General features: G+C 59.8%; 63 protein-coding genes. 11 read left to right on the top strand and 52 right to left on the bottom strand.

All coding sequences use genetic code 11. The annotated features are described in order from the left end of the window. Positions 1-278: 278 nt before the first annotated feature. The 6 genes from AC1D06_RS24095 to flhA form a co-directional block, all read right to left on the bottom strand. Positions 279-839: a hypothetical protein gene (locus tag AC1D06_RS24095; protein ID WP_477988327.1), complete on the bottom strand. Its 561-nt coding sequence runs from the start codon at positions 837-839 to the stop codon at positions 279-281. Between the two features lie 14 nt (positions 840-853). Further along, the gene (locus tag AC1D06_RS24090) at positions 854-1,243 is read right to left on the bottom strand and encodes a hypothetical protein (RefSeq protein WP_477988325.1); all 390 of its coding nucleotides are present in this window, start codon (positions 1,241-1,243) and stop codon (positions 854-856) included. A gap of 24 nt (positions 1,244-1,267) precedes the next feature. Then, positions 1,268-1,858 carry a rod-binding protein gene (locus AC1D06_RS24085; RefSeq protein ID WP_477988323.1) on the bottom strand — a complete coding sequence of 197 codons (591 nt, stop codon included), beginning with the start codon at positions 1,856-1,858 and terminating at the stop codon, positions 1,268-1,270. Between the two features lie 85 nt (positions 1,859-1,943). Next, positions 1,944-2,351 carry a hypothetical protein gene (locus AC1D06_RS24080; protein ID WP_477884007.1) on the bottom strand — a complete coding sequence of 136 codons (408 nt, stop codon included), beginning with the start codon at positions 2,349-2,351 and terminating at the stop codon, positions 1,944-1,946. A gap of 12 nt (positions 2,352-2,363) precedes the next feature. Beyond that, a complete protein-coding gene (gene fliR / locus AC1D06_RS24075) occupies positions 2,364-3,110 on the bottom strand; it encodes a flagellar biosynthetic protein FliR (RefSeq protein ID WP_477988321.1) in 747 nt (248 codons plus the stop codon). Next, complete coding sequence (gene flhA / locus AC1D06_RS24070) at positions 3,107-5,197, bottom strand: flagellar biosynthesis protein FlhA (RefSeq protein WP_477988319.1); 2,091 nt, start codon at positions 5,195-5,197, stop codon at positions 3,107-3,109. Before flhA ends, fliR begins: the two co-directional genes overlap by 4 nt. A 183-nt stretch (positions 5,198-5,380) precedes the next feature. Here flhA and AC1D06_RS24065 point away from each other — a divergent pair, with 183 nt between their 5' ends. After that, complete coding sequence (locus AC1D06_RS24065; RefSeq protein ID WP_477988317.1) at positions 5,381-6,466, top strand: helix-turn-helix transcriptional regulator; 1,086 nt, start codon at positions 5,381-5,383, stop codon at positions 6,464-6,466. A gap of 12 nt (positions 6,467-6,478) precedes the next feature. Here AC1D06_RS24065 and fliQ read toward each other — a convergent pair whose 3' ends face one another. The 29 genes from fliQ to flgF form a co-directional block, all read right to left on the bottom strand. Continuing rightward, a complete protein-coding gene (fliQ, locus tag AC1D06_RS24060) occupies positions 6,479-6,745 on the bottom strand; it encodes a flagellar biosynthesis protein FliQ (protein ID WP_477884014.1) in 267 nt (88 codons plus the stop codon). Between the two features lie 73 nt (positions 6,746-6,818). Beyond that, positions 6,819-7,280: a flagellar hook assembly protein FlgD gene (gene flgD, locus AC1D06_RS24055; protein ID WP_477988315.1), complete on the bottom strand. Its 462-nt coding sequence runs from the start codon at positions 7,278-7,280 to the stop codon at positions 6,819-6,821. Further along, positions 7,271-7,720, bottom strand: a complete 450-nt coding sequence (gene flbT / locus AC1D06_RS24050; protein WP_477988313.1) for a flagellar biosynthesis repressor FlbT — start codon at positions 7,718-7,720, stop codon at positions 7,271-7,273. The genes flgD and flbT overlap by 10 nt, the downstream gene beginning before the upstream one ends. Further along, the gene (gene flaF / locus AC1D06_RS24045) at positions 7,717-8,064 is read right to left on the bottom strand and encodes a flagellar biosynthesis regulator FlaF (RefSeq protein WP_477884017.1); all 348 of its coding nucleotides are present in this window, start codon (positions 8,062-8,064) and stop codon (positions 7,717-7,719) included. The genes flbT and flaF overlap by 4 nt, the downstream gene beginning before the upstream one ends. 139 nt (positions 8,065-8,203) lie before the next feature. Continuing rightward, complete coding sequence (locus AC1D06_RS24040) at positions 8,204-9,271, bottom strand: flagellar hook-associated family protein (protein ID WP_477988311.1); 1,068 nt, start codon at positions 9,269-9,271, stop codon at positions 8,204-8,206. Positions 9,272-9,274: 3 nt separating this feature from the next. Beyond that, positions 9,275-10,771: a flagellar hook-associated protein FlgK gene (flgK, locus tag AC1D06_RS24035; protein ID WP_477988309.1), complete on the bottom strand. Its 1,497-nt coding sequence runs from the start codon at positions 10,769-10,771 to the stop codon at positions 9,275-9,277. 23 nt (positions 10,772-10,794) lie between these two features. Beyond that, on the bottom strand, positions 10,795-12,132 hold the full coding sequence (locus AC1D06_RS24030) for a flagellar hook protein FlgE (RefSeq protein WP_477988307.1): 1,338 nt from the start codon (positions 12,130-12,132) through the stop codon (positions 10,795-10,797). A gap of 120 nt (positions 12,133-12,252) precedes the next feature. Continuing rightward, positions 12,253-12,924: a response regulator transcription factor gene (locus tag AC1D06_RS24025; RefSeq protein ID WP_477884023.1), complete on the bottom strand. Its 672-nt coding sequence runs from the start codon at positions 12,922-12,924 to the stop codon at positions 12,253-12,255. Between the two features lie 281 nt (positions 12,925-13,205). Beyond that, positions 13,206-13,784, bottom strand: coding sequence for a transglycosylase SLT domain-containing protein (locus AC1D06_RS24020; RefSeq protein WP_477884025.1), 579 nt, complete (start codon positions 13,782-13,784; stop codon positions 13,206-13,208). Beyond that, positions 13,711-15,231 carry a flagellar hook-length control protein FliK gene (locus tag AC1D06_RS24015; RefSeq protein WP_477988305.1) on the bottom strand — a complete coding sequence of 507 codons (1,521 nt, stop codon included), beginning with the start codon at positions 15,229-15,231 and terminating at the stop codon, positions 13,711-13,713. Before AC1D06_RS24015 ends, AC1D06_RS24020 begins: the two co-directional genes overlap by 74 nt. A 1-nt stretch (position 15,232) precedes the next feature. Then, on the bottom strand, positions 15,233-16,555 hold the full coding sequence (locus AC1D06_RS24010; RefSeq protein ID WP_477988304.1) for a chemotaxis protein: 1,323 nt from the start codon (positions 16,553-16,555) through the stop codon (positions 15,233-15,235). Continuing rightward, a complete protein-coding gene (locus tag AC1D06_RS24005) occupies positions 16,555-17,937 on the bottom strand; it encodes a MotB family protein (RefSeq protein ID WP_477988303.1) in 1,383 nt (460 codons plus the stop codon). The genes AC1D06_RS24010 and AC1D06_RS24005 overlap by 1 nt, the downstream gene beginning before the upstream one ends. Next, the gene (locus AC1D06_RS24000; RefSeq protein WP_477988301.1) at positions 17,934-18,563 is read right to left on the bottom strand and encodes a hypothetical protein; all 630 of its coding nucleotides are present in this window, start codon (positions 18,561-18,563) and stop codon (positions 17,934-17,936) included. Before AC1D06_RS24000 ends, AC1D06_RS24005 begins: the two co-directional genes overlap by 4 nt. Before the next feature lie 306 nt (positions 18,564-18,869). After that, positions 18,870-19,838: a flagellin N-terminal helical domain-containing protein gene (locus AC1D06_RS23995; RefSeq protein ID WP_477877612.1), complete on the bottom strand. Its 969-nt coding sequence runs from the start codon at positions 19,836-19,838 to the stop codon at positions 18,870-18,872. Between the two features lie 378 nt (positions 19,839-20,216). Further along, positions 20,217-21,185 carry a flagellin N-terminal helical domain-containing protein gene (locus tag AC1D06_RS23990; RefSeq protein WP_477877611.1) on the bottom strand — a complete coding sequence of 323 codons (969 nt, stop codon included), beginning with the start codon at positions 21,183-21,185 and terminating at the stop codon, positions 20,217-20,219. Between the two features lie 284 nt (positions 21,186-21,469). Further along, positions 21,470-22,432, bottom strand: coding sequence for a flagellin N-terminal helical domain-containing protein (locus AC1D06_RS23985; protein WP_477877610.1), 963 nt, complete (start codon positions 22,430-22,432; stop codon positions 21,470-21,472). A 268-nt stretch (positions 22,433-22,700) separates the two neighbouring features. Beyond that, positions 22,701-23,456, bottom strand: coding sequence for a flagellar type III secretion system pore protein FliP (gene fliP / locus AC1D06_RS23980; protein ID WP_477877609.1), 756 nt, complete (start codon positions 23,454-23,456; stop codon positions 22,701-22,703). Continuing rightward, complete coding sequence (locus AC1D06_RS23975; protein ID WP_477877608.1) at positions 23,453-23,956, bottom strand: flagellar basal body-associated FliL family protein; 504 nt, start codon at positions 23,954-23,956, stop codon at positions 23,453-23,455. Before AC1D06_RS23975 ends, fliP begins: the two co-directional genes overlap by 4 nt. A gap of 47 nt (positions 23,957-24,003) precedes the next feature. Then, positions 24,004-24,717 (bottom strand): flagellar basal body L-ring protein FlgH, encoded by a 714-nt coding sequence (flgH, locus tag AC1D06_RS23970; protein ID WP_477877607.1) that lies wholly within the window; start codon positions 24,715-24,717, stop codon positions 24,004-24,006. Then, a complete protein-coding gene (locus tag AC1D06_RS23965) occupies positions 24,714-25,256 on the bottom strand; it encodes a MotE family protein (RefSeq protein ID WP_477988299.1) in 543 nt (180 codons plus the stop codon). Before AC1D06_RS23965 ends, flgH begins: the two co-directional genes overlap by 4 nt. Further along, positions 25,256-26,374, bottom strand: coding sequence for a flagellar basal body P-ring protein FlgI (locus tag AC1D06_RS23960; RefSeq protein WP_477877605.1), 1,119 nt, complete (start codon positions 26,372-26,374; stop codon positions 25,256-25,258). The genes AC1D06_RS23965 and AC1D06_RS23960 overlap by 1 nt, the downstream gene beginning before the upstream one ends. Further along, the gene (flgA, locus tag AC1D06_RS23955) at positions 26,371-26,865 is read right to left on the bottom strand and encodes a flagellar basal body P-ring formation chaperone FlgA (RefSeq protein ID WP_477877604.1); all 495 of its coding nucleotides are present in this window, start codon (positions 26,863-26,865) and stop codon (positions 26,371-26,373) included. Before flgA ends, AC1D06_RS23960 begins: the two co-directional genes overlap by 4 nt. A 14-nt stretch (positions 26,866-26,879) precedes the next feature. Beyond that, positions 26,880-27,671, bottom strand: a complete 792-nt coding sequence (flgG, locus tag AC1D06_RS23950; RefSeq protein ID WP_477877603.1) for a flagellar basal-body rod protein FlgG — start codon at positions 27,669-27,671, stop codon at positions 26,880-26,882. Between the two features lie 8 nt (positions 27,672-27,679). Further along, the gene (gene fliE / locus AC1D06_RS23945; protein WP_477988297.1) at positions 27,680-28,009 is read right to left on the bottom strand and encodes a flagellar hook-basal body complex protein FliE; all 330 of its coding nucleotides are present in this window, start codon (positions 28,007-28,009) and stop codon (positions 27,680-27,682) included. Further along, entirely contained in the window at positions 28,006-28,425 is a 420-nt protein-coding gene (flgC, locus tag AC1D06_RS23940; protein ID WP_477877626.1) for a flagellar basal body rod protein FlgC, read from the bottom strand. The genes fliE and flgC overlap by 4 nt, the downstream gene beginning before the upstream one ends. An 8-nt stretch (positions 28,426-28,433) precedes the next feature. Next, positions 28,434-28,817 (bottom strand): flagellar basal body rod protein FlgB, encoded by a 384-nt coding sequence (gene flgB, locus AC1D06_RS23935; RefSeq protein WP_477988295.1) that lies wholly within the window; start codon positions 28,815-28,817, stop codon positions 28,434-28,436. Positions 28,818-29,014: 197 nt separating this feature from the next. Beyond that, a complete protein-coding gene (locus tag AC1D06_RS23930; protein ID WP_477877600.1) occupies positions 29,015-29,584 on the bottom strand; it encodes a flagellar protein in 570 nt (189 codons plus the stop codon). A gap of 1 nt (position 29,585) precedes the next feature. Continuing rightward, positions 29,586-30,992, bottom strand: a complete 1,407-nt coding sequence (fliI, locus tag AC1D06_RS23925) for a flagellar protein export ATPase FliI (RefSeq protein ID WP_477877599.1) — start codon at positions 30,990-30,992, stop codon at positions 29,586-29,588. Between the two features lie 21 nt (positions 30,993-31,013). Further along, on the bottom strand, positions 31,014-31,739 hold the full coding sequence (gene flgF, locus AC1D06_RS23920; RefSeq protein ID WP_477877598.1) for a flagellar basal-body rod protein FlgF: 726 nt from the start codon (positions 31,737-31,739) through the stop codon (positions 31,014-31,016). A 224-nt stretch (positions 31,740-31,963) separates the two neighbouring features. Between flgF and motA the strand changes: the two genes are divergently transcribed. The 6 genes from motA (at position 31,964) to AC1D06_RS23890 (ending at position 37,172) form a co-directional block, all read left to right on the top strand. Continuing rightward, positions 31,964-32,830 carry a flagellar motor stator protein MotA gene (gene motA / locus AC1D06_RS23915; RefSeq protein ID WP_477877597.1) on the top strand — a complete coding sequence of 289 codons (867 nt, stop codon included), beginning with the start codon at positions 31,964-31,966 and terminating at the stop codon, positions 32,828-32,830. 19 nt (positions 32,831-32,849) lie between these two features. Then, positions 32,850-33,785, top strand: coding sequence for a FliM/FliN family flagellar motor switch protein (locus AC1D06_RS23910; protein ID WP_477877596.1), 936 nt, complete (start codon positions 32,850-32,852; stop codon positions 33,783-33,785). Positions 33,786-33,869: 84 nt separating this feature from the next. Continuing rightward, positions 33,870-34,517 carry a flagellar motor switch protein FliN gene (fliN, locus tag AC1D06_RS23905; RefSeq protein ID WP_477877595.1) on the top strand — a complete coding sequence of 216 codons (648 nt, stop codon included), beginning with the start codon at positions 33,870-33,872 and terminating at the stop codon, positions 34,515-34,517. 46 nt (positions 34,518-34,563) lie between these two features. Next, positions 34,564-35,598, top strand: coding sequence for a flagellar motor switch protein FliG (locus AC1D06_RS23900; RefSeq protein ID WP_477877594.1), 1,035 nt, complete (start codon positions 34,564-34,566; stop codon positions 35,596-35,598). A gap of 45 nt (positions 35,599-35,643) precedes the next feature. Further along, positions 35,644-36,729 (top strand): flagellar biosynthesis protein FlhB, encoded by a 1,086-nt coding sequence (flhB, locus tag AC1D06_RS23895; RefSeq protein WP_477877593.1) that lies wholly within the window; start codon positions 35,644-35,646, stop codon positions 36,727-36,729. Positions 36,730-36,731: 2 nt separating this feature from the next. Then, a complete protein-coding gene (locus AC1D06_RS23890; protein WP_477988294.1) occupies positions 36,732-37,172 on the top strand; it encodes a hypothetical protein in 441 nt (146 codons plus the stop codon). A 108-nt stretch (positions 37,173-37,280) separates the two neighbouring features. Here AC1D06_RS23890 and visR read toward each other — a convergent pair whose 3' ends face one another. From visR to AC1D06_RS23820, 14 genes are all read right to left on the bottom strand, one after another. After that, positions 37,281-38,024, bottom strand: coding sequence for a transcriptional regulator VisR (gene visR / locus AC1D06_RS23885; protein WP_477988292.1), 744 nt, complete (start codon positions 38,022-38,024; stop codon positions 37,281-37,283). A gap of 3 nt (positions 38,025-38,027) precedes the next feature. Further along, the gene (gene visN, locus AC1D06_RS23880) at positions 38,028-38,744 is read right to left on the bottom strand and encodes a transcriptional regulator VisN (protein ID WP_477877590.1); all 717 of its coding nucleotides are present in this window, start codon (positions 38,742-38,744) and stop codon (positions 38,028-38,030) included. Positions 38,745-39,120: 376 nt separating this feature from the next. Continuing rightward, the gene (gene fliF / locus AC1D06_RS23875; protein ID WP_477988291.1) at positions 39,121-40,827 is read right to left on the bottom strand and encodes a flagellar basal-body MS-ring/collar protein FliF; all 1,707 of its coding nucleotides are present in this window, start codon (positions 40,825-40,827) and stop codon (positions 39,121-39,123) included. A 94-nt stretch (positions 40,828-40,921) separates the two neighbouring features. Beyond that, positions 40,922-41,674, bottom strand: a complete 753-nt coding sequence (locus AC1D06_RS23870) for a hypothetical protein (protein WP_477988290.1) — start codon at positions 41,672-41,674, stop codon at positions 40,922-40,924. Between the two features lie 149 nt (positions 41,675-41,823). After that, a complete protein-coding gene (gene cheT, locus AC1D06_RS23865; protein WP_477877587.1) occupies positions 41,824-42,210 on the bottom strand; it encodes a chemotaxis protein CheT in 387 nt (128 codons plus the stop codon). A 20-nt stretch (positions 42,211-42,230) separates the two neighbouring features. Next, positions 42,231-42,782: a chemoreceptor glutamine deamidase CheD gene (gene cheD, locus AC1D06_RS23860; protein WP_477877586.1), complete on the bottom strand. Its 552-nt coding sequence runs from the start codon at positions 42,780-42,782 to the stop codon at positions 42,231-42,233. Further along, a complete protein-coding gene (locus AC1D06_RS23855) occupies positions 42,779-43,168 on the bottom strand; it encodes a response regulator (RefSeq protein WP_477877585.1) in 390 nt (129 codons plus the stop codon). The genes cheD and AC1D06_RS23855 overlap by 4 nt, the downstream gene beginning before the upstream one ends. Continuing rightward, on the bottom strand, positions 43,168-44,229 hold the full coding sequence (locus AC1D06_RS23850) for a protein-glutamate methylesterase/protein-glutamine glutaminase (protein WP_477988289.1): 1,062 nt from the start codon (positions 44,227-44,229) through the stop codon (positions 43,168-43,170). Before AC1D06_RS23850 ends, AC1D06_RS23855 begins: the two co-directional genes overlap by 1 nt. Next, positions 44,226-45,128, bottom strand: coding sequence for a protein-glutamate O-methyltransferase (locus AC1D06_RS23845; RefSeq protein ID WP_477877583.1), 903 nt, complete (start codon positions 45,126-45,128; stop codon positions 44,226-44,228). The genes AC1D06_RS23850 and AC1D06_RS23845 overlap by 4 nt, the downstream gene beginning before the upstream one ends. Next, complete coding sequence (locus AC1D06_RS23840; protein ID WP_477877582.1) at positions 45,128-45,595, bottom strand: chemotaxis protein CheW; 468 nt, start codon at positions 45,593-45,595, stop codon at positions 45,128-45,130. Before AC1D06_RS23840 ends, AC1D06_RS23845 begins: the two co-directional genes overlap by 1 nt. A gap of 29 nt (positions 45,596-45,624) precedes the next feature. Beyond that, positions 45,625-47,928, bottom strand: coding sequence for a chemotaxis protein CheA (locus AC1D06_RS23835; protein ID WP_477988288.1), 2,304 nt, complete (start codon positions 47,926-47,928; stop codon positions 45,625-45,627). A 14-nt stretch (positions 47,929-47,942) separates the two neighbouring features. After that, on the bottom strand, positions 47,943-48,308 hold the full coding sequence (cheY1, locus tag AC1D06_RS23830; RefSeq protein WP_477877580.1) for a chemotaxis response regulator CheY1: 366 nt from the start codon (positions 48,306-48,308) through the stop codon (positions 47,943-47,945). After that, positions 48,308-48,601 carry an STAS domain-containing protein gene (locus tag AC1D06_RS23825; protein ID WP_477877579.1) on the bottom strand — a complete coding sequence of 98 codons (294 nt, stop codon included), beginning with the start codon at positions 48,599-48,601 and terminating at the stop codon, positions 48,308-48,310. Before AC1D06_RS23825 ends, cheY1 begins: the two co-directional genes overlap by 1 nt. Positions 48,602-48,743: 142 nt before the next feature. Beyond that, positions 48,744-50,372, bottom strand: coding sequence for a methyl-accepting chemotaxis protein (locus AC1D06_RS23820; protein WP_477988339.1), 1,629 nt, complete (start codon positions 50,370-50,372; stop codon positions 48,744-48,746). A 663-nt stretch (positions 50,373-51,035) separates the two neighbouring features. Here AC1D06_RS23820 and AC1D06_RS23815 point away from each other — a divergent pair. The 4 genes from AC1D06_RS23815 to AC1D06_RS23800 are packed head-to-tail and all read left to right on the top strand — an operon-like array spanning position 51,036 to position 53,250. Then, positions 51,036-51,497 carry a YbaK/EbsC family protein gene (locus AC1D06_RS23815; protein WP_477988287.1) on the top strand — a complete coding sequence of 154 codons (462 nt, stop codon included), beginning with the start codon at positions 51,036-51,038 and terminating at the stop codon, positions 51,495-51,497. A gap of 10 nt (positions 51,498-51,507) precedes the next feature. Next, positions 51,508-51,807 carry an XRE family transcriptional regulator gene (locus AC1D06_RS23810; RefSeq protein WP_477988286.1) on the top strand — a complete coding sequence of 100 codons (300 nt, stop codon included), beginning with the start codon at positions 51,508-51,510 and terminating at the stop codon, positions 51,805-51,807. A gap of 9 nt (positions 51,808-51,816) precedes the next feature. Next, positions 51,817-52,428 (top strand): isochorismatase family protein, encoded by a 612-nt coding sequence (locus tag AC1D06_RS23805; RefSeq protein WP_477988285.1) that lies wholly within the window; start codon positions 51,817-51,819, stop codon positions 52,426-52,428. Between the two features lie 36 nt (positions 52,429-52,464). After that, a complete protein-coding gene (locus AC1D06_RS23800) occupies positions 52,465-53,250 on the top strand; it encodes a YdcF family protein (protein ID WP_477988283.1) in 786 nt (261 codons plus the stop codon). Between the two features lie 16 nt (positions 53,251-53,266). On the opposite strand, the gene AC1D06_RS23795 is transcribed toward AC1D06_RS23800, so the two are convergent. The 3 genes from AC1D06_RS23795 to AC1D06_RS23785 form a co-directional block, all read right to left on the bottom strand. Further along, on the bottom strand, positions 53,267-54,244 hold the full coding sequence (locus AC1D06_RS23795) for a sensor histidine kinase (protein WP_477988282.1): 978 nt from the start codon (positions 54,242-54,244) through the stop codon (positions 53,267-53,269). 136 nt (positions 54,245-54,380) lie between these two features. Then, positions 54,381-55,187: a response regulator gene (locus AC1D06_RS23790; protein ID WP_477877573.1), complete on the bottom strand. Its 807-nt coding sequence runs from the start codon at positions 55,185-55,187 to the stop codon at positions 54,381-54,383. A 144-nt stretch (positions 55,188-55,331) separates the two neighbouring features. After that, on the bottom strand, positions 55,332-55,564 hold a 233-nt coding region (locus AC1D06_RS23785), incomplete at its 5' end, for a hypothetical protein (RefSeq protein ID WP_477988281.1).

Raw genomic sequence — 55,564 nt, 5'->3', positions numbered from 1 at the left:
CTTTAAGTCATTCAATCAAAAGCGAAATCCGGCTTTTACCGGCAATTAACCTGATCACTAAACAATGATATTTTTCAAGGAATTAGTAGAAATCATCTGGGCTCGGCGACGACTATTATTTGCGATCGAAATATAAGTGTGCCGGATATATTCCGGCGAGGGTGTGCCAGATCGAAAAATCGTGAGCAAGACTGTATGATTTCGCCACAGTGCGGGCCGAAATGGAACCGTGAGTAATCGCCGGAAGAACCGGTTTTCGGTCCACCCGCATCGCTTCGTTAATGCTCTTTGTTGGCGTCCGCCGAGGAGGCTTGTTTGATATCGGTCGGCGGCTCTTCCTCGACAATCTTCTCGCCGCCATTCTTGAGGCTGGTCTTGTTTTCGCGGCTCGCCTTCAGGTCGTCCTTGGAGAGATAATCGACCTGCTCGAAGATCACGTCCATCACCGCATCCGTGCCAAGGCGCTTGTTGAGCGCCCCTTTGACCCGCTCGCGGAACGCCTTGACGTCGAAACCGCGATTATCCTTGACGCGGATCAGCCTATCGCCAATCAGCGCGGTATAAAGTTCGTCCGTCAAAAGTGCGGGAATCGGCAGGGCCATGCCGACCATCTTGTTCTTGTCGACGACATAAGAGGTCTTGGTGATGAAATAGCCGACGACATCCCCGCCTTCCAGCACGGGGAAAGTCACCATCTCGCCACGCACCAGTTCTTCCTGGGCTTTCTGCTTGGCAGCCTCCTCGGCAGGGTCGACAGGCCTGGACATCTGGATCGAGGCATAGACCGATCCCAGCGTGACGACCGCCACCCAGACGCCGGTGAGGATGAGTTTCAGCATCGGTCAGACCTGTCCTAGAATTCGCCGTGGCGGAACTGTTCCTGGGTATAGGTGCCGTCGCCGTCGCTTTCCTGGGCCGCATTGCGCAGAATGTCGGTCACCGTGCGCACAGCATTGAGATGCGCCTCCAGCTTGCGGGCATTGAGCAGGAGCTTCTGCTTGAGGAATTTCATCTGCGACGAGAAGCCAGTCGGAAAGTCCGCCTGGCTGGTGTCACGGCAGAGTATCGTCAGTTCGTAGAGGCAGCGGCTCTTATGCGCATTCGACGCCTTGATGTCGAATTTCGCATCCGTGCCGATCCGCTCGTTCTCGTTGTCGATGATCAATTCCAGGCGATCGAGAACGGTCTGCAGCCGTACGTCCCTGAAATTCTCCTCGGTCACCACCATCGCTATTCCGTCCATTCTCTAGCTGTGCCGGCCATCCGTTCAGACGGCGGCAGCGGTCGTGTCTTTCTTGTCGTGCCTATCGTGCTTGCCGTTCTTCAGGGGCTGGGCGCCCTGGATGAACTTGTCGAGCACGTCCATCTGCTTTTCGTCGATAATCTGGGTTGCCATATGCAGGCGTTCGCCGCGATTGTGCTCAACGGCTTTCTTGTCGTGAGTCCGCGTCGAGCCGTGTTCGGCAAGGTTCTCGGCAATGCCGATGCCACCATTCTTGGAGATTTCGTCGGCGAGCTTTTCAGCCATCATGCCTTTCCAGATCTCACCCGTGGCGCCCTTGCCGTAGATTTCGTCGCTGTCCGGCATCATCGATTTGAGGAAGTTCGACAGCACCATGGATTCGAACTTGCGATAGGCCGGCGGGACATCTTTCTTGTGCAGCGCGTTGAGCTTCGTGCTGTCACGGATATGCTCACGCGCGACCGTCGCATCAAAGGAACTGTCGGTGCTTGCCAGACGCTGCGCGTTTGTCGCCGCCTGTCCGGCCTTCAGCTTGGCCTGCGCCTCTTCCAATTTGGAAGGGTCGGCCGCCTTGACCACGTCGAGAACGATATCGCTGGGAGGATTGATTGCCATGGATGTCACCGAATAAGGGCCGTAGTGGCCTTGCCGCTATCATCGTTGTTCAAGCTTGACCGTACCTTGCAGGCCGACGGCCGGATCAAAGCGCGTCCGGCTTGAATTTCAGCGCGATCTGCTGGTCGAGAACGTCGTAGACCGCTGCGTCGTCGGCTTCGCGCCGCTCGTCGTCGCGTGCCTCCTTCATGCTCTCCTCCAACCGGTCGCCCTTGGTGCGCTCGCGCATCATCCTGTTCTCGTGAATCTGCTGGACGGTTTCGAGATGCTGGTCCTTGGCCGTCAGCCGGCTGATCTGGCCGGAATAGAGCCCGGCGAAGATCTGGTGGACGGAATTGAGCGAGCCGATCGCCTCGACGACCGCATTCAGGTTCTCCTGGACGTCCTGCCGGGCGCGGGTGGTATTGGCGAGCTCGACCTCCGCCATATGTTCGAGATGCCGCTGCACCTTGACCAGTCTTTCGAGCTTGTCGGACCGAGAGCGCCGGATCATCAGGTCAATTCCTCATTTGAAAATCTGGCTGAAGGCGTCGCCAAACAGCGTTAGCATCGATACGATGCCGAAATAGAGCAGAAGCACGCCACCCACGACCTGATACGGCGTGGAGATGAAATAGACGGGAACCACGGGGGCGAGCTTGTTGATGAAGCCGATCGCCATGTTAAACAGCACGTTGAACAGGATGAAGGGGCTGGCCAGCCGGAGCATCACCGTGAATGTCGCGGCCAGCGTATCGACCAGCGACACCAGCGCCTTTTGCGCATCGAAAGCGTCGTTGACCGGCCAGATTTTGTAGGATTGCGCCAGCGCCAGGAAAAGCTGGTGATGGAAATCCAGCATGAACAACACCATCAGCCCGCCGAAGGTGATGAGATTGGTGAGCTGGCCTTCTGCCGTGTCTTCGAGGATGTCGCCGGCCGGCGGGGTATTGAGGCCGATCATTTGGGTAATGACAGTGCCGAGGAACTGCAGACCGAGCGCATAGAAGCGCGTGATCAACCCCAGCACCGTACCGATGAAGATTTCATGGAAAATGGTCAGGATATAGATCGGCGTCGAGGCATGAACCTTCGGATAGATCGAATCCCACATCAGCGGCAACAGTGCCAGAGACACGGTCATGGCGACGAACAGCCGGACCGTCACCGGCACCCGCGCCGTCGAGAAACCCGGGACGACCATCAGGCATCCGGCGACGCGGCAGAAAGCCAGGAACAATGCCAGGACCAGGGACTCTGGATCCTGGATCATGAAATCGTCCCGAGGATCTTGATTTCGATGCCTTTGGCGAGTTCGACATGCGACAGAACCGGCAGCGTCGCGAACAATCGCTCGATGATCATCCGCACATAGGAACGCGTTTCCGGCGACGTGACGAGCACGAAAGGCAGGCCCCGGTCGAGATATTCGCGCACCACCTTGGTTGCCTGGTCGGAGAATTCTTCCAGGTGGCGCGGGTCGATGTCGAATTCGACGATTTCGCCCTTGGCGTCGCGCTTGATCGCCTGGTGGAAGATCATGTCCCACTTGTTGCCGAGCCGCAGCACGCGCAACAAACCGTTGTCGGAGAGATCGCCGCAGATCTGCTGCGACATGCGCACACGCACATGTTCGACGATCTGCTCGGTCTTGCGCACATGCGGCGCCAGTTCGGCCACCGCTTCGAGGATGAGATGCAGGTTGCGGATCGAGACGCGCTCGGCCAGCAGCAGCTTCAATACGGCCTGAAGGCCGGAATAGGACATATGCGTCGTGCAGATCTCGTCGGCGAGCTTCTTGTATTCGGGGTCGAGACGATCGATGAGGATCTTGACGTCCTTGTAGGAGAGAAGCTGCGGCAGGTTGTTGCGGATGACTTCCGACAAATGCGTGAGCACGACCGAGACATTGTCGATCGGGTGGAAGCCTTCGCGCTTGAGTTCTTCGGTGAAGGTTTCGAGCACCGAATAGGCTGGCATGCCGAAAGCGGGCTCGCGGACATCGTCACCCGGAACGGAGGGCTTGCGGCCGCCGCCGGTGATAACAAGCACTTCGCCGACGCGGAGCAGGTTCGAGGCCACCGTCGTGCCGTGGATGCGGATATGGTAGGACTTGTCGGGAATGCCGAGCTCGTCCGAGACCTTGATTTCCGGCACGACGAAACCGTACTGGCTGGCGAATTTCTTGCGCATCTTGCCGACGCGGAAGGCGAGCTCCTGGTGGGCACCGAGCAGGCGGGTCGAGACCTGCTTGCCGAGCGCCAGCTCGATCTCCGGCGTCTTCAGCGCCTGCTTGACGGAGTCCTTGTCCTCGGCCTTGACCTCGGAAGCCTTCTTCTGCTCCTCGGCCTGGCGCTTGGCCTGGTTCTCCGCCTCCACGCGGCGCGGAATGACCCAGCTGCCGAAGGCCATGATGCCGCCGAGGGTAACGAAAGGAATGAAGGGCAGGCCCGGTACCAGCGCCAAAATCAGCACCAGCGCCGAGGCCATGCCGAGCGCGCGCGGATAGCCGCCAAGCTGATCGATAACCGCCTTGTCGGTCGAGCCCGTCTGGCCGCCGCGCGAAACGAGCAGGCCGGCGGCGAGAGAGATGATCAGCGCCGGGATCTGCGAGACCAGGCCGTCACCGACCGAAAGCTTGACGAACACATCGGCCGCTTCGCCGATCTGCATGCCATGGCGGAAATAGCCGATGATGATGCCGCCGAAGATGTTGATCGCGGTGATCAGCAGGCCGGCGAYGGCRTCGCCGCGMACGAATTTCGARGCACCGTCCATGGCGCCGAAGAAGGAGCTTTCGTCCTCCAGTTCCTTGCGCCGGCGACGGGCTTCCGATTCGTTGATCATGCCGGCCGAAAGGTCGGCATCGATCGACATCTGCTTGCCGGGAATGGCGTCCAAGGTGAAACGCGCGCCGACTTCGGCGATACGCGTCGCGCCCTTGGTGATGACGATGAAGTTCACCACCACCAGGATCAGGAAGACGATAAGACCGATGACGAAGTCACCGGACATGACCAGGCCGGCGAAGCCGGCGATCACATGGCCGGCCGCCTCGTGGCCTTCATTGCCGTGGCTGAGAATGACGCGCGTCGTCGCGATATTGAGCGACAGTCGCGTCATGGTCGCGATCAGCAGGATGGTCGGGAAGGACGAGAAATCGAGCGGCTTCTGAATCCACAGCGCCACCATGAGGATGAGCACGGAGAATGAAATCGAAAACGCGAGGCCCAGGTCGATGAGAAACGGTGGTATCGGCAGGAACAACGTCGCCAGGATGACGACGATACCGACGGCAAAGCCGATATCGCGCCCCTTGGACGCAATTTTGGGAACTGCAAGTGACGTTACATCCGCCATAAAATACCCGCCTCATCATGAGCCGTATTGCTAGCCCTGCCATGCTATCGGCCGAAGCTTGCGCGAGGGGTACGTTGACGAGATGGGGCGGGATGGCACCGGCGCGGTCATTTCAGCTGGTCGCGTCTACAACCGCTTTGACATTGCCTGCCGCTCGACTATATTTTTTGCGGAGATCACCCGATGTTTTCGCAAAAATTCCTCGATCAAATCTACGAAGCCGCCTTCAGACCAGAGCTGTGGAAGGATGTGCTCGACGACATGGCACGGCAGACCGGTGCGGTCGGCACGCTGCTGCACGGGTCGAGCGATGTAAAGCACCGTTCCATCGCCTCCGACACGCTCGGCGAGCTGATGGAGCAGGCGCCGAAATGGGGGAATATCAACGCCCGCAGCCAGCTGTTGCTGACGCTTCCCGATGCGCAATTCCATTCCGACATCGACCATTTCAGCGAAGAGGCGATGCGCGAAGACTGGCTTTACCGTGATTTCCTCTGGCCGATGGGTCTCGGATATGCCGCTGCAACCCATATCAAGATCCCCAATGGCGACACGCTGATCCTCTCCGTCGAACGGGCGCGCAGCAACGGCCCGTTCAGCCGCCAGGAGGTCGATGCGCTCACCGGCCTGCGCCCGCATCTGGCCCGTTCGGCCATGCTGGCCTCGCGGCTGGAATTCGAACGCATCCGCGGCGCCAATCAGGCCATGCAGATGACAGGCCTGCCGTCGGCCGCGATCACCGCCCAAGGCGAGGTGATCGACTGCAATGACCTGTTTTCGGCGCTATCGGAGCAGATGCTCGTCGGTGCTCGCGACAGGCTGACGCTCGCCAATGTGGCGGCGAATACCGTGCTGCAGTCCTGTCTCGAGGAGATGCGAAGCGGCAGTGCCGACACGGGGCAGGTCAGCCGATCGCTCGCGCTTCCCCGGACCGCGGTCTCGGAGGCGGCGATCGTTCATCTGCTGCCGGTGCGAGGCGCCGCACGCGACCTGTTTTCACGGGCAGCACTGTTCATGGTCGTCACCCCAGTCGCCAAAGCCAACCTGGCGCCGAGCGAGATCATCCGCGGCCTTTTCGACCTGACGGTCATGGAAGCAAGGGTCGCGCGCGAGATCGCCACGGGCAAGGAGCCAAGCATGATCGCTGTGGAGTTCGGAATTTCCGTAGAGACGGTGCGGGCGCATCTGAAGAGCATTTTTGCCAAGACCGGCTTTTCGCGGCAGGCAGACCTAGCCGCCACGATCGCCGGCATCCGCACCTTTACCTGAACCGATGACAGGTCAGAATCCGCTCTGAACGCGGGAGAAGATCATGTTGGTGAAAATGGAAATCTGCGAACCGATGAACGGAGCCGAGATCGCGACTGCGGCGAAAACCGCAAGGATTTTCGGCACGAAAGTCAGCGTGATTTCCTGGACCTGGGTCAGCGCCTGCAGGAGAGCCACGACCACGCCAACGATCATCGCCGCAAGCACGGCCGGTCCCGACGCGACCAGCACGGTCCAGATCGCCGCCTGGACCATATCGAGTGCATCTGCCTCATTCATCGAGGTTTCCTCGCTTCAAATAGTGCCCCGAGGATCATCCTCCGGGATAGCTCCAACTCAGGCAATCCAAAAATCACTTGGACGTGCTGGATGTATCGGTCGCCGCGATCTTGATTCCGGTCTCGATGGCAATAGTCTTACCGTCTGTGGTGGTCGCCGTCGAGCCGTCCGATTTGATGTCCACCGAGGCGACCACGCCGGTCGTCTTGCCATCGGCACTGGTGATCGTCTTGCCGATCATCTCCGTGGCCTGACTGAGTGAGGTCTGCGAGATCAGATCTTCGAGATGCGTATTGGTCTTGATCGACTGCTCGACGTTGGAGAACGAGGCGAGCTGAGCCATCTGCTGCGTTGCATCGACAGGATCGGTGGGATCCTGGTTCTTCATCTGCGCCACGAGCAGTTGCAGGAAGCTGTTGTAGTTCAGGGTCGCATCCTTGCCATCGGAAGCGGCCGTGGAGGTGCTGGTATTGCTGGTGCTGCTCGTCGTGTTGGTGGTGTTCGTGGTGACACCGGTAACGCTGTCTACTGCCATGGGGCAATCTCCCTGCGGATATGTTCGCGGACTGCCGGGGTGATTTCCTGGGCAGACAGGATTTTTTCTTCGATCGGATAAAGCGCCCGGATCGCCTTCAGTGCGTCGAACGGCCGGCCGGAGGTGACGATCGCATCGATGCGCTTGAGCTCGGCGAGGATTTCCTCGTTCTGGAAGCTCGCGAGCAGCATGACGATCGACTTGCGGAACATCAGCCGTGACTGTTCGGCGCCTTCCGGATTGATCAGCATCATCTGGACGATGAAATAGAGCTGCTTCAGCGGCGTTGTCGCATTTTCCGGCTGCAGGACGTGGTTCTCCAGCAGGAAGGTAACGTCATTCAGAAATTCGACGGCGACTTTGCGATCCACCCGCAGGACAGCCCCGTTGATGAAAATCCGCTCGCCCGATTTAAGCGATATGCGCAAAGTGCTCTTCATTTCAATCCATCCCTGATGATGGTTATGATATCAGCGATACCTTTGAAGTTATGGGATTCCCTGAGCCGGATCCGGTCGATTTCCTTGAGAATCCAGATCCCGATGGAAATCAGGTCGGCTCTCAGATTCAGCGGCAGCTGGTTCTCGTCGTTCCTGAGATCGTCGATGAACGCGACCCATACACGGCGCGTATAATAGAGCGCTTCGACCGCCTCCCGCGAATCGCGCCCGGCGCTCGTTGCAGATCGCAGGAGGACGATGGCGCGGTCCAGGACCTGCTTTTCACGCTCCCGCGAGTCGGCGACATCATCCGCCATGATCTCTGCATAGGAAAACTGGTACATTCAGTCCCTCTTATTCCGGTCATTCTTTGAAGCGTATCCGCTTTGCCTGAACCCAAGCTTACGCTTCATTGTTTTCTGTGTTTCGTCCCAGTTCGATATTATTATCGGAATACAACGGGTTAACCCGTCGCCTCTCCGATCAGAGGTCGTTGACGAGGCTCAATTGAGAGAGCCGCGCCGTCAGATTGTAAGAAATTTCCATCTGGTTGGTCAGCGCGGTGATCTTGGTCGAGGCCGCATAGACATCCACGCCTTCGAGGCTGTCGAGATTGATCTTGACGATGTCGACCTGCGCCTGCAGCGTAGTGTTGGCGAGCGACACCCGGTTCTCCGAAAGGCCGAGTTGGGTCCGCTCTTCGTCGATGCCGTTGATCGCCTTGCCCATATAGCCGATGGCAGCGTCACTGACGACCTGGCGCGTTTGGGCGCCGAACGGCAGATGCAGCAATTCAATGCTGACGACCGCCGCCATGGCCATATTCTTGAATCCGTCATTGTTGGCGGACGACGACGTCTGCACGACCTCGGTCTTCGAGATGCGGCTGGTCATCGGGTCGTCTGAAGATTGCGACCAGTTCGTGTTCCAGGCGTAGTTCGATGACGTCGGGTCGGTGAACATCGGCTCGACGACAGTGGTGAGAAAGCCCTGCATCTGCGTCGGGTCGATGTTTGCCGCGGCAGGGTCTGTCTGCGCAAACCCGAAATAACCGAGGAATGCATTGTCGAACGCCGTCTTGGCGCCGGTGTCGTCCGCCGAATAGTTGCCCAGCGGCTTGACATCGGTGTTGACGCCCGAGAGCACATATTCGCCGTTGACCGACGTGTTGGCCGCGTCGGTGAACTGATCGAGCACGTCCTTCATCGTCGAACTGGCGGTGGTCAACTGCGTATTGTCATCCGAGCCGGAGAGCGCCACGAGCGTGTTGAGGCCGGTCTGGGCGGCATTGGCGATCGTTTCCAACGCACCCTGCGTCGATGACAGGCGCTGCGTGACGACCGAATTGGTCGACATCAGATTGCTCATCATATTGACGTCGCGGTGCAGGTTGAGCGCGCGCGAGGTTGAGCCGCCCAGCACTTCGCCGATATTGTTGTAGCGGCCGCTGACGACTTCCTTCTGCGCATCCACCAGCTCGTTCTGCACCTGGTTGATCGTCGTGCGCATCGAGTTGCTGACGGCAAGGCTGGATATGAATGAGGTCTTCATCTATCACGCTCCTATGGCAGCGAGCAGCGACTGCATCATCTGGTCGATGGCGGTGACGAGTTTACTCGACGCCTTGTAACTTTGCTCGAGGTCGAGCATTTTCGACATTTCCTCGTCCAGGCTGACGCCCGTCGTGTTGGAAAGCGCATCCGAGACGCGTGTCAGCTGCGCGGTCTTGTTGTCCTTGGCGGCAGAACTCTCCGAAATCATCTGCTCCAGCCATCCGACCGAGCCGGTGGCATAGTCGCCGATGGTGGCGCTGGCATCGAGCAACGTCGCTTCATCGAAGGGCTGATCCGCCTCGAAACCCTGCACATAGCCGTCAAGCATGCCGGAATAGCCGGCGTCATTGTTCTGGTTGCCGTCATAATCCGTCGATGCAATGCCTAACCCGTCGACATCATAGCCGCCGTCTCTGAGCGCGGTCGGCTCGCCACCGAGGCTCTTGACCAGGCTGTCGTTGACCTTGATCTCGGCCGACAGGCCGGGCACCACGGTGCCGGCCGCCGGCAGCGTATCGCCGGCCGCGTAACCGGAATAGGTGAAGAGGCCAGGGATCGGATCGACGCCCGACGACGTCTGGTCAACCTGAGCGAACATGGTGATCAGCCCGCGCGCCGTTTCGTCAAGCTGTGACTGGTAGGTCGGGATCACCGAGTCGCGTATCTGCAACAGCGCCTGCAGGCTGCCCTTGGCGGTCGTATTGCCGTCCTGCCCGGCGGTCACCGGCACGCCGTCGATGATGACGGGATTGCCGGTCGTGTTGGCGTCGAAGGCTGCGGTCGGCGTGAACAGGATCTTGCGCGCCCCGCCGTCGTCGAGCATGGCGCCGTCGCTGGTATAAAGCATCATGTCGTTGTCGCCGCGCGTCACAGCGCGAATGCCGACGATCTGCGAGATCTGCTTGACGAAGCGATCCCGCATATCCAGTTCGTTATTGATGTCCTTGCCGGTTGCCGTGCCAACCTTGATCGTGGCGTTGACATCGTCGAACTGCTTGAGCAGGCCGGTCAATTGCTCGACCTGGGTGCCGATCTCCGTGTCGACGTCGCCGCGCATCGACTGGATTTCCGACGAGATGTTGTTGAGCGAGTTGGACACATCCTGCGCGCTCGAAACCACAGTCGATGCCAGCGTCGACTCGTTCGGCTTGGTGGCATAGGCTTGCAGGTTGTCGCGCAGGGTCGCGATATAGGTCGACGGCGACGTCTCATAGTCGTTGCCGCCGAGAAGCGAACGGATGCGCTCCAGCCTGTCTTCCAACGTCGTCTGGGCCGAAGAATCGGCGGTGGCGAGCATTGTCTGCTTGATCAGGCCATTGTCGTAGGCCCGATCGATCACAAGTTTCTGTGCACCCGAAGAGTCGATCGTCAGCGTGCCGGAGCGACGCGAATAGTCCTGGTTGGATGCATTGGCGATATTTGTCGCCACGGCCGAGCTTTGCAAGCCGGTATTGGAAAAGATCGATCCCGCAGTGTTGAGCGCGGCCGTCAGCGACATTGGACGTCCCTTTGCTTAAATTACTACCGCTTCAGATTGACGAGGACATCCAGCAGGTCGGAACCGGTCTGGAATACCTTGGAGTTCGCGGTGTAGGTGCGCTGCGACGAGATCATCGTCGTCAACTCGCCGGCGAGGTCGACATTCGAGCTTTCAAGCGCACCGGAAACGATGTCGCCGAAACCGTTGCTTCCCGCAAAGCCGAGAACCACAACGCCAGAATCCGTGCTCGGTGAGTAGACGTTGCCGGAGATGACGTTCATGTTGTCGGGGCTTTCGACATTGGCCATGCCGACGCGATAGATCGGCAGCAGGTCGCCGTTTGCATATTGCGCCGAGACGATGCCGTCCTTGGAAATCTGGACCTTGTCGATTTCGCTGGCGCCGTTGCCGTCGACAGAGGCATCCTGAACCGAGAACTGGTAGTTCAGCTGCGTCATGTTCGAGAAGTCAATGGTGAAAGCACCCATGTTCGTGATGCCGCCAGAGGCGATCGTAAGACTCGTCGGGGACGCTGTGCCGCTACCCGTGGTGGTCGTGCCATCGTCTAGTTTGCCTGTGCCCGGATCGAAGACGAGCGTATCGGTGGCCAGCGGGCTGTCCAAGGCACCAGTGCTATCCGTGTAGGGGAACCCTCCGGTGGAGGAATCGGCATCGGCCTGATTGAAAACAGACGCTTCCCAAGAGGGTGGACTGTCCGCTGTCTTGGTAAAATAGATGTCGAGCAGCACTTCGTTGCCGAGCGAATCATAAGCCTTGAGCGAGCTTTTGCTCGTATAGGCAATCGGATTACTTGCGGAAGCGTTGGAACTAGGCAAGTCATTGACGGAGGTATCGACGGCAGTGGCGGTAGAATCCACATTGGCCGAGAACGTGGCAGCCGTGGATACCGTCGCCTTCAGCGAAGTAGCGCCAACCGAAATCGGAACGAGGCCGTTATATCCATTGACCACCGGAGTCGGATCGCTCGATGTGTAGGGATAGCCCATCAGCGTATAGCCGGCCGCATTGACGAGCTGGCCTGATGCGTTCGGCACGAAGGAGCCGGCACGCGTCAGATAGGGTGTGCCGCTGGGATCCTCTACGACGAAGAAACCGTTGCCGCTGATGGCCATGTCCGTCGAGGACGAGGTGTAGGTCAGCGCGCCCTGCTGATCGATCGAGTAGCGGACATCGGTGTTCACCGAGCCCGAATTGTAATTGCCGCTGATCGAAGGCAGCAACAGGGACGAGAATTCGGTCGAAGCCGACTTGTACCCTGTTGTGCTCGCATTCGCGATGTTGTCAGACACCGTGCTCAAACGGCTCGCCTGGGCATTCATGCCCGACGCGCCGGTGGTCATCATACCGTAAAGGCTCATGTCGGATCCTCGTTTCCGTATTATTTACAGACTAGAGGACGTGCCTTGCGTGAACGTTGCGACCCGACAGATATCCACTGAGGGAGCCGCGCCCGTCCTCATGCGGGCACGTCCCAGGGGTCACTGCCAATCGATGCAGTAACCGAGGAAGCGCTTGGAATCGATCGGGTCGAAACCCAGACGCTTCCGCAGCTTCTTGCGCAGCTTGCTGATGTGGCTTTCCACGACGTTCTCCTCCACATCTTCATCGAAGATGCCGTAGATCGCATTGAAGATCTGCGTCTTGGAGACACGCCGGCCACGGTTGGAGACCAAATATTCGAGGATTCGCCGCTCCCGCCGCGGGAGTGGGAAGACCTCGCCACTAATTTCAGGATCGCGACCGTCCGAGAACACCCGGACCGCGCCGATATCCGTATAGTTATTGGCCGTCTTGTGGCGCCGGCGAATTGCCGCCGCCCGCGCCAGGATTTCACGCGGGTGCACAGGTTTGCGCACCACGTCGTCGACACCACAATCAAAGAATGCAAGTGTCATTTCGAGAGAGGGCGAATCAGAGACCGCAATAACCGGCGCCTGGCTTCTGTCCCTGATCGCTTTCGGGAGATCCAATGAGAATTCGGATTGCCCAATCAAAAAGGCTTCCACGGCCTCGATATCCGTGTCCGCCGCAGTATTTACCCACTCGCCGAATTCACCGGGATCGAACCCGGTGGAGGGCACGCCCTCTCTGCAAAAAAGTGAGGTATAACCGTCCTTTACGAGCCTACGCTCGTCTACCACCACTATCATCGTCCGCCTCCGAATCAGTGTAGTGTTTCAACGACTTATGAGTACGAATCCCTGGACTCAGCGTAAACTACATATAATTGTAGGTGGAAATTAACAGTTGATTAAGAATTTGGGGCGATTTGACCTAGATATAGTAGTCACCACATAGGGACGGCACTATTTTATAGAACCAAAAGTTAACACATGGTTAACGCGCGAAAATACCCCCCTTGACTCGCAGGACGCGTCCGCAATCTCGCCACAAAGAATCCATGACGAGTCGGGGTGGATTTGTGCAATTTTCAGTTGTTGCAGAAAATATATGCCGCGGGCGTCCACTTGCCATAACCCGTCGCCACAAGGTTTGAAATCACCCTGCAGACATACTGTTTCTGGGCAGGATCATTGTCAGGCCCGGCATGATATCGGGCCACCGCCATCGTCCATGTAACATGCTTCGCATGCAGCGCTGCAAGGAATTTCGCGGCGTATTCGACGTTCTTCTTCGGGTCTAGCATTTCGGCAACACCGGCGAATTGCTCCCCATGGTAATGATGATTGATCTGCATGCAGCCGAGGTCGATCAGGATGGCGCCTTCGCGTGAGGCTTCATCGAAAATCTGCTCTGCCTCCTGTTCCGAACCGGCAAAATAGGCCTTGCCTTCGACGTTGAGAGACCAGGGCTGCAGCGATCCTTTCTTGCCGGTCTCCGTCAGTCCGACCGAGTAGAGGATGCCTTCGGGAACCTGGTATTTTTCCGCGGCCGCCGAGATTTCACGTTCGCAGATCCCGGTCGACGCCCGGGCGTCAGAGATAGAGATTGCCAGAGCGGGTATCGTCAGTGCTGTTGCCAGTGTCGCCGAGAGATGCCGTCCGCTCATTGCCCGTCCAATTGTTCTGGTTGGCGTTGCGCCGCGCGCTGTCGTCGCGCTGGCGCGCCGTGTCACCCTGGCTGCCGTCCTGCAGGCTCTGCTGGCCGTTACCGGACTGGCTCTGGTTGCCACCCGTCTGACCGCTGTCGGCGCGCGTTGAAGGCGCCAGTTGGATCGACACCTGGTCGATCGAGAAACCGTGCTCCTTCAAGGCCTTGACGAGGCCATCGTGATCCTGGGAGAGCTGGCGATAAGCATCCGCGGTTTCGACCCGAACCTCCACCGAGAGCTCGTCGCCCTTGAGCCGCAGCGATGCCGTCATGTTGCCGAGATGCTCGGGGCTCATCTGCAGCTTGAGCGTATTGACCTCGGTGGCGGTCGCGTGCTGCACGCCACCCGCCTTCGCGTCCTGGAGAAGCTGTGTCAGCGACGGGTCGGATTTGATGGCATCGCTCAGCGCATTGGCATTGGAGCTTGTCGAAGCGTCGTTCGAGAAGCCGAGATAACGACGCGCTTCAAGCACCGTGACGAAATCCGGCCTGTCGCCGCTTGTACTTTTCGTGCTGACGGAGTCCTTGTCCTCAGAGAGTTCGACGTCGGAAGTCCGCACCTTGTCATCCAGCAGAACCGTCTGGATCTTGGGCGTGTCGTCGGACTGCGTTGTTTCGCTGTCATCCGAGTTGTTGGTGCCAACATTCTGCATCGCCGCAGCCTGATGCGGCGCCATCTGGACGACAACAGCAGTATCGGCCCTGGAGACTTCCACGTTCGCGTCGGTCGATAGTTCCGTCTTGAGGTCCGTGGCGCTTGCGTCCTTTGCATCGTCCGCCTGGCCGTCGGCCTTGTCCTTGCGGACAGACTTTACATCCGCGCTGTCCTCGACATTGTCGTCGCCCGCAACAGTCTGCGCCGGCTCGAGCATGGCGCGCAATTCCTGCGCAGGATCGGAATGAGCCTTTGCGTTCGATATGACAGCTTTGTTCGAAGCCGCCGGCTTCGTGTTGTTCCTCGCAGCATTTGCCGTCTTGTCGTCCGCCTCGTCTGCGAGGTCGGCGGCATCATCCGCGAGGTCGACGGCATCATCCTGGTCTGCCGTCTGGTTTTCAGCCTTGCCCTTCAACAGTTGCTGCAGATCGCCCGAGAGGCTTATCCGGCCTTGTTGCTGTCCCGCCGCGTCGTCGGCAGCGTCCTTGCCGGTTGCTGTGGATGCATCGGCAATGGCTGTTCTGAGATCGATCTTCGGAAATTTGGGATTGACCAGTGATTTCTCATCGTCGGCAGGGTCGTCATTGGCATGCTTGCCGGCACTCTTTTGACCGGTCTTCTTGCCTGCGGCGCTGATGAGATCGTCGAAACTCTTGGCATCGTCGGCGTGGCCGTGGCCATGCCCGCTGTTCTGCTTGCCGTGATGGGACGCCTGGGCTGCGACAAGACCAAGTGCGGAAAGATCGATCATCTTAATTGCTTTCACTGTTCAACAGTGCATCGATATCATTGAGCTTGGCGCGGCTCAGCCCGACAAAATCCTGCGACTTGCCGATCTGATCATCCAAGGCTTGCTTGCGAGTTCCCGCCTTCCCGTCGACAGGGCTGTCGTGGCCGGTGGGTGTCACCGCGGCTGGTGTCGTGGAAGCGGTCTTCCCGGCGTCCAGGACACGTTGGGACATCATGTCCCTGTACTCCTTGTCGACCATATCCCGCTTCACTTGTGTCAGGCTTTCTTCGCTTGGCGGCCCCATGACGTCCTGCGCGACGATCTGCGCCGCATCCCTGAGGAAGCGATCCTTCGGGGACAGGTCCTTGTCGGCCAGCGAATCCAGCTTGTCGAGAACTTCGGCGATATTGTCGCCGGGAATATTGACCAGGCCGGAATAGAGATCGGCGAGCGCCAGTTGCGAGCCGTCGCCAGGCAGCGACAGCTTGCGGGCGGCATCGGCCGCGAAGTCGGCAAGTTTCTTGTCGGCGAAGATCGCCGCACGCCGCGCGAGCCTGAGATAAATCTCCCGCTGGCGCCGACGCTCGACCAGTGACAGCACCTCGCTGATTTCAGATGGCGGCAGCGCATCCTGGTGGTCCAGCACCAGCTGGACGAAGACATCAGCAAACTGCGACGCATAGGGAGAGGTCATGAACCGCCGCGCGTAGCGTCGGGCATAGGGCAGCGCCTTGGCGGTATCGCCCTTGCGCGAGGTGATCATCAGAGCCCGGCGCAGCGCCGCCTCCTCGACGATCGTGCCGGGTTCGGCAAGCCGCGCCCAGTCGAAATATTTAAGCGCTGTCGCTTCGTCCTTTTCCATCAGAGCGTTCGCACCGATCAACTCAAGATAGGGTCCGATCTCTGAATAGCGGTATTCGGGCACGATTTCCTTGAGCTGCCGCAAAACAGCTTCGCCTTGGCCGCTGAGATAACGGCGCAGCACGCTGGTGACGCGGATATCGAAATTGCCGGCAACGTCGCGCTCGGCCAAAAGGTCGAGTGTCGCCGGATTGCCGCCGCTCATCGCATAGATCAGCGCTGCGTCGACATTGCGGGGATCATCGAAGACGCTCGGATCGGCCGAGCGCAGCCGCTTGTCGACCTCTTCGAGCAGGAAGCGCTGCATATCGATATCGTCGAGATTGCCGGAAATGACGGAATCCTGCACGTCCTGCAGGGCTCTGACCATCTTATAAGGCGGCACTGCATCCTTGTCGTCGCCAGCCGCATGCGTAGTCATGGGCAAACTAACGCCCAAGGCAAGCAGCAGACCGACCCTGGCGAGACGTCCCGCGTTTGCCATCAGCCATTCGCCTGCAGCAGAATTTCGATACGTCGATTGCTGGCGTCCAGCGGCTTGCCGGGAAGCTTCAGCCGGTGATCGGCAAAGCCGGTGATCTGGGAAATCCGGTTTTCCGCAACGCCACCCATCTTGAGGATGAAATAGGCGCTCTGCGCACGATCGGCCGAAAGCCGCCAATTGTCATAGCCATTGGTCTTGTAGGGGCGCGAATCCGTATGTCCGCGAATGGCGATCTGGCCCTGACGGCTCTTGAGCAGCCTGCCGATCTCGGCAATGGCAGTCACCGTTTCCTTGGTCGGGACGGCCGAGCCCACCTGGAACATCGGCGTCTTGACTTGGTCGGAGATGCTGATCAGCACCCCACCTTCGGACGGGGTGACCACCAGGCCCTCTGCCAGATAGCCGATCTTGCCCTTCAGGTCCTTCCGCAGCTGGGTCTCGAGCTGTTTTGCGAGTTGCGTCGATTCTGCGAGCTTCTCCGCATCCGTCTTGCCGTTCTTGTCCTTGTCGGTCTGGCCATTCTCGGTGAGCTTGGTCTTGCCGTTCTCGGTGACCGTGGTCTTGCCATTCTTGTCCTTGTCGGACTTGCCGTTCTTGTCGGCATCGGTCATGCCGTTCTTGTCGGTCAGGCCTTCGCCGGGGCTCAGATTGCCCTTTACCTTGTCGCCCTTGTTGGACTTGTTGCCCTTGTCGGCCTGGCCGGTGAAGGCAGAGTCGGTTTTCTGGGCGTTCTCGATCGCGCCGTCGCCAGGAAGGCCGGAGATCTCAGCCGGCTTGTCGGACTGATCGGCTGCGTTCGTGCTGGAAACTTCGACCTGCTGGGTCCAGAAATCCGGGTCGAACGGGTCGCGATAGGCCTTGCCGCCCTCCGCACCGGTCGCCGGACCGGCATCTTTCTGGCCCCCCTCGCCCTTGTCGCTGACATTGGCCTGGGTGTCGGTCTGCTGGGCGATCTCGGCGATCACGGCATAGGGGTTCTCGAAATAGTCGGCGTCGGAATATTTCACTTCCTGGCCGGCGGTCGACTTCTTGTCCTTGCCCTCGTCGGCCTGCTCGCCGGGTGTGCTTTCCTTGCCCTTCGACTTCGACTTGTCCTGGTCGTTCTCGCCTTGGGCGTCCTTGGCCGGCTTCTTCAGCCCCTTCGAGGCAGGCTGCGGATCGGTGAGCTTGATCGGGTTGAAATAGCTCGCGACGGCGGCCTTCGTCTCCTCATTGGCGGCATTGACCAGCCACATGATCAGGAAGAAGGCCATCATGGCGGTCATGAAGTCCGCGTAAGCGATCTTCCAGGCGCCACCGTGATGGCCGTCGTGCTTGCCACCATGCCGCTTGACGACGATGATTTCATTTTTGCCGTGGTGATGGCTTTCGGCTTCACTCATCCGGTCACCTCAGAAAGCGCCTGCGCCCAATTTGCCAATCGGGTCAGGAGCACGGTGTCGTTGATCTCGACAGAGATGTCGGCCGAGCTGTTCTCGATGAAGCGGCTCTCGATGCCGTCAATGTCCAGGAGCGGCTTCAGCCGGGCATAAAGCCGCTCGGGCCCGCGCACGACGACCGTCGCGACAGCGCTTTCGGCCAGCGCCTGGCGAACGAGATCGGCCAGTTGCCCGATTGCCTTGCGCGCCACCTGCTCTTCCATGACCGGCAACAGCACCTGAAATGCCTGTTCAGAAAGCGTCTGCGAGATCATCTGGGTCATCTCGTGAAAACGGGTATGGATCATCCAGATCGTCTCGCTTTCATGCGCGTCCGCCAGTCCCTGGAGCTGCAACGCATGCGCACCCTTCAGCAGTTCAAGGTCTTCCTCGTGCTTGGCCTGGAAATAGGCCTCCGCTTCGTCATAACCTTCCTGATGTGCCTCGCGCCGTTCGGCTTCGACATCGATCTTCGGCTCGGAAACGAAATCCAGATCAGGCATGGGTGCCCCGGAAAGCGCGCTGAGAAAATCGTTGCCGACCGGCGCGGCCGGAGCAGGCGCGCTGAAATCCTTTAGGTATTTCGTCAACATGGCATTCATTGCTAAGCCGCCGGGACTGGAGGGGAACGATGGCGCATCGACCAAATCGAACATGTCGCCGCACGGGCAAAAGGCTAGTGGCGCAATCTTGCGCGAAAATGAATGCGTTGGGCCGCGTCAGGGCAATAACGCGACCCAACTTTCCGAAACCGCGCCGATGACCGGCAGCGCGGCGGAACCTGAATATTTTCAGGGCTTTGTGGCGACGGCCCCTTCCCCCCACGGAACGACGGCCGCGCCTGGTCACCTCACCGCCGGAGCCATGTCCGGCCAGGCGGTCGCCTTGACGCGCTCTTACTTGAAGAGCGCGAGGATGTTTTCGGCGTTCGAATTGGCGATCGACAGTGACTGGATGCCGAGTTGCTGCTGCGTTTGCAAAGCCTTCAACTTGGTCGATTCCTCGTTCATGTCGGCGTCGACCAGTCGGCCGATACCCTTGTCGATCACGTCCATCAGCGTCGAGACGAAATTATTCTGCGCGGTGATGCGCGAATTGATGGAACCCAGCGTTGCTGCCGAGTCGGTCAATGTACTCAGCATCTTGTCGACAGCGGAGATCATGCCGTCGAGATTTTCTGGCGCGGTGGTGGTGTCGAGTTTGATTTCCGTGCCGCTGGCGGGCGTCGTCGATGTGGCATCAAGCAGGAAGTAGCTCGCCTGAATGGTCGACGTCGAGTTCGGATCCCCCTGGGAGACGCTCACCGCCGCGGTGAGAATGCCCTCCTGGGCGTCGTCCTTGTCGATCAGCGTCGAGGTCGACGTATCGAATTTGAGCGTCTCGACCGACACGGTGCCGTCCGAAGCACGATTGAAGGAGCCGACCATTTCGACGGTGCCCGGAGGCGTGGTGGTGTCGTTGAACAGCCAGTTCTCGCCGGAGAATGAAGCAGATTCCGAAATGGACTGCAACTGACTCTTGAGCTCTTTCAACTCTTCATTGATTTTATTCTTGTCGACCCCGGGTTCGCGTGCGGCTACGAGCTTGGCCTTGATCTCGCTGACGACGTCGATCGCGGAATTGAGACCGGTATAGGCGGTGTCGGTCTTGGCAGCGCCGAGGCCGAGTGCGTCCTGCACCGTCGACAGCGCCTTGTTGTCGGAACGCATCGTCGTGGCGATGGACCAATATGCAGCATTGTCCGACGCGGTTTCGACCCGGTAGCCCGAGGAAATACGCTGCTGCGTGGTTTCCATTTTGCTGTTAATGTCACGAAGAGTTTGCAGCGCCGCCATGGCGGCGGTGTTGGTCATCATGCTGGCCATTGATTTTGCCCTACCTGGAGTTTCGCGGACATTCCGGAACTTGATACCGGCAACGGCAGAAGCGCATCATGCTCTCGGTCGCCGCTCTTGCCCTGGACGACCCGTCTGCCATTCTTTAATTTTATGTAAAGACTTATGGTTAATCAACGGTTAACGGGCGTCGCGAATTTTTTAATTCATATTTAAGATTCAGCCAACCGATAAGTTGCAGCGGACTGCCGCCGTTTTACCGAATTATTTCAATGCCTTGCGGGACAGCACCGATACTCGTCATTACAGCATATTCTAATTTAGAACCGTTCCACATCCCGAATGCAAAGCGCCGGCGGCTGCAAAGGCAGCCGCCGGCGTCATTCGACCGAAAAGTGATTCGAAATCTTAACGGAAGAGCTGGAGGATGTTGTCGGCGTTGGAATTGGCGATCGACAGCGACTGGATGCCGAGCTGCTCCTGCGTCTGCAACGCCTTGAGCTTGGTCGACTCTTCGTTCATGTCGGCGTCGACGAGGCGACCGACACCCTTGTCGATCGTGCTCATCAGATCTCCGACGAAGTTGTTCTGCAGCTCGATGCGCATGTTGGTCGAACCGATGACCGACGCAGAATTGGTCATATTCATGAGCATTTCGTCGACTGCGGAAATCATGCCGTCGATATCCTGGGACGTCGTGGTGGCGTCGAGCTTGATCTCGGTGCCAGCAGGGGAAACGGATGCGCCGGTACCGACATTGAGCAGGTAGTAAGTGTTCGTCGTGTTGCCGGTGCTGGTGGCAACGGCGACCGAAGTGTCGGCGGTCAGCAGGCCCTTGGTCGAGTCATACTTGTCAACCAGGGTCGACGTGGCGGTATCGAACTGCAGAAGACCGACGGAAACGGTGTTGTCTGACTTGCGGTTGAACGAACCGACCATTTCGACCGTGGTATTGGCGGTCGAGTCATCGTTGTAGAGCCAATTCTGGCCGGAGAACGAAGCCGATTGCGAAATCGAGAACAGCTGGTTCTTGAGCTCGGTCAGTTCAGAGTTCACCTTGCCCTTGTCGACGCCCGGTTCGCGAGCGGCCACCAGCTTGGCCTTGATCTCTGACACCACGTCGATGGCGGAGTTAAGACCGGTATAGGCCGTGTCGGTCTTGGCGGCACCGAGGCCGAGGGCGTCCTGAACGGTGGAGAGCGCCTTGTTGTCCGACCGCATGGTCGTGGCGATCGACCAATAAGCTGCGTTGTCCGCAGCCTTGCCAACCCGATAGCCAGAAGAAATATGGGCCTGGGTATCTTCCATATTCTGGCTGATGGTCCGCAACGTGCTGAGAGCCGCCATTGCGGAAGTGTTCGTCATAATGCTCGTCATTGCTGTCCTGCCCCTCTTGGTACGGGAAAATGAAAGGGACATTCCGGGCTACTGGTACCGGCAAACGGCGGAAGGGCATCATGCCTGTTAGCGTCTCTGTTTGGCTAACCCGACGTTCGTTGAGTTCCAATAAACACCCATATGGTTAAGGAACATTGAAGCGTGAGACGCTATTAACCACGTTTGTTAGCTATGTTTTTTAAGGAAAAATTGGCGATGAATTTTAACCAAAAATAAAGCCGCCCGGTTTGCCGGGCGGCCAGTTGTCAGATCTGCGTTTCCGATTAGCGGAAGAGCTGCAGGATGTTCTGAGAGTCGGAGTTTGCGATCGACAGCGCCTGGATGCCGAGCTGCTGCTGGGTCTGCAGGGCCTTGAGCTTGGTCGATTCCTCGTTCATGTCGGCATCAACGAGGCGGCCAACGCCCTTGTCGATCGTGTCCATGAGGTTGGAAACGAAGTCGTTCTGCATGCCGATTCGGGTGTTGGCTGCACCGAGATTGGCGGCGGTGTCCGTCATCGAGCTGAGCATGGAGTCGACCGCGGAGATCATGCCGTCGATGTCCGTGTTGGTGGTCGAGGCATCCAGCTTGATTTCGGTGCCGCTCGGGCCGGTCGCGGCACTGACGTTGAGCAGGTAGTAGCTGTTGGTGGTGTTACCGGTGCTGGTAACGACCGTCGTGGAGTGGTCGGCGGTCAGCAGACCGAGCGAGGAGTCGTTGGTGTCGATCAGCGTCGAGGTGGCGCTGTCGAATGTGAGCACGCCGACCGAGACGGCACCCGTGTCGGAGCGGTTGAACGAGCCGACCATTTCAACGGTGGTGTTGGCGGTCGAGTCGGCGTTGTAAAGCCAATTCTGGCCAGAGAACGAAGCCGATTGCGAAACCGACTGCAGCTGGCTTTTCAGTTCGGTCAGTTCGGCGTTCACCTTGGTCTTGTCCACGCCCGGTTCGCGGGCGGCAACGAGCTTGGTCTTGATCGTGTTCATCACGTCGATGGCCGAGTTCAGGCCGGTATAGGCCGTGTCCGTCTTGGCGGAAGCGAGGCCGAGCGCGTCCTGGACGGTGCCCATCGCAGCCTTGTCGGACTTCATCGTGGTGGCGATCGACCAGTAAGCGGCGTTGTCGGACGCCGATTGGACGCGATAACCAGACGAGATGTGGTTCTGCGTCGTGTTCATCTGTTCATCGATGGAACGCAGCGTCTTCAGGGCGGACAGAGCGGAGACGTTAGTGATGATGCTAGACATTGGGGGGTTGTCCCTTTTTACGAGTTACAAATCTAGGGACATGCCGGACTCGAACAAACTTACCGGCACGGCGTTTCGGCATCATGCCAAAGGTCCGCCCTCTTTCGGCTTCAGACCTCATCGTCGTGTGAGGGCCAATATCGGAGCCAGAGCTTGCCAAGCTCTTAATTTCGGGCTTTGCAGTTTAGCCACCGGTTAATGTGGTTAAAAAACGACAAATATCCGAATTTCCTGGGAAATTCGGCTTAAAACGATGCAATTTAGGGTGTCAGTTGAACGATCGGACGAGGCTGCCAACCAGAAGGTTCCAGCCGTCGATCAGGACGAAGAACAGAACCTTGAACGGCAGCGAGATCGATGTCGGCGGCAGCATCATCATGCCCATGGCCATGGTGATCGTCGCCACGATCAGGTCGATGACCAGGAAAGGCAGCACGATCAGGAAGCCGATTTCGAAGCCCCGGCGGATTTCCGAGATCATGAAGGCGGGCACGAGCACGCGGAGATCAGGCGCACCATTGGTGACGGCCGGCTGGCCGCGCTCGGCAGCAATGTCGGCGAAGAGTTTCAAATCCTTGTCGCGCGTGTTGGCGGCCATGAAATCGCGGAAGGGAATGGAAATGCGCCGGATCGCTTCGCCTTCGTCGATCTGGGAGGCGAGCAGTGGCTGGGCGCCGGTGGTCCAGGCACGCTCGAGCGTCGGAGACATGACGAAGAAGGTCATGAACAGCGCGAGGCTTGTCAGGATCATGTTGGACGGCGTCGTCGACAGGCCCATGCCGGAGCGCAGGATCGAAAAGGCGATGATGAATCGGGGAAAACTCGTCACCATCACCAGGATGCCGGGCGCCACCGACAGGATCGTCAGCAGGCCGAAGGTGCGGATGATCCAGCTCGCCACCGAGCCGTTGATCGGCGTGTTGAGAATGTCCGGTGTCGTGGTCTGCGCGTGCGCGGCGCCGGTGCTGCATGCTAGGCAGAGAACAGTCAAAAACAACAGCGATTTCAGGACACGCGGGCTCATTGGATCACAAATGTCCTGAACAGAATCTTCGAAATCTTGCCCTCGGAGATCAGGTCGGCACGATCCTGCAGATCCTCCTTGAGATATTGGAAACCGCGCGGTCCCTCGATCTGCTGCAGCGTCACCGTCCTCAGATAGAGCATGATGTCCTGGTGAATGGCCTCGGCAAGCTTCGGATCTGGCTTGTCCTTGAACAGCAGTGCCACGTCGAGCCGTACCCATTTGTCGCTCGGATAGGCGAGATTGGTGAGGATCGGCTCAAGCTGGGTGACACCGGTCTCGTCCGCGCTCAGCATCGGCAGGCCGTCATCGGGCTTCTTGCTCTTCTCCTCAGCCGCAGCTGGCTCAAGCTTCTTCGGCACGTTGACGACCGGTGACAGCATCTGGCCAAGAAACCAACCGCCGGCACCGGCAATGACGGTCACGACCGCGACCGCGGCGATCGTCACCAACAGCGCGGATTTCTTCTTGGGCTCGGGGCCTTCGATCGCGTCAACCATGGTTCATCCGTGCCCCGGGGGCCTTGTTGCAAGAGTTTCCCGCCGCATCACATCGGCGAGAAAATATCGAGGAACTGCTGCCCGACCGGTGGGTTTTGAACTTCCGTGAGCCGTCCGCGGCCGCCGTAGGAGATGCGAGCTTCGGCGATCTTGTCGTAGGAAATCCTGTTGTTGGCGTCGACGTCGAGCGGCCGGACGATACCGGCGATGTTGAGCACGCGCAGTTCCTGATTGACCCGCACTTCCTGCGAGCCGCTGATCAGGAGATTGCCGTTGTCCATCTTGCCGGTGACGACGACGGCGACCTGCAACGTGATCTTTTCCTTGCGATCGATCGAGCCGTCACCCTTGGTCGAGGTCTCCGCGTCGTTGTTGATGTTGAGATCGAGGCCGAGCTTGTTGTTGGTGGTGTCGCCGCCGTCCAACCCGAACTTGCGGCTCCAGGTGCTGGAGCGGCTGCGGTCGGTCGTGTTGTCGAACGACGCCTGCTCGTCGATGTTGATGGTGACCGTCAGGATGTCGCCGACATTGAGCGCGCGCGCATCCTTGAACAGCGCCGCCCTGTTGTCGTTCCATAGCGAATAGCCGGTCGCCGTGTCCTGTGGCTGCTTCGGATAGAGCGCCAGGGAATTGGTCTTGGTGAATTGCAGGCCGGTACCAACCGGACTCATCGAGGGCGCACGGCCGAGCTCGGTGACCGATTGCGTACTGCAGCCTGCGAGAGGGATCAGGACCGTCAGGGCGGCGATCTTTGATTTCATGACGGATTCCTTGGCGTGTCGTCGCGCTGCTGCATCGCCGACATGATGGCGGTCACCATGGCGGCTTTCTTCGGCTCCATCTCGGTCAGGATCAGGCTCGACTGGGCAGGCTTGAGCTTGACGATGATCGCCGAGACGATGCTTGGATCGAGCAGGTTCATTTGCGCGGCGGCGGCATCGGGCGGCATCTTCTTGTAGATGTCGACCAGGCCAGCATTCGCCGCCTTGAGGAATTGGGTGCGCTTGTTGAGCCAGGTCTCGTATTCGGTCTTGCGCTTTTCGAGAATGGCGATGCGGTCATTGACCTGGGACTGGAGCTTGGTCAGCTCTTCCTTCTGCAGCTGGTAGCGCTGATCGCGGGCCGCGTCGGCGATGTTGTTGCAGAAGGTCTTGATCTCCTCGCGCGCCGTTTTGACCGCCGGCTTCGGCTCGCCGGACTTGTCCTCGGCGAGAGCGCCGGAGATCGGCGCGGCCGCGAGGCAGAGCCCCGCGAGCGCCAGAGTGCGGATTGCCAGAGTTTTGAGAGTGCCTGATGTCATCATTGCAAGACGAGCTCCGCCTGTAATGCGCCTGCCGATTTGATGCCCTGGAGGATGGCGATGATGCCGTCAGGCTTCACGCCGATGCTGTTGAGCCCCGAAACCAATGTCTTGAGGTCCGAGCCCTTGAGGATCGCCACCTTGGTGTTGGCCTGCTGCGCGACGATATCCGTCTGCGGCTGCACGGCCGTCTGGCCGTTGGAGAAAGGCAGCGGCTGCACCACTGTCGGGTTCTCGCTGACCTGCACCGTGAGCGTGCCGTAACTGACCGCGACTTCCGATATCCGCACGTCGGCGCCGATGACGATGGTTCCGGTTCGCTCGTTGACCACCACCTTGGCCGGCGTGTCGGTATCGATCACGAGGTTTTCGACTTCCGCCATCAGGCGTGCGAGGTCCGCCTGCCTGGGCTTCTCGATCACCACTTCCTGGCTGTCGTTGACGGTGGCAATCGGGCCGCCATAGGTCGTCTTGGCAAACTGGTTGATGGCGTCGGTCATGCGCACGGCGGTGGAGAAATCCGGGTTGCGCAGCTGCAGGACCAGGTTGGCCGAGTCCTTGAAGCGCGACGGCAGCGGCCGCTCGATGATGGCGCCGTTCGGCACACGGCCGGCGGTCGTCACACCTTGGGTAAGCTTGGCTGCGTCACCCGTCGCCGAAAAACCGGAAACGATGATCGGTCCCTGCGCCACCGCATAGATCTGGCCATCGGCGCCGGTGAGCGAGGTCATGACCAGCGTACCGCCGCGCAGCGACGTGGCGTCGCCGAGAGAGCTGACGGAAACGTCCATACGGCTGCCGGGGCTGGCAAAGGGTGGCAGCGAGGCGGTGACCATGACAGCGGCGATGTTCTTGGTGCGGTTGTCGCCGCCCTGAGTCGAGATGCCGAGATTCTGCAGCATCGCCCTGAGCGACTGTTCCGTAAACGGCGCGTTCCTGAGGCTGTCGCCGGTGCCCTGCAGGCCGACGACGAGACCGTAGCCGATCAGCTGGTTGTCGCGCCCTGCCTGAAGCGAAGCAACGTCCTTGATGCGCGCCGTCGCCATCGCGTCGGCATAGTCAGGCCAGAGCGTGGCGAGAGCGAAGACAGCGACCAGGAGCTTGACGAACTGCTTCATTTCTGCGCCACCAATATCGTTCCGTCGGCGAGCACCGTGCCGCTGACAATGGCGCCGGAATCGGCGTTGCGCACCTGGATCACGTCACCGATATTGCCGTCGCCGAGCGGCACGCCGGATGCCGTGATGCGCAGGGTGCCGTTGTCGAAGATCATCACTGCCTTGTCGCCGCGCCTGACCGTATAGGGCTTGCGCAACGCGGAGATCATGATCGTGCGGCCCGGCAGCAGCGTGCGAGTGGTGATCATGCCGTCGACCTCTTCGGCCGACCGGGCATAGCCCTCGATCAGATTCGGATTGGTGACCGCAACGACCTCGATCTGGTCGGCGCCGATCAGTTGCCCCGGATAGATGATCGTGCGCGGAATGGCCGCCTTGCCGAGGTCGACCGCCTGCGCGGTGGCTCCCATGGCAAGTGCAAGCGTCAGCGGCAGGAGCAGGCCAGCCGCCTTGCTTGCGAGATTTTTGATATGCGCCAAGCCAAACGTCATGTTTGCCCGCCTTTTCAGGTTGTCATGCCTTTGCTGACCGTCTGAGCCATCTCATCGGCCGTGGTGATGACCTTGGAGTTCATTTCATAGGCGCGCTGCGCCGAGATCAACTCGGTGATTTCCTTGACCGGATCGACGTTGGAACCTTCGAGATAACCCTGCTGGGTATAGGCGAAGGATGGGTCGTTCGGCACGCCGACCACCGGATCGCCCGAGGCCACCGTCTGTTGGAACATGTTGTCGCCCAGTTCCTGCAGGCCAGCTTCGTTGGCGAAGTTGACGATCTGCAACTGGCCGAGCAGCGTCGGCGTCGTGGCAGTACCGACCGTCGCATAGATCTGGCCCGTCTTGTTGATCGAGACGTCGGTCGCGTTTACCGGAATGGTGATGTTCGGAACCACGGCGTTGCCGTCGATCGTCACCAGCTCGCCATTCTCGTTCTTGTTGAAAGCGCCGTCGCGCGTGTACTTGATCGTGCCATCCGGCATCTGGATCTGGAAGAAACCACGGCCGACGAGCGCGAGGTCGAGCGGGTTGCCGGTCTGAACCAGGTCACCTTCCGTGTGCAGGTTGCGCACCGCAGAGAGCTTGACGCCGAGGCCGATATTGACGCCTTCCGGCACCGTCGACTGGTTGGCCTCGTTGGCCACGCCGGGAGCGCGGTCGGTCTGATAGAGCAGATCGGTAAATTCGGCGCGAGAGCGCTTGTAGCCGGTCGTATTGATATTGGCGATGTTGTTGGCGATGACTTCCAGATTGGTCTGCTGGGCGTTCATGCCGGTGGCTGCGATGGCGAGGGCTCTCATGATTTACCTCAGATTGGCATCTTGACGACGTCAAGATAGGCCGAAACGATCTTGTCGCGGAACGCCATGGCGGTCTGCAGTGTCTGGTTGGCCGTCATCACCGATTCGACCACTTCGCGGACGCTTGCCTTGCCGAGGATGCCGTCCGAGGATTTCTTCTCGGCGTCCTTGAGGTTGGTCTCGAAGGTATTGCCGAGGTCTTTCATATAATCGGCGAAGGAGGCACCGGGGACCGCGCTGGTCTCGGCGGCCGGCTTGGTAAGTTCGATGTCGCTCGTGCTTTTGAGCTGCGATGCCAGCGAAGCTGCAGTTGAGAGCGGGGAAATGGCATCTATCATGACGAGGACCTCAGGAGATCGATGGTCGAGGAGATCAGATCGCGCGCCTGGCGGATCGATTGCAGGTTGGCTTCGTAGGAACGATTGGCTTCCCGCATGTCGGCCATTTCGACAAGCACGTTGACATTCGGATATTTCACCATGCCCTTGGCGTCCGCCGCCGGATTGCCGGGATCATATTCCTGGATGAAGGGCGTGGTATCCTTGCCGATCTTGTCGACCTGGACTGTCGTGACGCCGTTGGCGCGGTCGAGCTCCTGAGAGAAGGTGATCGTCTTGCGCTGATAGGGATCGCCGCCGGGAGAGGTGGCGGTGGAGCGCGCATTGGCAAGGTTTTCCGAAACGATGCGCAGGCGCGTGGAATCTGCCGAAAGACCTGAAGAGGAGATTTTCAGCGATGCGGACAATGGATCCATCATCTTGATCAACCCTTCCTGACGGTCGTGAGCATCATCTGGTTGAATGCCTTGACGATGCCGGTGTTGAGGTCGTAGTCGCGCTTGACCATGCCCTCCTTCTCCAACTCGCCGGACAGGTCGACCGAGTTGCCTGACAGTTGCGAGGTGGCACCCTTGTCGATACCGGATTCGACGACATAGGTGTCGCCGGGCGAGTCGACGAAGTGCATGGGGCTGGTTGCCGCCATCGGTAATTGCGTGTTGTCCAGTACCTGGTCGAAGGGCGCCACGTCCTTGGCCTTGTAGGCCGGCGTGTTCGCATTGGCGATGTTACTGGATACGACTGTCTGGCGGGTTTGAAGCCACTCCGCCTGTCGTGACGCCAATTCAAAGAGCTGAATAGGCTGCATAGGTGATCTCCGTCTTCATGACCGAACTATCGTCTTCATGACTGATGTGACCCTACGGGGATAATCTTGCGCGGGACTTGCACCCCGAAACCCAAGAAAATACCGGTTTCCTAACGATTTTCACTGATCCAAGTCTGCAAGCCAAACGAGGCCGGAAGCAGTGGCTTCCAGCCTCGTCCGCCGTCCCCGCTCAAAACTTATTTGCGCTTGCCGTCGCTGTCGTAAATGTCGCCCTTGTCGGTCAGCAGCGTCCACTGGCCGTCTTGTTCCTCGAACGAGGCAACCTTCGACTGATCGGGCAACGGCGAGCCGGGTTCGACCACATAGACGCCGTTCTCATCCTCGATCAGCGCCTTGCCCTTGGCGACATGCAGGAGATGGAAGCGGTTGCCGGGATTCGGGAAGGGCTGGTTGACCGCATCCGGGTCGCCCTTGATCTTCGTCTCGTCGAGGCCCGGCACCGTGCCAGTGAAGATCGGATCGCTGGCGTCCGGGTTCTTCGCTGCTACGCCATTGTTGGTGAAAGCGGTCGGTGTCTGGCTGAAGGTCTTGCGTTCGGACCAGCCGGGAAAGTTGCGCGAGATCATCGACACCGTGGCGCCGATGCCGAACTTGGCCGAATTGAAGAACACATACCAGGGGAAAAAGGCCGCCGATAGCGCCAGTGCCGCACCAGAATAGCCGATGATACGGTCAGCGGTCCAGAAGCGCTTGCGCTTCACTTCCTTTGCCGGCGCTACCGGCTCTGCGACGTCGGGTTCGATCATGTTACCTCTGCCTTAGGGCATTGCCAGCGGTCGCCTGGTTCTGCGCGGCGGCATTCTTGAGAGCCACCGCCATGTCGGCGAAGGCGTCGCGCGAGGGGCGCTCGCCGGGTGTCTGTTTCAGGACTTCGTAAATCGGCGGCACCTGCTTGACCGCCATGTCGAGATCGGGATCAGCCCCCGGGCGGTAGCCGCCGATGAGCCGGAGATCACGCGTTTCCTCGTAGCGGTGGATCAGCGATTTGAGCCGCGACACCAGCTTTTCTTCGTCCGGTGTCCAGACTTTACGGGCCAGACGCGAGATCGAGGCCAGCGGATCGATCGGTGGGTAGCGGCCCTCCTCGGCAAGCGCACGGTCGAGAACGATATGGCCATCGAGAATGCCGCGGGTGGAGTCGGCGATCGGGTCGTTGTGATTATCGCCGTCGACCAGGATCGAGATGATCGCGGTGATGCTGCCGGTGCCTTCCGGTCCGGGACCGGCGCGCTCGAGCAATTTCGGCATCTCGGTGAACACCGAAGCGGGATAGCCGCGCGCCACCGGCGGCTCGCCCGATGCCGTCGCCACTTCGCGGATCGCATGCGCGAAGCGGGTGACGGAATCGACGATCAGCAGGACATTGTGGCCCTCGTCACGGAAATGTTCGGCGATGGTGATCGCCGATAGCGGCGCCATCTTGCGCAACATCGGGCTTTCGTCGGACGTCGCCACGACGGCCACGGATTTCTGGATATTGGCGCCGAGCGTATCCTCTATGAATTCGCGCACTTCACGGCCGCGTTCGCCAACCAGCGCGATCACCACCTTGTCAAAGGCGTCGGCCCGGGCCAGCATGGACAGCAGCGTCGATTTGCCGACGCCGGATCCGGCAAAGATGCCCAGACGCTGGCCAAGGCAAAGCGGCGAGAAAATATCGATGGCGCGTACGCCGGTCTTGAAGCCCTTGGAGACACGCTGCCGCGTCATCGACGGCGGCGCCATGTTGGAAATCGACCGCGCTTTCGGACCGTGATCGAGCGGGCCGAGACCATCGATCGGTTCGCCGAGCGAATTGATGGTGCGGCCGCACCAGCTGTCGGTCGGCGACAGCCGGAAGGCGCCGCGGCGCAGGATGAGATCGCCGATGCCGATCGGCTCGCCCGGCTCGATCGGGCAGACATAGGCGATATCGGGCTCGACCCGCACGACCTCGCCGAGATGCACGCCGGTCTTGCTCTGATGGGCGACGAATTCGCCAAGCCGCACATGCTGCGAAAGACCGCTGACCGTATAATGGCCGGCAGCGATCGTCTTCACCCGGCCGCCGTGATTGACGAGCGCGTCGGGGCGCATGAAGCGGCGGAGCACGCCGGCCAGGTCGGCCAGCCTGCGGTCCGCATCGCTTTCAGTTTCTTCATCGATCTCGACCATGTGCCGCAGACTCCGTCCCGATTACTTGGCGCCGCCGAGCGTCTTGATCGCGTCGTTCATCGAGCTCTCGCTGTTGCGCATGAGCTGCGAGACGTAATCGAAGTTGCGGGAGATATTGATCAACTGCGTCATCTGCAGGATCGGGTTGACATTGGCTTCCTCAACGAAGCCCTGCAGCACGCCGATCTTGGAATCGTTGACCACCGGCTCCGGCTGCTGGCCTGGGATGATCGCCGTATTGCCGACACGGGTGAAATTCGGGCCGATATTGGCGGTGAACAGGCCGAGTGTCGCCACGGGAGAGCCGTTCTGGTAGAGGATGCCGTCCTTGGAAACGTTCGGCGGGCCGGCTTGCGGATTGAGCTGGATCGGCGCGCCGCTGGCATCGAGGACCGGATAGCCTTCCAGCGTGACGATATCGCCGGTATCGAGCATAGAGAAGCGGCCATCCTTGGTGAGTGCACTGCCCTGCGGCGAATCCACCGAGAACCAGGCGTCGCCGCGGATGGCGAAATCGAGTGGATTGCCCGTCTGCGTAATGGCGCCGTTGTCGGTCGAGAGATATTCCTGGCCAGGCGAGACATAGTCGACTTTCGCGCCCTCGACGCGGGTCATGACGTCATCGAACTTGGTTTGCGTTGCCCTGAAGCCGACCGTGTTCATGTTGGCAAGGTTGTCGGCGAGGGTATTGAGGCGCTTTTCCAATGAAATCTGCGAGGAAAGTGCGACGTAGAGACCCGATTGCATTTCGGCTTTACCTCCGGCGGCCCGTCATGGACTGCGACATAGTAACGATCGATCTGCCAAACGGCACGCGTGCACGCACCCACTGACATGAAGCCAATCTGCGCGCATTTGCTTGTGCGAGGCTTTTGCCGCAAAGCCGTGGTTTTCCCGCCCCGAACAGGTTCACGCAAGGCAGGAAACGTATTCCGACAACAGTATTTCAGAGTGAGCTGGGGCGACGCAGCATGAATATCATTATCGGATTGGTCATCGTTTTCGGCTGTATCATAGGCAGCTTCATGGCAGGTGGCGGCCATGTCAGCGTGTTGTGGCAGCCTTACGAATTCATCGTCATCATCGGCGCCGGCATCGGCGCCTTCATCGCCGGCAACCCGCTGAAAGTCATCAAGGACTCCGGCAACGCAATGGGCGAAGCCTTCAAGAACGCCGTGCCGAAGGACCGCAACTATCTCGACACGCTCGGCGTGCTCTACGCCCTGATGCGCGACCTGCGCACCAAGTCGCGCAACGAGATCGAAGCCCATATCGACAATCCGGACGAATCCTCGATCTTCCAGACCGCGCCGACCATCCTGAAGAACAAGGAATTGACCGCGTTCATTTGTGACTATGTGCGCCTCATCATCATCGGCAATGCACGCAGCCACGAGATCGAAGCGTTGATGGATGAGGAAATCCAGACCATCGAGTACGATAAGATGAAGTCCTACAACGCGCTGCAGAACATGGGCGATGCCTTCCCGGCCATCGGCATCGTCGCCGCCGTTCTCGGCGTTATCCACGCCATGGGCGCGATCACCGAACCGCCGGAAGTTCTCGGCCACCTGATCGGCGCGGCGCTTGTCGGTACGTTCACCGGTATTCTCGTGTCCTACTGCATCGTCAATCCGCTCTGCTCGATGATCAAGTCCGTGCGGACCAAGCAGAATCGGCTATATGTGATCGTCAAGCAGACGCTGATCGCCTACATGAACGGCTCGGTTCCGCAGGTGGCGCTCGAATATGGCCGCAAGACGATTTCTTCTCACGAACGCCCCTCCATCGACGCCGTCGAACAGGAAATGATGAATCCCGGCGGGCAGGCAGCCTGATGAATAAAGGGAAAAAGCAATGACTGCTCAGGTCCCGTCCATCGATCCGCAGATTTTCGCTTTGCTGACCGGCCAGCTCGGTTCACGCCAGGCGGTCGGCAAAATCTGCAGCGAATTCGGCCAGGTGCTCGGCGCCTTCCTGCCCGACCTCGTTGAGCTCGAATCCCAGCTGAAGCTCGACTTCTCCTATGAAGGCTGCACGACCGGCTACAAGAACGATCTCATCGCCGATCTCGACGAATACATGATTCTGGTCGACGGCTCGCTCAAGAACTGGTGCCCCGATTTCACCATCGCCTGCTCCACGACCGTGATCATGGCGATGGTCGAGTGTCTGATGGGCGGCGACAAGACTGTGATCGTCGAGCCAGAAGCGCGGCCGGCCTCCTCGATCGAGCTCGAAATGGCGCCGATGGTCACCGACAAGATCGCCTCGGTGATCAAATCGGCGGTCAACGCGCCGGGCAATTACGAGCCCCTGCTTTCCAAGCCCTATAATGCCGCCAAGCGCCCCAAGCCGGCCGACGACTATGTCGACATGCATGCGGCGCAAATCCGCATGAAGGTGGAATTCGGCGCTGTGGTCAGCGAGTTTTCGGTGATCATCCCGCAGAAGACGCTGCTGAAGACAGTGGTCAAGGCCCCCGTGGCGGTCACCGCCGGTGCGAAGAACGGCCCCGACTGGAGCGATATTCTCAAAGAGCAGGTGCATCGCTCGGAAGTCCGGGTCGAGGCGCGCATCCATCTCACGCCGCTCAAGCTCGGCTCGATCGCCAAGCTGCAGCCAGGGGACGTGATCCCGTTCCTCGATGCCGGCGACGTCCATGTCCAGGTCGCCGCCAATGGCCGCGATCTCTATTCCTGCGAATTCGGCCGCTCCGGCGACCAATATACCGTCCGGGTGAAAGAAACGGCAGGCTCGGAGGAGGATCTTCTCCGTGACCTGCTCGGCTAAGCGTCGATCCGATCGGCATCCTGCCGACCACCACCTTTTGTTGAAGAAAAGCCTTGCGCAAGTTTGAACTGGAATAGTCATACTATGGCACCCAAGACAGCAAAGACACCAGACGCACCCGACCTCGGCGACAACAATGACGAGCTCGACCAGGCTATCAACGACCTGCGCGGCGTGTTGAAGGCCGACGCCGACGGCGCCCCAGCTTCAGCCGGCGATTTCGGCATGGATTTTCCGGCAACCTCAGAAGCGTCGAGCGATTTCGGCTCGGGCTTCGATGCCGACCCGGCCTCCGAAGCGACGAGCGATTTCGGCGGCGCTTCGGATTTTGGCGGCAGCAGCGATTTTGGCGGCGGCAGCGATTTCGGCTCCGGTTTCGGCGGTGGCGATTTCGACGAAGCCGCTTTCGGCGGCGCGCTGCCGAACGCTTCGGCGCAGTCCTCATCCTTCTCGGCGAGCGAGCCGGGCAGCGGCATGCAGGCCAACATGAACCTGATCATGGACATCCCGATCGATGTCCAAATCATCCTCGGCTCAAGCCGGATGCAAGTCTCCAGCTTGATGAATCTCACCGAGGGTGCAATCATCTCGCTGGATCGGCGAATCGGTGAACCTGTGGATCTCGTCGTCAATGGCCGGCTGATCGGCCGCGGCGAGATCACTGTGATGGAAGACGACGAGACCCGTTTCGGCATTCGCCTCCTTGAGGTGAAAGCGGTTGCGAAATCCTGAGTTATAGTTCGTAATAAACCGGAATGATTCCGGGGAGACCGTCGAAATGTTTGACTTCGACAATTTTGGCGAGACTGCGCTCACCAGCAATCTGAGCCCGCCGGACAAGGCTGCTGCAGTGTTGCTGGCCATGGGCAGGCCGATTGCCGGCCGCTTGCTGAAATATTTTACCCAGGCTGAATTGCAGGCCATTATTCATTCCGCGCAGCGGCTGCGGCAGATCCCTCCCCAGGAACTGATCGAACTGGTCAACGAATTCGAGGACCTGTTCACTGAAGGCGCTGGCCTGATGGACAATGCAAAGGCGATCGAAGGCATCCTCGAAGAGGGCCTGACGCCGGACGAAGTCGACGGCCTGCTGGGCCGACGCGCCGCTTTCCAGGCCTATGAAGCGTCGATCTGGGACCAGCTCGAAAGCGCCGATCCGAAATTCGTTGCCAAATACCTGATCGACGAACATCCGCAGACCATTGCCTATGTGCTATCGATGATTCCCTCTTCCGCCGGCGCCAAGGTGCTGATGGAAATGCCGGAACGTCGCCGCGCCGACATCCTCAACCGTACGGTCAACCTCAAGGAAGTCAGCCCAAAGGCTGCGCAGGTGATCGAAAACCGGGTGATGGATATCCTGCGCGACCTCAACACCGAGCGCAATGCGACCGGCACGGTCAAGGCGGCTGAACTGATGAACGAACTCGACAAGCCCGATGTCGAGGCGCTGCTCGATTCGCTCGAGGCACTCAGCAAGGAAGCGGTGCAGAAGGTGCGGCCGCGCATCTTCCTGTTCGAAGACTTGCTGACCATGCCGCAAAAGAGCCGCGTCCTGCTGTTCAACGACATTGCCGGCGATGTCATCACCATGGCGCTGCGCGGCGTCGCGGCCGATATTCGCGAGGCTGTGCTGTCGGCCATCGGCGCCCGCCAGCGGCGCATGATCGAACAGGACCTCGGCGCACCCGATACGGGTGCCACGCCGCGCAACATTGCGATTGCCCGCCGTTCGATCGCCCAGGAAGCCATTCGTCTCGCGGCCAACGGCCAGATCGAGCTCAAGGAACCAAACGGCGCGGCAGCCGCCTGACGGTTGACGGTCTGAGAGCACGCTCTAACGTGAGGACCGACGCTCATGGCTGACGGTGCTGATAAAGAAAGTAAAACAGAAGCCCCTACCCAGAAACGTTATCTGGAAGCGGCGGAGAAGGGCAATGTGCCCTTCTCGCGCGAAATCACAGTCTTCGCCTCGACGCTGGGCATTTACATCTATCTCGTTTTCTACCTACCCTCCGGCGTTGCCCATCTCTGGGATACGCTGAAGAGCCTGTTCGAGAAGCCGGACCAATGGCGTTTCGAGACCGGGCCTGATGTCGTGGCGCTGTTCATGCGTCTTGGCTGGGAATCGACGGCGATCGTGGCCCCTGCCTTCATCCTGATGGCGACCTTCGGCGTCGGCGCCTCGGTGTTACAGAACCTGCCGAGCCCGGTGCTCGAGCGTATCGCGCCGAAATTCTCGCGCCTCAATCCAGTCTCCGGCTTCCAGCGCATCTTCGGCCTGCCAGGCTATGTCGAGTTCGGCAAGTCACTGGTCAAGGTGTTGGTTGTCGGGACGGTGGTCGTGCTGACGCTCAAGACCGAGTACTTCAAGTCGCTCGATGCAATGTTCTCGGACCCCTATTTTCTGATGAGCAAGCTGAGTTCCGACGTCCGGACAATCCTGCTGATCGTGCTGATCGCGTCGGGCGTCGTCGGTATCACCGACTATTTCTGGACCCATCATCAATGGTTCACCGAGCTGAAGATGACCAAGGAAGAGGTCAAGGAAGAGCGCAAGCAGATGGATGGCGACCCCATCATCAAGCAGCGCCAGCGCTCATTCGCCCGTGACCTCGCCCGCAAGCGCATGATGGCCTCGGTGCCGCGCGCCACGCTGGTCATCGCCAACCCGACGCACTTCGCGGTCGCGCTGCGTTATGTCCGCGAGGAGGATGCGGCACCGGTGGTGATCGCCAAGGGCCAGGATCTGATCGCGCTCAAGATCCGTTCCATTGCCGAAGAAAATGGGATCCCGGTCTTCGAGGATCCACCGCTTGCGCGTTCCATGTTTGCGCAAGTCTCCATCGATAGTGTGATTCCGTCGGTCTTCTACAAGGCGGTCGCCGAACTTCTGCAGAAGATCTACGCATCGAAGAGCACGAAGAGACGGATCAACGGATAGCAATGAAAAAATGCACCTATTCTGCCGAGCGCGAGAAAATCGTGGCGGAAGCGCTTCGCCCTATCGCCACCGAGTTGCGGCTGATCGATGCCGCCGACCTCGTCTCGTTGCTCAGGTATGAACGCTGGGGGAATCTGGCCGATCTCGTCTCATCGGCAGCGGAACTCTATTTCCTGCCCGGAACCGTGCGTTTCGGCGTCGGCGGCGATTATCATCTCGACTGGAACAGCCAGCCGGAAATCCTGCTCGACCTCGAGATCAAGCCTGATGGCGTCAGCATCTACGCCAAGCTGTCGCTGACCGACGAACTCGCTGGCCTGGAAATCTCGCACATCGCCTTCCAGGACCCCTCCCCTGACCAGGACATCAACACCGCTTTCCTGGCCGAAAGCCTGCAGAAGGCGCGCTTCGTCGTGCCGCCACCGATAGCCAGCCTCAACTAAGGCGCGTCGCGTTTTTTAAATTCGGCTCCAGGCGCTTTAGTTCTTTGTTTTTTGCATGTCTCCCGAAACCGGTGACCACTTTCGGGAGACATGCGCTAAAAACTGCGATCAGGCGATATAGCCGAGGCGGATCGCCTTGGCGATCGCCTGGATGCGGTTGACGGAATCGAGCTTCACCGTCGCTGAGGCGAGGTAGGCGTTCACCGTATGCACCGAGAGTCCGAGCTGGCCGGCGATCTCTTCGCTGACCAGGCCGTCACCGGCGAGCTGCAAGCAGGCGATCTCGCGATTGGAGAGCACCTCATCCGGCGCCGAACGGCGCTCGTCGAGCACGAGCAGGTCCATCATCATCTGATGGCTGCGGGCGTGCAGGTCGATGATGATCTCACTGGTGATATCGAGATAGTTGGCGGCGAACACGGTATAGCCGTTGCCCATCGATCCCAGGCGGACCGGCAGCGCGATACCGCAGACCGGCAGGACCCGGTTCTTCAGGCGCATGACAAAGGCGGAGAAATCCGGCGTCTCCGCCGTCTGCGTCTCTTCCTTGCCATTCCATAAGAGCGGCAGCGACGAGACTTCGAGATGCTCGAGCAATGTCGGGCCATAAACGTCGAGGATGGAAGAGGCGCCAACTTCGCTGTCGCTGGGGAAATTGTCGAGGATGCAGGTCAGCTTGCGGCGGCTCGGCAGACCGGAATTGTTGGTCTTGAGGACGGCAAAATTGCGCGCATGGGCGAAGCGCTGCATCGCCACCAGGCGGGGAAAGAAATCCGAGCGGCTGACAGCCTTCATCTGCCGCTTTGTCGGTTCAGCGAAGCTTTTGGATTCCCGGGCACGGCTTTCAGTCATCAGCTAAACCAGATTGTGGCGGACCGCATAGGCGATCGCCTCCGAGCGCGTCCTCGTGGCGGTCTTGCGCATCACGCTGGTGATGTAATTGTTGATCGTATTTTTCGAAATACCAATAATGGTGGCAATTTCGTCGCTGGTCTTGCCCTCAGCGATCCAATAGAGGCATTCAAGCTCCCGATCGGTCAGGTCCATGTCCCGCGACGTGCGCGTCGTATCCTGGAAGAGCAGGCTGGCGAAATAGCTCGCGAGCACCCCCGTCTCCCTGAGACGCTGCTGCGACAGGATGACATCCGTCGGGCAGATAAACATCAGGACGTAGCGGTTGCGGCCGGAATTGAAGATGATCGTGCAATATTCGCGGCTGGAGCCTGCCGGCAATTCGCTTTCTTCCGGCAGCATCGAAAAGGCCGGATGCAGCGTCGACAAGCACTTGTCGAGCTCGGTCGTGCGCGAAAGCTGCGTGATCAGCTCGATACCACGCTTGCAGACGAGATCGAACGGCCAGTCGGACGAGATGACGTTGTCGAGGCCATTCTCGCTATTGAGCTCGTGGCGCGCCAGCAGATAGCCGTCGGCGCCGACATAGTTCGCCAGGACACGCAAGCCGGCGGAGACATCAGCCGCCTCAGCGCTCGCCCTGAGACGCTCGATCAATTGCTCGGCCGATAAGGGGCGCCGGGCTGCCGCAGCCGGGGGGATTGCCGGCACTTCCTGCATGTCTCTGTCCAGTTTCGCGCTTGCCACAAAATCACCCAATAGACGGCGCTTCTGCTCAATAGACCGGCAAATGTTCGCAACGAGTGGCGAAATCTTAGTTTGGTCGTTCGAACCGGTACCTATTGATGGAATGTGCTGATTCGTCGCGAAATACAAATAATTATTATCCAAAATCGATCGGAACGGTGTTCGAACAAGTCTCCGTAACAGGAGTGCACGGTTCTCCAACGAAAAGGTAGAAATCTAATACCTATTTTGACAGCGGTATTTTTTTTGTATTTCGCTACGTCTTGGCTCATTATACTTGCGATCAAAAATACATTGCGCCGACGATGGGTCGCCGGCGCAAGCATTGCTTGTTCTGAAACTGTGCGGATCAGCCGACCTTTTCCGGGATCGCCCATTTGCGCAGGATCTTGGCAGCACGCTCTTCGCTGATCTCGACCATGCGCGTGAGGCGGCGTTCCGGGCCTTCCTTGACGCGCTTGGCGATGCCGCTGCCATCGTCCTCGCCGGAGAGAAGGTCGTCGGTCGAGTCGAAGCCGAAGTCCGAACCGAAACCTTCCATAAGGGCCGAGCCGGGCCCGCCCATCGGCGGCGAGAAGTCCGGCAGTTCGAGGCCGGCGGTCTCGCCCGTGGGCAGGGTCGCCGGGGCACCGATGCCGGCAGCGGCCAGTTCAGGTCCACCGATAGCCTTGATAAGCGGCCGGAAGCCCAGCCAGACGATCAGGAAAGCAACCAGGACGAAGGCGCCGGCATTGATCATGCTGCCCATGTTGCGCATGAAGACATCCATGAAGGATTCGCCTGATGACGCCGTGTCCTGAAGCAATTCATTTTCAAGGAAGTTGACAGAGGAGACGTTGACCACGTCGCCGCGCTTGCCATCGACGCCGACGGCCGACGAGACGATCGCCTGCATCTGCGCCAGGAAGGCGTCATACTTGGTCTGGTCGAAGGGCGAGCCGATCAGCTTTTCGACACGGCCGCGGTTCAGCACGACAGCGATCGACAGCTTGTCGATCGTATAGCCGTTGCGCACCGTGGCGACGGTCTTCTGGTTGATCTCGTAATTGGTCTGCTCTTCCTTCTTATTGTTCGAGTCGGATGACTTCGGACCCGTCGTGGTGCTCTGGTTGCCCTGCGGCACGTTCTGTTCGACAGTGGTCGCCTGATCGGCGTTCTGCTGTTCCGATTTCTGGTCTTCCTTGGTCGTGCGTACTGAGCGCTCGACTTTGGAATCCGGATCGAAAGTGGTTTCCTGGGTCTGCTGCGCGTCGGTATTGAGCTTGGCGGTCACCGAGGTGCGGAAATTGTCCATGCCGAGGAACGGTGCCAGAGCATTATCGATCTTGCCTTCCATCTCGGTCTGCAGGTTCTGCTCGACGCTGAGCGAGCGGTTCAGGGCGCTGTTGGATGGATCATCGCCGGATGCCAGCAGTTGGCCGGCAGAATCGAGGATGGTCACGTCATCGACCGAAAGCCCCGGGACGGCTGCCGCAACGAGATGCCGGATGGAGGTCGCAGCCTGCCGGCCAGTCTGCTGTGATGCGCGGATCATGACCGAAGCGGTCGGCTTCTGCTCCTGCTGGCGGAAAGAGCCGCGGTCTGCCATGACGATATGAACGCGAGCGGAGCTGATGCCGTCGATAGTCTGGATGGTGCGGGCGATTTCGCCTTCCAGCGCGCGGACCCGGGTGACTTCCTGCATGAAGGAGGTGAGCCCCAGCGAGCCGACATTGTCGAACAGCTCATAGCCGGCATTGGTCGAACTCGGCAGCCCCTTCTGGGCAAGCATCAGGCGGGCTTTGCCCGTCATGCCGACAGGCACCTGGAGCGACGTGCCGTCGGTGCCGACCTTGAAGTCGACGCCGTCCTCGGCGAGCGCGATGCTGATCTGGTTGAGGTCAGCGGTTTCGAGACCGACATAGAGCGTCTCGTAACCCGGCCGGTTGACGTAGTAAGTGCCCACCAGGATGACCAACAGCGTGACCGCGCCGACGATGCCGAGCGCAATGAGGCGCCCCATTCCCAGTTGGGTCAGGTTCTTCAGGATTGCCGTGAGCTGATTCAACAGATTCATTCTGTTCTCGCAAGATTGTGCAAAGCCAAGCCTGGGGCATATCATTCCCCGCTCGCACCCTACGCAGCCAAGCTTGCGCGAAGGTTTTCGTTTTTCAGCTCAGAGCCGGATTCGGGATGCCTTTGCCGAGGCTGCAATTTTCCGGCGGCCGGCCCATAAGCCGTCCCTCATACCAGTCGACCCATGCGTCCCAGCGCCTATGCCGCGCAGATGGCGACCCGCGAAACGTTCCTATGAGCTCCGACAATTCGGGCTGTTCGGTTTTGATGTCGATATTCGTCCCCCAGGCCGGCGCCATGGCAAGCGCCGGTGCGGCAGTTCCGGCCTCGACCAGACCAATGTCGGCGTCGAGCGCCTGCCAGAAGACGGCCTGACGCGCTGATGCCAGCGCAGGGTCAACAATTGCGGAGAGCGCCGAGCACGCCGTATAGGCGATTTCACCTGCCGGTCGACCCGTCGTCGCGTCACTGATGGCGTAGACCGCATAGACCGAGCCTGCGGGAGCAAGCGCGAAGGTGTCGCCGTGATCACGCAAGCCTTCGTTCTGGAGACCGGAGACGATGGAGGCCGCCCTCGCAGACGAAACAAAGGCAATGTTTCGAAGCCTCGAAGCATTCACGGCATCGATCGAGGAAAGCCACAGCGCGGATGAAGCGTGGGCGATGGACCGCGTCAGCCCCTCACGCCAGCTATCCTTGCCGTCCGGCTTGCCAGACATGGCGCGGAGGCCTGGAAGCACCCGCAGCGCCATTCTCATCGTCAAGACGGGTGACAAGGCGGCTTCTTGTCCTGAATCCAGGCGATAGAGCCACTGCTCGAAGTCTGTGCCGCCGCGGATCCGACTCATCTATACCTGCCTTCAGTTGCGTCGGCTGACGTGACCTGGACAATGCCACTCAAAATGAGGAGAGTCTATGAAAGGCAGGAAGAGACTGGCTTGCTTTAACTGCGCCGAAGAATTTGGTTGCGGCGAATTCTTCGAACAGACTTTTTTAATTAAAACAGGTCGAAATCGCCGACGGCGCGGGTGATGGGTTGCGAATGGCCATGGCGCAAGCCGCCGGCCAGCGCCTTCTGCATGTCGGCGAGCTTGACCAGGTTGAGCGCGGTTGTGACGTCGACGAGAATCTCTTCGGGAATGGCCGCGGTCACCGTGTCGATGAATTCGGCGAGACCGCGCGCCTTCTGAACGGCCAGGTCGATGCCCTGCATGACCATCATGCGGTCGGCGGTGTCGAGTATGCCACCTTCGGCGTTGGTCAGAAACGGCTCGATGCGTTCAATCAGATAGGCGACATCATGCAGCTCGGAGACCACACGCATCAGAACTTCGGGAAGCGACTCCTCGGTTGGGGTCAAGTGCGACGCGAGACTGGACTGCATAAGATTGACCCTTTTTGAACTCAGAAGAACTCGATTGAACTTTCGGCGGGCTTCGGCGTGGAAACGGTGCGGGTTTCCAGCTGCACGGTGCGCTGCGTTTCGGCGCCGTTCAACGCATATTGACGAGCGCGGCCGGAGACCGGCCAGAATTCCAACTTGCGGCCGGCGTCACCGCCGGTCGATCCACCGACGAGCTTGATGCCCTCGTCGCGCAGAAACTGCGTGGCGAAATCGGCGTTCTGCTGGCCGACATTGGAGAAGGAGGCGATCGTCTTGGCGCCGCCGAAAATCTTGGCCTCCAGCCGGTCGCGGCGGGCGCCCTGTTTCAACAGACCATTGATCAAGAGTTCCATGAGATGCACGCCGTAGCGCGAGACATCGCCGCCCTGGGCCATGGCTTCAACCGAGCCGGGCAGGAGAAAGTGGTTCATGCCACCGATGCCGGCCGTCGGGTCGCGCAGACAGGCCGCGACGCACGAGCCCAGAACCGTCGACAAAACGACATCAGGATCCTTTGAAACTTTCCACTCGCCTTGGATAACGTGCTGTCGGCGGAAGCCATCCGTGTTCATTTGAGCGACCCGAACACGGCTTCGATAGCAGCCTTCATCTTGTCGATGGTGAAGGGTTTGGCGAGCACGTTGTTGGCGCCGAGACTGGCGGCCTTCTGGACCAGCGCCCGGTCACCCTGTGCTGTGAGGATGATGAACGCCGCCTTTTTGGTGGTCGGGTTGGCTCGAACCGCCTGAAGGAAGTTGATGCCATCCATCTTCGGCATGTTGAAATCCGAGATCACCAGGTGGTGTGGCTGCTCGGCCATGATCTTCATGCCCTGCTCGCCGTCGCCCGCCGAGGTGATCTGCTTGAAGCCCAGCTGGGTCAAGGCGTCGCTCAACAGTAGGCGGCTCGTTACCTGGTCGTCCACGATAAGGACTTTGATCTTCTCAGCGATAGACATTAGTCACTTCCTTCTTTACGCGCGGCCGTAAGTTTCAATATTTCTTCTCCGATGCCGCCGAGAGGCAGCTGCGTTTCCACAGCGCCGATCTCGAACGCCACACGGGGCATTCCGTACACCACGCAAGTCTTCTCGTTCTGCCCGACGGTGCGGGCGCCCGCGTGACGCATCTTCAACAGACCCGTAGCCCCATCCCGCCCCATGCCGGTGAGGATCACTCCTACGGCATTGCGACCGGCGAGCTCGGCCACAGAGTCGAACAACACATCCACTGACGGCCGATGTCCGTTGACCGGCGGCTTTTCGATCAGCCGGATCGTCGGAGCATGGGGATTGGCCACGGCCATATGCCGTTCCCCGCCGGGCGCCAGGTAGATGCGACCGATCTCGAGCCTTGCGCCGTCGGTCGCTTCATTGACCTGGGGTGCGCAAAGTCGATTCAGCCTTTCCGCGAAACTCTTGGTGAATGTCGGCGGCATATGCTGAGTGATGACGGTCGGAGGGCAATTAACCGGAAACTTCTTAAGAACTTCTATCAATGCCTCGACGCCACCCGTCGAAGAGCCGATTGCGACGATCTTTCGGCCGACGCGATACTCCGAAGCCACATTCGCATTGGCTGGCGACGTCGGCTGTGCCTGCGGCGTGCGTGTGTACTGATGGCGATAGCTCGACTTGGCTGCCGCCTTGACCTTCTCGATCAGTTCGTGGAACGGGCGCGAGTCACCCGGCGCCGGCTTGCCGATGCAATCGAAGGCGCCGATCTCCAACGCGGCGATCGAGGCTTCGGCGCCGCGATGGGTCAGCGACGAGACCATGATCACCGGCATCGGCCGCAGCGTCATGATCTTTTCGAGGAATTCGAGGCCGTTCATGTTCGGCATCTCGATGTCGAGCGTCACGACGTCGGGGTTGAGCTCCTTGATGGCGGCGCGCGCTTCCATGGCATCGCTCGCCTGACCGACGACGCTGACATCCGGATCGGAATTGAGCACCGCAGAAATCAGTCCCCGCATGGTCGCGGAGTCGTCAACCACAAGAACTCTCGCTGGTGACATCATGTCCTCCTTCCGCCGGCCTTGCCGATGAACTTGTAGGTGGTGATGCCGGTATTATCGAACAGCGCCTTGGCTTCACCCGATACACGCTCGGAATGACCGATGTAGAGATGACCGCCCTCGGGCAGCAGTTCCGAGAAACGCGACCAAATGCGCATCTGGGTCGGCTCGTCGAAATAGATCACCACGTTGCGGCAGAAGATCACGTCGAACTTGCCCTTGAACGGCCAATTGGCCATCAGGTTGAGCTCGTTATAGGTGATCAGCCGCTTGACGGCGTCGGTGACCTGCCACTTTTGCTTGCCGTCGACGACGACCTGCTGGAAATATTGCTTGCGCATCGCCGGGCTGACGGTTTCCAGCGAGGCCTCGTCATAGGCGCCGAGCCGGGCGGCGGCCAGGATCTTCGGGTCGATGTCGGTCGCCAGGATCTTGAAATCGTAGTCGGCAATGTTGGGCAGCACGGAAAGCGCGGTCAGAGCGATCGAATAAGGCTCCTGGCCGTCCGATGACGCCGCCGACCAGATGCGAGCCCGGCCGCCGGCCTTGACGCGGGATACGAGACCCGGCAGCACTTCAGTCCTCAGATGGTCGAAGTGATGGTTCTCGCGGAAGAAGCGGGTGAAGTTGGTGGTGAGAAAAGACAGCATCTCGCGGCGTTCGGCTGCCCCCGCCTGCGAGGAAACCAAATCGCAATAAGAGCGGAAATCCTTGAGGCCAAGCTGGCGGATATGCTTGGAGAGACGCGAATAGACGAGCGAGGCCTTCGTCTCGTTGAGGTAGATGCCGGCGTCGGAATAGATCATCGCAGCAATGTCGGCGAGATCCTTGCGGGTCAGCGGGAATTCTCCTCCGGCGAGGATTTCCTCCTGACTGCGGCGCGGGTCCAGGGCAAGGCTCATCAGGCAGCTTCACTTTCGGTTTGCGGGAAGATGGCCTCGAGCTCGACAAGGCAGATCATGCGATTCTCAAGAGCAATGATGCCGCGCGCGAACGACTTTTCGAGGTCGGAGGCGACTTCCGGTACGGGTTGGACGTTATCGTCGGTGATCGTCAGAATATCGGAAACGCCATCGACCAGCAGGCCAACCATGGTCTCGCGTACCTGAACGACGATGATGACATGCCGAGCGGTCGGCGCGGCCGGCTTCATACCCAACCGCGCGGAGAGATCGACGATCGGCAGCACGACGCCGCGGAGGTTGATCACGCCCATCATGTAATTGGGCGAGTGGGGCATGGGAGTTGCCGTCGTCCAGCCGCGAATCTCGCGGACAGCCATGACATTCACGGTAAATTCCTGCTCGCCGATCCGGAAAGCGATAAGCTCGCGGCCGCCTTGCGATATGGATTTTGCGGTGTACGTCATGCCGGCTCGCTCCAACTCCTACGCTTTATTTACCCAACGGCTGCAAGTGCGCCGTCTATCTTCAAACCCTGCCCCCGGGATGCGGCGACCACCGAGTCCACGTCGAGGATGAGCGCCACGCGCCCGTCGCCGAGAATGGTTGCCGCGGCGATGCCCGGCACATGGGTATAGTTTGCCTCAAGACTCTTAATAACCACCTGACGCTGGCCCTGAATCGCATCGACCATCAGTGCGCGCTGGCCGCCGCCTTCGGATTCGACCAGAAGGGCGACACCATCCACCGGATTGGCGGCATTGGCGCGGTAGTTGAGGATGCGGCCGACATCGACAAGCGGGCAGAAGGAGTTACGGATGGCGATCAGTTTCTGCGATGCGCCGAAGGAATGGATGGCCGACGCTTCCGGCTGAAGTGTTTCGACGATGGCCGTCAGCGGCACGACCAGCGTCTGGTTGGCGACCGTGACCACCATGCCATCGAGCACGGCGAGCGTCAGCGGCAGGCTCATGATGAAGCTGGAGCCATGGCCCGGGCGCGACTGGATGGAGATGCGGCCGCCGAGTGCCTGGATCGAACGCTTGACGACGTCCATGCCGACGCCGCGGCCCGACACGTCGGAGATCTTGTCGGCTGTCGAGAAGCCCGGCATGAAGATGATGTTGTCGATTTCCTCGTCCGACAGGTTGGCATCGGCCGGGATGAGGTCGTTGTCGATCGCCTTCTGCTTGACCTTTTCGCGGTTGATGCCGGCGCCGTCGTCGGAGAGTTCGATGACGATGCGGCCGGAACGATGCTTGGCGGTCAGCTTGACCGTGCCTTCCGGGTTCTTGCCGGCTGCCTTGCGCTTTTCGGGCGATTCGAGACCGTGGTCGACGGCGTTGCGGATCATGTGGGTCAGCGGCTCGGCAAGCTTGTCGATGACCGTCTTGTCGACTTCGGTGTTTTCACCTTCGGTGACCAGGCGGACCGACTTGCCGACCATGTCGGCGACTTCGCGGACGATGCGCGACATGCGCTGGAAGACAGGCTTCACCGGCTGGGCGCGGATCGCCATGACCGAATCCTGGATCTCGCGGGTGAGCTGCTGCAGCTCGTCGAGACCCATATTGATGCCTTGGGTGCCGCTCTGGTCGTTCTCGATGACGCTCTGAGCCAGCATGGCCTGGTTGATGACGAGTTCGCCCACCAGATTGATGAGGCGGTCGACGCGGTCGAGATCGACGCGGATGGTCGGGTTGCCCCCGGCGTCGCCACCCTTGGCGGCAGCCGCTTCGCGCTTTTCCGCCGGTGCTTCGCGCGGCGTGGCGGCCTTGGCGGAGATTGTCTCGCTGGCTGCGACTTCCTGGGCAGCCGTGGCGGCGAGCAGGGCCGAGGCGGCTTCCTCGTGGTTCTCTTCCTGCTCGACCGCCATAATCGGCTCTTCGTCGAGCATCGCCAGGTCGAACGGCACCGGCTGCATCGGCAGCTCTTCGTCGCTGCCCGCATGGGCGTCCGGTACGTCGTCGAGTGAGCGGATTTCGAGTTCGCAATCCCATTCGGCGAATTCGAAGACCTGGCGGATACCGTCCTCGCCCTTTTCGGTGGCGATGTGGATCTTCCAGGAGAAATAGGCTGCTTCCGGGTCCATGTCCGTAAGCGACGGCAGTGCGGACATGTCGCAATGGATGCTCATGTCGCCGAGGCGGCGCAGGTCGCGCAGCAGGAGAGCTGCGTCATTGCCCTTCGAATAGAGGTCCGAACGGGGCTTGAAGATGACTTCGAACGACGGTGCGCCTACAGCCTCTTCATCGCCGCCGAAATCGTCGAATGAGAAGGGAACGGGCTGGAAACCGCTATCGTCGGTCGGCTTCGGCGTCGCCTCCGGTGCGGCAGCCTTTGGGGCGGGTGCAGGTGCCGCCGGCTTCGGAGCAGGTGCCTTGGCAACCGGTTCGGCGGAACCTCCAGAGGGCGCTTCGCCACGGGCGAGCGCTTCGAGATCCTTGACCAGGCCGGTGGTGCGGCTCGGGTCGACCTTGCCGCCGTCGCGGGCGGCATTGGTGAGGTCGGCGAGCACGTCGGCCGACTTCAGCATGACCTTCATCACATCCGGACCCGGATCGAGCTTATTGGAACGAACGCAATCCAGAGTCGTCTCGAACACGTGGGCAAAGGCCACGAGATCGTCAAGACCGAAGGCGCCGGCGCCGCCCTTGATCGAATGAACGGCCCGGAACACGGCATTGACCGTCTCCGAATCCGTCTCGCCGTCATTCATCTTGAGCAGACCGGATTCCAGTTCAGCGAGCTGTTCCTCGCACTCCTGGAAGAAGATCTCTTTGATTTCGTTCATATCCATAGGAGTAATTCCCGTTAGGCGGTTACGCGCTCAATGGCATCGATAAGCTTGGTAGGATCGAACGGCTTGACGATCCAACCGGTCGCGCCGGCCTGGCGGGCGCGGTTCTTCTTTTCCGCATCACTTTCGGTCGTCAGGACAAGGATCGGAATCGCCCGGTATTTATCATTGCGGCGCACGCCTTCGATGAAGCCGAAGCCATCGAGACGGGGCATGTTGATGTCGGTGACGATGACGTCCGGATTRCACTGTTCCAGGACTTCGAGACCCTCGACGCCATCCTCGGCCTGGATCGTTTCGAAACCGGCATTGTTGAGGGTGACCAGCAACATGTTCCGGATCGTTCTGGAATCGTCGACTGTCAGAACTTTCTTCTTCATTATTTGCTCTCCTTTGCGAGCAGATGGTCGTAGTTGACGCCGATGAGCTGCATGGTTTTCGCCATGGCGTCAGACATTTTGGAGAAGGTGAAAGAGTGCTGCTCTTCCTCCCAGCTTTTAGCCGCGGACATCAGAACCTGAACGCAGAGCGCTCCGGCCCGCTCGACGGGCGAGGCATCGATGCTGACATTGCTGCCCCTGAGGGCCATGAGCTTGCCGTGAAGGGCCTGGGCCTCGTTGAGGTCCAGCACCTTTTCCAGGCTCAATTTCTTTGCTGCTGATTTGCCAGTCATATGATGATCCCTGATTGCCTGGTCCTCGGGACCAGGTTCGTCCTGTCAATCGTCTGCCGGGGACCGGCATGAAGAAGTTCATCGGCGCCCCGCCATCTTCCGAACCGAAGGCGATCCATCGCCATCCGTCCATTCCGCACGCTCATCTGACACCTCCGACCATCCTGGGCAGGACGGCATCGCCGGAGATATCGTCAAACATCGGCGGAATGGCTGCGACGACTGCCGCGGACGGCAAGGGCGTAATGCCCGCGTCCACCGGGCGCGCCGGTCTTTGAGGATAATTTTCGAGGCGGAACCGGCGGATCATGTCGCCAAGCTCATCGATTGTCGTCTTGATGTCGCCGGACTGCGTCAGCGTCTCGCGCGCGGCTTCCGCGCAGCGCGTCAGATCGTCGCCGACCGCACCGGCCGATTTCGACACCATCGCCACACCATCGGCCGCTTCCTTCGTCTCGCGGGCCAGGCCGGCGACCGCGTCGTTGATGGCGGCGACCTGTTCGGCGATGTCGCCGATGGCGGACTGCGTCTTCGTCACCATGGCGACGCCGCTGTCGACCTGCACCTTGGTGCCGGTCACCAGGTCCTTGATCTCGCGTGCCGCCTCGGCGGAGCGCTGCGCCAGTGCCCGGACTTCCTGGGCGACGACGGCAAAGCCGCGACCGGACTCGCCGGCGCGTGCGGCTTCGATACCGGCATTGAGCGCCAGCAGATTGGTCTGGAAGGCGATCTCGTCAATCACGCCGATGATCTGGCCGATCTTCTCGGCGGACTTCTCGATATCGGTCATGGCGTTCATCGCCTGGCCGGCTACGGTGCCGCTGTCGATTGCCGCCGCACGCGCCTTGCCGGAAGCCGTTTCAGCGCCACGGGCGCTGGCGGCGGTCATGCCCACCTTGGCGGCAATACCATCGATCTCCGTGACGATGCCGGCCAATGCCGCAGCCGACTGGCTATTGCGGCTTGCAAGGGTATCGGCGGAAAGAGCGATCCGGCCGGAGGCATGACTTAACCGCTCGGTATTGCTTTTCGACGACGCGAGTGATGTCGATATTTCGGTCAGCGCCGCCGTCAGGCTGTCGGCGATATCGCGATAATCCTCGGGGACATCCAGCGCGACCGGTGTGGAGAAATCCTTTTCGGTCAGGCGCTCAGCAACCTGGGAGAGGATGGCGCGCATCTCGATTCTGTGCTTGTCGGCTGCTGCCGACAACGACTGCTGATGACTGAGGCGGACTTCGTTGAAGCGCAGCGAGGTCGAAATTTCGAGATCGACCATGACCGCGCGGATCAAGGCACGCAGGAGATCGGTGAGCTTTTCACGCACGCGACCGCCGGTGCTGAACATCGATTTCGGCCAGAACTCGTCAAGCAGCCCCGCCACCAGATGTTCGAGCACCACGGAATGGCCGGCGATGTGCCAGCGCGGATCGAGGCCGATGCGGCTCTCGGTATCGGACAGAACCTTGACCCGCTCGGCATAGAGGCTGTCGAAGCGGGCATCGGTGAGCACGTCCCAGTGCGACTGGGTGAGATCGCAGAGGCGGTCGATCTGGGCTTCGCTCTGAAAATTGCGGGCGGCGTCGGGAAAGGTCTGCAGGCGCTGGAAGAGGTCGCGCAGCGCCAGTTTCACATGCGGCAGCAATTTGCTGCGGCTGTCGCGGACGAGCGCGGTCTGCTCGGCGTCAAGGGCGGCAAAGCGCAGCCGGCTCGCGAGGCCACCGCCATCGCGCCGCTCCTTTTCCGCCTGTCCTGCCGCCTCTACCAAAATCGATCCCCGTCAAAACGCACGACGCCAGCCGACGGGCTGACATGCCCCTCACACAACTCCAGGCGGACAAGTGCCGCACACCCTCGGCCAAGAGAGCGGCCAGCGCGGCAAATCCGGGCCTTGGAGGCCAAATTTCCAGTGAATTCCGGGCTTTGCATACCGGGACGACGAAGCGGCATCATGCCTATGGATTGGCACACCAATCCCATTCCGGCGTAATACCCATGTTTATGGTTAATTCCTTGCCTGAAGGTTAACGGGGGGTAGAAACATAGCGTAATCAATAAATAAAGTTGGTCGGTAAACTTTAATTAGCCTCTTTGCGAGACCCTCTCGGACCGAGCGGTAAGCCCGGGACAAGTCAATTGCGCTAGCTCAACCTGGCAAGATGACTATGACGTCATGCGAGGTATGAGCAATGATTGTTCTCGGGCTGAGCGCTACGCTTTTCGCCACCTGCACTTTGGCAGCATTCTCCCTTCTTCTGAATATCGACTTTGGCCGAAAGGCTGCGGGTAGCCGTATTTTCTAACGAAGCCCTATCTCAAGATCGATACTGCCTTATGCATGAATGCGCCGGTCTCATGGATTGGCGCATTCGGTTATTTGGGCTATAGGGCAAACTATGTCTTCCGATGCACTCCTTCCTGCCGGCAGTGATCCATGAGCGTCCAATCCGTCAAAGCCTTCTTCGCCGAACATGCACCTGATCTTCACGTCATAGAACTCGATGTCTCGACGGCAACCGTCGGAGAAGCAGCGGCCGGACACAATGTGGCGCCCGGCCAGATCGCCAAGACGCTCGCGATCCGCATCGCCGACGAAGTCGTGCTGCTCGTTGCCAAGGGTACGTCGCGGCTCGACAACAAAAAGTTCAAAACGCAATTTTCCGCCAAGCCGCGCATGCTGGGCCTCGACGAAGTCGAGCACGAGACCGGGCATCCGGTCGGCGGCGTCTGCCCGTTCGGGCTCGCAAAACCGCTCAAGATCTATTGCGACGTGGCGCTGAGGGAATATGACGAAGTCGTGCCGGCGGCGGGTGGCACCAAGGCGGCTGTCAGGATTGCTCCCGAGCGCATCGCCGTGCTGACAAAAGCCGAATGGATCGATGTCTGCGAGCACTGAGGAGAGCGTGATGATTACCTATTCGCAGTGCCGAGCCGCCAGGGCGCTTACCGAAATCACCTGCGACATGCTCGCTGAACGTTCGGGCGTGGATGCCGCTGGCATTGCCGACTTCGAACGCAAGCTTGTCGAACTCGACGACACCAGCATCCAGAAACTGCAAACGGCGCTTGAAAGCTTCGGCGCGCAGTTCATCGCCGAGAATGGCGGCGGTATCGGCGTCCGGCTGAAATTCACGCAAAGCGAATCCCGGCGCTTGCAGTCGCTCGAAAATGAAGGTGGCACTGCCGGCGACGACGAGGTTCCCTGAAAGAAGCATATGGCATCCGAAGCTCCCTGGCGGTTCGACAAGGGCCGCGCCGCCCTCCTGGTCATCGACATGCAACGCGACTTCGTCGACGAAGGCGCGATCATGGAAGTGCCGATGGCACGGGAATACCTGCCGGAGATGCGGCGCGTTCTCGACCGCTGCCGCGCGGAGGGCGTGCCTGTGTTCTTCACCCGGCATGTGCTGAGCGACCGCTTCGACGTCTCGCCCTTGGAGACGACCTATATCCCGCGGCTGAAAGCCGCCGGCATGCGCGAGGGCACGCCCGGCGTCGAGGTGGTCGATGCGCTAAGGCCCCTGGCGGGCGAGACGATTGTCGACAAGCACCGCTATGACGCCTTTTACAACACGCAGTTGGACACGGCGTTGCGCAATGTCCGCGGACCGAACGGCGTCGACACCGTGATCATCATCGGCACGGTCACCAATATCTGCTGCGAATCCACTGCCCGCAGCGCCTTTATGCGCGATTACAAGGTCGCCTTTATCAGCGACGCCAATGGCGGTCTCGATCAGGCCTCGCATGAGGCGACACTCGGCATCATCGGCCAGGTTTTCGGGCGGGTGATGACGACGGAAGAACTGCTCGCCGAAATGGTTTGAGCCATAGAATTTGAGCCACAGAAGGGGAAGGTCATCGTGTTTGCCATTTCGAAGTTCGCCGAGCAGTTCGTGATCCCGTCGAATTTCCTGCTGCTCCTCGGTCTGCTCGGCATCGTGCTGACGATCTTCCGGCGACGGCGCCTGGGCGGATGGCTGACGGCAATGGCCGTGGTCCTGCTGGCTGTCTGCGGCTGGGGCGGGGTGGAAACACCGGCGCTGGCGCCGCTCGAAAACCACTATCCCATCCCCGATCTGACCACGCCGCCGACCGGCATCATCATGCTCGGTGGCGGCGTCGACATCCACCTGACGGCCGACCGCAAGATGGTGACCATAAACGACGCCGGCGAGCGTCTGACAGAGACGGCGATGCTCGCTTATCGCTTCCCGACTGCGCGCATCTTCCTGTCCGGTGGCTTCGGCCAGCCGGGCAGCCAGGCCGATCCGTCTGAATCGACGGTTGCCAAGCAATTCCTCACCGGTGTCGGCATCGCCGCGGATCGCATCGGCATGGACGAGAAATCCCGCACCACCTGCGAGAACGCGGCGGAAAGCGCCAGGGCACTGTCGCCGAAACCTGGCGAAACCTGGCTTCTGGTGACCTCGGCCTGGCATATGCCGCGCGCGATGGCCTGCTTCAACGCGCAAAAGTTTCCGGTCGTGCCCTATCCGGTCGATTTCCGGACCCTTGCCGGGCGTGGGCGCCTTCCCAATCACACCGCCGCCCAGCGTCTCGACGACATCGATAGGGCTTTCCACGAATGGATCGGCCTGTTCGGCTACTGGCTAACGGGGAAAACAAGCGAATTGCTACCCTCGTGAGAATTTTCGCCGGCCATCACGCAGCTTTGTGAAGCTCGGCCGGGAACATCAGGTTATAGCGCACGTCGAACGGTGCTATCTGGTATTCGGCGCGGCCGTTGACCGATGCGGGGACCACCCGCTCGAGGATCGCCGTGCCGAGCCGCCGGACCGGGATGTCGGCACCGGCGTCAATGGTGCGGAAGCGCGGGTTGACCGGCTCCCTCCAGTCCACGCGGATATGCTTGATGCTGTCCACATCGGCGATCGAGCAGCCGACCCGGATCACATCGCCAGCGGTGAGGAACGTGCCGTAGTTGATCGCATTGATCAGCAGTTCGTGGAAGGCCAAGCCGAGATGCATGGTCACATTGGGCGAGAGCAGGATATTCTCGCCCTCGAAGGCGATCAGATCCTGGCCGCTCGGAATATAGGCGGAAACCTGCTGATCGAGCAATTCGTGGACGAAAGCGCCGCGCCAACCGGAATCGGTGACCAGGTCCTGCGAGCGCGACAGGGAAAAAATCCGCCCGCGCAGCTTTTGCACATAGGCATCGATCGTGTCGGTATATTGCGAGGTCTGCGTGGCGATGCTCTGGATGATCGCCAGCAGATTCTTCGAACGATGGCTGACATCGCGCAACAGCGATTGCAGGATTTTTTCGCGGCGCCGCTCCTCGGTGCGATCGATGATCGTGGTGATCAATTGCGTGCGGTTCAGCCGGCCGGTGAAGGCGAGGACACGGAATTCAAAAATCCTGGCTTCATCCAGCTCGATCTCGATGATTTCGGTGAGGCCGGATTGCCGCGCCCGGTTCTTCGCCGCGGCAAGCTGGAGCGCGATCGTGTCGCCAAAAATATTCGGGTCCGCCGGCTCCGAGAAATTGTCGATCCGCCAAAGGTCCGGCAGGCTCGTCACCATCAGGTAGCTATCGTCGGAATCCTGGAGAATCAGGCTGGCATTCATGTCCAAAAGCGCAGCGACGAAAAATGGACTGAGCTCATTTTCCGTCATGTCTTTTGCGTGCCAAAGAAATCGCTGCACTGCACCCACCTCGAAAACAGCCTATCGCGTCCGGCTTGCCCCACCCGAACATGCGGCGGGACACATCCCGCCGTCAATTGCGATATCTGATAGCGTCACGACTGTGTCAGGCTGACAGCGCCTGATACGTCTTGGCGCTCTCGTTGAAGAACAAGGCCTGGCTGATCAGCGCCTTGAGCATATCGGGGTTATAGGGTTTGGTGACCAGGAAGGTCGGCTCGGCCCGCTCTCCGGTCAACAGTCTTTCCGGAAAGGCGGTGATGAAAATCACCGGGATGCTCGCCACTTTGAGGATATCGTTGATCGCATCGATACCCGAGCTGCCGTCGGCGAGATGGATGTCCGCCAGAATCATGCCGGGACTGGTCCGCCGATAGAGGTCCACCGCCTCGGAATGGGTGCGCGCAATGCCACTCACGGTATGGCCGAGATCAAGAACGATATGCTCGATATCGAGCGCGATGAGCGGCTCGTCCTCGATGATCATGATCTCGGTCGAGATATGGCGGGCGATCTCCCTGGTGGCCTCGTCGATGAGCCGCCGCACCTCGTCGACATTCACGGACAGGATTTCAGCCGTCTCGGACATCGAAAATCCCTCTACCGATACAAGCAGGAAAGCATGTCGCGCCTGGGTGGGCACAGAGGCCAGGTTCGACACCGCGCGCTTCTCCCAGGCGTAAGGCGAGATGATCTGCGGGACGTCTACCGAAGCCGATTTCAGAATCCGTGCAAACAGCTTGTAAAGCGCCACTCTGTCGGAAGACGCGTTTGGAAATATCGAAATGTCGGCGATCAAAGCTTCCAGTGTTGCGGCGACGAATGCATCGCCCGAAGTCTGTGAGCCGGTTATTGCGCGGGAATAACGACGCAGAAACGGAAGATGTGCTGCCACGCGCTCGGTTAACGTCATGAATTTTCTCCCCAGATACAAGCGGACGAATTGGCCGGATAACCATACTAACGCGTCAGATATTTCATTGTTCCATTTGTTTACGATTTTTGCTTGCGCGACCCGAAGATGCAAGCCGACACCGCAGGTGGTTAAAGGAAACCATCATAGCGTCGCGGGACCCTTGCCTTCCTCGATGGCAGGATCGAGGCCGAGCCGTTCGAGAGCAAGCTCGATATCGCGCAAATTGGAATTCAACCCATCGTCCTCGATCATGCCGCCCTCCGAGGCAAGCCGCTGCTCCGCGCGGGCATCCTCACGCAGCCTCATCAGCTTTTGGATGCGGTCACGGCGAGACAGTTCCGGGTTGCGCAAAATGGAGGCGACCCTATCGCTTC

The organism is Rhizobium sp. P2_G2, from assembly GCF_056403555.1.
This window is presented reverse-complemented; position numbering and strand designations above follow the sequence as displayed.

Coding starts and splice junctions, on each gene's coding strand:
- AC1D06_RS23890 (WP_477988294.1), top strand. CDS start 36,732: ATGAAAAAATGCACCTATTCTGCCGAGCGCGAGAAAATCGTGGCGGAA.
- AC1D06_RS23960 (WP_477877605.1), bottom strand. CDS start 26,374: ATGAAGCAGTTCGTCAAGCTCCTGGTCGCTGTCTTCGCTCTCGCCACG.
- AC1D06_RS23850 (WP_477988289.1), bottom strand. CDS start 44,229: ATGATGTCACCAGCGAGAGTTCTTGTGGTTGACGACTCCGCGACCATG.
- AC1D06_RS24040 (WP_477988311.1), bottom strand. CDS start 9,271: ATGAAGACCTCATTCATATCCAGCCTTGCCGTCAGCAACTCGATGCGC.
- AC1D06_RS24025 (WP_477884023.1), bottom strand. CDS start 12,924: ATGATAGTGGTGGTAGACGAGCGTAGGCTCGTAAAGGACGGTTATACC.
- AC1D06_RS23795 (WP_477988282.1), bottom strand. CDS start 54,244: ATGACGGAAAATGAGCTCAGTCCATTTTTCGTCGCTGCGCTTTTGGAC.
- fliE (WP_477988297.1), bottom strand. CDS start 28,009: ATGATAGATGCCATTTCCCCGCTCTCAACTGCAGCTTCGCTGGCATCG.
- flgK (WP_477988309.1), bottom strand. CDS start 10,771: ATGTCGCTGACGGCCGCGCTCAACACTGCGGGATCGATCTTTTCCAAT.
- AC1D06_RS23930 (WP_477877600.1), bottom strand. CDS start 29,584: ATGATCGAACCCGACGTCGCAGAGCCGGTAGCGCCGGCAAAGGAAGTG.
- AC1D06_RS23815 (WP_477988287.1), top strand. CDS start 51,036: ATGAGCGTCCAATCCGTCAAAGCCTTCTTCGCCGAACATGCACCTGAT.
- fliR (WP_477988321.1), bottom strand. CDS start 3,110: ATGATCCAGGATCCAGAGTCCCTGGTCCTGGCATTGTTCCTGGCTTTC.
- AC1D06_RS23825 (WP_477877579.1), bottom strand. CDS start 48,601: ATGACTGGCAAATCAGCAGCAAAGAAATTGAGCCTGGAAAAGGTGCTG.
- AC1D06_RS24005 (WP_477988303.1), bottom strand. CDS start 17,937: ATGAGTGAAGCCGAAAGCCATCACCACGGCAAAAATGAAATCATCGTC.
- AC1D06_RS23965 (WP_477988299.1), bottom strand. CDS start 25,256: ATGACATCAGGCACTCTCAAAACTCTGGCAATCCGCACTCTGGCGCTC.
- AC1D06_RS23835 (WP_477988288.1), bottom strand. CDS start 47,928: ATGGATATGAACGAAATCAAAGAGATCTTCTTCCAGGAGTGCGAGGAA.
- AC1D06_RS23790 (WP_477877573.1), bottom strand. CDS start 55,187: ATGACGTTAACCGAGCGCGTGGCAGCACATCTTCCGTTTCTGCGTCGT.
- fliN (WP_477877595.1), top strand. CDS start 33,870: ATGGCACCCAAGACAGCAAAGACACCAGACGCACCCGACCTCGGCGAC.
- fliI (WP_477877599.1), bottom strand. CDS start 30,992: ATGGTCGAGATCGATGAAGAAACTGAAAGCGATGCGGACCGCAGGCTG.
- AC1D06_RS23840 (WP_477877582.1), bottom strand. CDS start 45,595: ATGACGTACACCGCAAAATCCATATCGCAAGGCGGCCGCGAGCTTATC.
- AC1D06_RS24020 (WP_477884025.1), bottom strand. CDS start 13,784: ATGAGCGGACGGCATCTCTCGGCGACACTGGCAACAGCACTGACGATA.
- fliP (WP_477877609.1), bottom strand. CDS start 23,456: ATGAGCCCGCGTGTCCTGAAATCGCTGTTGTTTTTGACTGTTCTCTGC.
- flgB (WP_477988295.1), bottom strand. CDS start 28,817: ATGCAGCCTATTCAGCTCTTTGAATTGGCGTCACGACAGGCGGAGTGG.
- AC1D06_RS24090 (WP_477988325.1), bottom strand. CDS start 1,243: ATGGACGGAATAGCGATGGTGGTGACCGAGGAGAATTTCAGGGACGTA.
- fliQ (WP_477884014.1), bottom strand. CDS start 6,745: ATGAATGAGGCAGATGCACTCGATATGGTCCAGGCGGCGATCTGGACC.
- AC1D06_RS23870 (WP_477988290.1), bottom strand. CDS start 41,674: ATGAGTCGGATCCGCGGCGGCACAGACTTCGAGCAGTGGCTCTATCGC.
- AC1D06_RS23810 (WP_477988286.1), top strand. CDS start 51,508: ATGATTACCTATTCGCAGTGCCGAGCCGCCAGGGCGCTTACCGAAATC.
- AC1D06_RS23900 (WP_477877594.1), top strand. CDS start 34,564: ATGTTTGACTTCGACAATTTTGGCGAGACTGCGCTCACCAGCAATCTG.
- AC1D06_RS24065 (WP_477988317.1), top strand. CDS start 5,381: ATGTTTTCGCAAAAATTCCTCGATCAAATCTACGAAGCCGCCTTCAGA.
- AC1D06_RS23910 (WP_477877596.1), top strand. CDS start 32,850: ATGACTGCTCAGGTCCCGTCCATCGATCCGCAGATTTTCGCTTTGCTG.
- flgD (WP_477988315.1), bottom strand. CDS start 7,280: ATGGCAGTAGACAGCGTTACCGGTGTCACCACGAACACCACCAACACG.
- fliF (WP_477988291.1), bottom strand. CDS start 40,827: ATGAATCTGTTGAATCAGCTCACGGCAATCCTGAAGAACCTGACCCAA.
- cheD (WP_477877586.1), bottom strand. CDS start 42,782: ATGAACACGGATGGCTTCCGCCGACAGCACGTTATCCAAGGCGAGTGG.
- AC1D06_RS24030 (WP_477988307.1), bottom strand. CDS start 12,132: ATGAGCCTTTACGGTATGATGACCACCGGCGCGTCGGGCATGAATGCC.
- AC1D06_RS23985 (WP_477877610.1), bottom strand. CDS start 22,432: ATGTCTAGCATCATCACTAACGTCTCCGCTCTGTCCGCCCTGAAGACG.
- flaF (WP_477884017.1), bottom strand. CDS start 8,064: ATGTACCAGTTTTCCTATGCAGAGATCATGGCGGATGATGTCGCCGAC.
- AC1D06_RS23855 (WP_477877585.1), bottom strand. CDS start 43,168: ATGTCTATCGCTGAGAAGATCAAAGTCCTTATCGTGGACGACCAGGTA.
- visN (WP_477877590.1), bottom strand. CDS start 38,744: ATGCAGGAAGTGCCGGCAATCCCCCCGGCTGCGGCAGCCCGGCGCCCC.
- flhB (WP_477877593.1), top strand. CDS start 35,644: ATGGCTGACGGTGCTGATAAAGAAAGTAAAACAGAAGCCCCTACCCAG.
- AC1D06_RS24015 (WP_477988305.1), bottom strand. CDS start 15,231: ATGATCGATCTTTCCGCACTTGGTCTTGTCGCAGCCCAGGCGTCCCAT.
- cheT (WP_477877587.1), bottom strand. CDS start 42,210: ATGCAGTCCAGTCTCGCGTCGCACTTGACCCCAACCGAGGAGTCGCTT.
- flgC (WP_477877626.1), bottom strand. CDS start 28,425: ATGGATCCATTGTCCGCATCGCTGAAAATCTCCTCTTCAGGTCTTTCG.
- AC1D06_RS23995 (WP_477877612.1), bottom strand. CDS start 19,838: ATGGCCAGCATGATGACCAACACCGCCGCCATGGCGGCGCTGCAAACT.
- flgG (WP_477877603.1), bottom strand. CDS start 27,671: ATGAGAGCCCTCGCCATCGCAGCCACCGGCATGAACGCCCAGCAGACC.
- flgA (WP_477877604.1), bottom strand. CDS start 26,865: ATGACGTTTGGCTTGGCGCATATCAAAAATCTCGCAAGCAAGGCGGCT.
- visR (WP_477988292.1), bottom strand. CDS start 38,024: ATGACTGAAAGCCGTGCCCGGGAATCCAAAAGCTTCGCTGAACCGACA.
- AC1D06_RS24080 (WP_477884007.1), bottom strand. CDS start 2,351: ATGATCCGGCGCTCTCGGTCCGACAAGCTCGAAAGACTGGTCAAGGTG.
- AC1D06_RS23845 (WP_477877583.1), bottom strand. CDS start 45,128: ATGAGCCTTGCCCTGGACCCGCGCCGCAGTCAGGAGGAAATCCTCGCC.
- flgH (WP_477877607.1), bottom strand. CDS start 24,717: ATGAAATCAAAGATCGCCGCCCTGACGGTCCTGATCCCTCTCGCAGGC.
- AC1D06_RS23805 (WP_477988285.1), top strand. CDS start 51,817: ATGGCATCCGAAGCTCCCTGGCGGTTCGACAAGGGCCGCGCCGCCCTC.
- AC1D06_RS24010 (WP_477988304.1), bottom strand. CDS start 16,555: ATGGCAAACGCGGGACGTCTCGCCAGGGTCGGTCTGCTGCTTGCCTTG.
- AC1D06_RS23990 (WP_477877611.1), bottom strand. CDS start 21,185: ATGACGAGCATTATGACGAACACTTCCGCAATGGCGGCTCTCAGCACG.
- flbT (WP_477988313.1), bottom strand. CDS start 7,720: ATGAAGAGCACTTTGCGCATATCGCTTAAATCGGGCGAGCGGATTTTC.
- AC1D06_RS24095 (WP_477988327.1), bottom strand. CDS start 839: ATGCTGAAACTCATCCTCACCGGCGTCTGGGTGGCGGTCGTCACGCTG.
- AC1D06_RS23975 (WP_477877608.1), bottom strand. CDS start 23,956: ATGGTTGACGCGATCGAAGGCCCCGAGCCCAAGAAGAAATCCGCGCTG.
- motA (WP_477877597.1), top strand. CDS start 31,964: ATGAATATCATTATCGGATTGGTCATCGTTTTCGGCTGTATCATAGGC.
- AC1D06_RS24085 (WP_477988323.1), bottom strand. CDS start 1,858: ATGGCAATCAATCCTCCCAGCGATATCGTTCTCGACGTGGTCAAGGCG.
- flgF (WP_477877598.1), bottom strand. CDS start 31,739: ATGCAATCGGGTCTCTACGTCGCACTTTCCTCGCAGATTTCATTGGAA.